Below are 56,049 nucleotides of genomic sequence, written 5' to 3'. Positions count from 1 at the left end.
GGTCTCCAGGGTCTCGGGCAGCATCTCGAACAGGGTCTCGTCGAAGAAGTGCAGCCCCCAGGCGACCTCCCGCTCGACCGTGGCCTTCTCCAGGTGCAGCTCACCGGTCATCCAGACCAGCTCGATCTGGTCGCGGAGCTCGTTCATGAGCCCGTTGCGCTCGCGGTCGGTCCAGCGCGGCATTTCCAGCTCGCGCAGCACAAGATAGATGCGCCGGAATTTTTCGAGGACGGTGACGCGCTTGCCCTCGGTGGGATGCGCGGTCAGCGTCGGGCGGATGCGCAGGTCGCTCAGCAGCGCCTGGATCTTTTCGGGCGGCACCCCCTGCTTGCGGGCATCCGAAAAGACCTTGGCGAAGGAGCCGCCGAGCGCGGCCCGCCCCTCCGTGCGCTCCACGTGGCGGCGGCGGCGCATCGCGGCGTTCTGCTCGGCGATGGAGATCAGCTGGAACCAGATCCCCTGCACCTGGAGGGCGCGTGCCAGCATCTGCGGCGAGAACCGCGAGATGTCGGCGGTGCCGTGCAGCACCGCCTCCAGGTCCGGATCGTGCCGGCGGGCGACGTCGAGCAGCGCCTGGAACAGGATGTCCAGGGCCTGCTCCGACGAGGTGCCGGTGATCACCGGCGGCGCGAAGGCCGTGGCATCGACGTGGCCGGGGGTCGCGTGAAGGGTACGGGTCATGGGGCCACCTCGTGGCGCACGGTACTTTCGGGACGAAGCGCGACGCGCTCCCTCCCCCCTCTGCGGGGGAGGGTGGCCCCCGCGTCAGCGGGGGTCGGGAGAGGGGAGCGCCATTTCGGAAAAAAAGTCGCGACGGGAGCCGAAGCCCGCACCGGCGCGCTGCCCCTCTCCCGCCCCGCATCGCGGGGCACCCTCCCCCGCAGAGGGGGGAGGGTTGAGGGGCCGCTAAGCCGCCCGGGCCAGCACGTCGGCCACGGTCTGACCGAACGAGCCCGGATCCGGCGCCACCGTCAGACCGTACGAGCGCATGATCTCGGCCTTCTCGGCGGCGCTGTCGCCGGCCGCCGAGATGATCGCCCCGGCATGGCCCATGCGGCGGCCCTTCGGCGCCGTCAGCCCCGCCACGAACCCGATCACCGGCTTCGACATGTTCTCGCGAATCCAGGCCGAGGCCTCGGCCTCCTGCGGGCCGCCGATCTCGCCGATCATCAGCACCGCGTCGGTATCCGGATCGGTCTCGAACAGGGCGAGGTGGTCGAGGAACGACGAGCCGTTGATCGGATCGCCGCCGATGCCCACCGAGGTCGAGATCCCGAGCCCCAGTTCCTTCAGCTGCGCGGCCGCCTCGTAGCCGAGCGTGCCCGACCGGGAGATCACTCCGACATTGCCCGGGAGGTAGATGTGGCCGGGCATGATCCCGAGCATCGCCTTGCCGGGGGAGATGATGCCGGCGCAGTTCGGGCCGACCACCAGGGTGCGCCGGTCCCGGGGGTAGCGCATCAGGTAGCGCTTCACCCGCATCATGTCCTGGGCCGGGATACCGTCGGTGATCGAGCAGACCAGCCGCAGGCCGGCATCGGCCGCCTCCATGATGGCGTCGGCGGCAAACGGCGGCGCCACGAAGGTGATCGAGGTCGTGGCGCCGGTGGCCGCCACCGCCTCCTTGACGGTGTTGAACACCGGAAGGCCGAGATGGCTGCGCCCGCCCTTGCCGGGCGTGACGCCGCCGACGACGTTCGTGCCGTAATCCAGCATCTCCTTGGCGTGGAAGGTGCCCTTGTCGCCGGTGATGCCCTGGACGATGATCGGGGTGGTCTCGTCGATGAGGATGCTCATGGCGCGGTCTCCCCTCAATGCTTGGTCTTGGCCGCCGCGCAGGCGTCGACCGCCTTGCGGGCCGCCTCCGACAGCGTGTCGGCGGTGATCAGGTCGAGGCCGCTCTCGGCCAGGATCTTCTTGCCGGCTTCCACGTTCGTGCCGGCGAGCCGCACCACGAGCGGCACGTCGATCTTCACCTCCCGGGCGGCCTGGATGACCCCCTCGGCGACCCAGTCGCAGCGGTTGATGCCGGCGAAGATGTTGACGAGGATCGCCTTGACGTTGCGGTCCGAGAGCACGAGCCGGAAGGCCGTGGCGACCCGCTCAGGCGAGGCGCCGCCGCCGACATCCAGGAAGTTTGCCGGCTCACCGCCCGCGTGCTTGATCATGTCCATGGTGGCCATCGCCAGACCGGCGCCGTTGACGATGCAGCCGATCTCGCCCTCGAGGCCAATGTAGCTGAGGTTGTGCTCGGCGGCCTGGGCCTCGCGCGGGTCGCCCTGCGACGGGTCGTGCATGTCGGCGATGCCGGGCCGGCGGAACAGGGCGTTGTCGTCGAAGCTCATCTTGGCGTCGAGGGCCAGCACCCGGTCGTCCTTGGTGACGACGAGCGGGTTGATCTCCAGCATGGTGCCGTCGCAGTCGCGGAACGCCCGGTAGGCGTTCATGATGGTCTTCACCGCGGCCGAGACCTGCTTGATGTTGAGCCCGAGCTGGAAGGCGATCTCCCGGGCCTGGAACTGCTGCAGGCCGACCGCCGGCTCGACCACGACCTGGATGAGGGAATCGGGTTCGTTGGCGGCGATCTCCTCGATATCCATGCCGCCGCGCTGGCTGGCGATGACCCGCACGCGCTCGGCCTTCCGGTCCAGCACGTAGCCGAGATAGAGCTCGCGCTCGAACGGGTCCGCGGTCTCGACGTAGACTCGCTGCACCGGCTTGCCCTCGGGGCCGGTCTGGTGCGTGACGAGGCGCTTGCCGAGGAGATCCTTGGCGGCGTCGCGGACCTCGTTGTAGGTCCGGCACAGCTTGATCCCGCCGGCCTTGCCGCGGGCGCCGGCGTGGATCTGCGCCTTCACGGCCCAGAACGAGCCGCCGAGCTCGGTGGCGGCGTAGACCGCCTGGTCCGGGCTGAACGCGATGGCGCCCTTCGGGACGGCCACGCCGAAGCTCGCGAGCAGCTCCTTGGCCTGATACTCGTGAACGTCCATTCGGCGCCTCCTCCGCGGTTCGTTGCCGCCGTTGATGCGCTCTACTTTAGTTGAGTGGAAGGATTACGCCCGTCAAATTTTTTGAGATGCCGCTTCACGGGGGCTTTTTCGCAAACGCAACACGGATCGTATTCTATGGTGCGTTGCAGCATACAGAAAAACAACGAGGCCGGGGCGTGATGCACCCGGCCTCGACTGTTGAGTCCGTGATTTGGGCGCATGCGCCGCCGATTGGGCGCTGGCCCTTCGGCACGCGCCCTGCCCTCCCCCCTCTGCGGGGGAGGGCAAGCGCGGCGCTGTCAGTTCACCTTGGCCTTCACCACGCCGTACACTTTCTCGCTGAGTGCGCCAGCCGCCGAGAGCAACTCCTCCAGCTCCGTCAACCGCTCGTCGGCGAAGTCGCGGTCGTCCAGCCCCTTGGCGTTGACGTAGACGTTCAGCGCCGCGCTGCGGAGGCCCGCATAGGCCGAGAGCACCGCCACGCCGGCATCCGACACGACGTTGAGATTGCCCTTCTCGGCGGTGATCGCCGCGAGGTCGATCACCGCCCGGCAGGCCCGGCAGCAGGCGAGCGGCACGTCGCAGGCGGTCTTGAGCGCCGCCTGAATCTTCTCGGCGCGCGCCGCCTTCTCGTCGTCGGTGGCCTTCGGCAGGCCGTAGGCGCCCATGACGGCATCGAAGGCCTGGACGTCCTCGCCGATCATGCCGGTGAGAACGACCCGCAGGCCCTCGGATCGGGCCAGAACGTCCTTCAGCTCGGCCTCGACCTCGACGTACTTCTTCTTGCCGATGGTGAGGTTGCAGACCATCGACACCAGGGCCGCCCCCATGGCGCCGGAGATCGCCGCCGCACCGCCGCCGCCGGGGGTCGGGGCGGCGCTCGCGAGCTCCGCCAGGAACGTTTCGATGCTGTCGGTCTCGGGGCGATGCGTCTCGGTCACCAGCGCCTCCTCAGGCCATCGACTTGGCGAGCGCATAAATCTCCTCGGCATCGAGCACCTGCTCGGTGCTCTCGAAGAGCTGGCCCACGCAGGCCCGGTGCAGCTTGAGCTTCAGGCCGCCGATCCCGAGGGCGCCGAAGGCCTTCTTGCCGTTGCGATCCTTGCCCTTATCCATCACCTCGATGCCGCCGATGCCGGTCGGGGGCTGGGCGTTGTAGTCGGCCACGAACTCGATCGACGGGTCCTGCGCCCAAGCCGCCTCCGGCAGCAGCTCGACGCCGATGGCGCCGGCCGTGAACACGAGGTTGGTGCCCTTCACGAGGGCGACGCGGGAAGACTCGTCGGGGGTGGCGGCGGCCTTCACGTTGACCTTGAAGCGGGTGTTGATCTGATCGGCGGCGGCCTGGGTCTTGTCCAGCGACCGGCCCGCGATCGTCACCTCGGCCCCCTCGCCGGCGAGCAGCGCCGCCGAGCGCATGCCCACCGGGCCAGTGCCCGCCAGCACGACCGCCTTCTTGCCCTGCAGCGAGCCCGCGGCCTTGGCCACCAGCGCCACGCCGGCGGCGGCCGTGGTGTTCGAGCCGTTGGAATCGAGCATCACCGAGACCCGGAACGGGCCGAAGAAGCGCTTCTTGACCGCTTTGAACAGCTCCTCGCCCGCCGCCATGCTGCCGCCGCCGACGAAGATCGCCGTGGACTTCTTCTCGGAGCCGCCCCGGGTGTAGATCGTGCCGTCGACCAGCGCGCCGACATTGTCGGGGGTCACGCCGCCGTAGCCGGCGATGTGGTCGGCGCCGCCGTCATAGCCGACCACCGTGTCGAACACGTTCGGGACCGCATCGGTGTCGAACAGGAACAGCAGTTTTTTTGTCATTTCGTCTTGGACCTTTCCGTCGCGCCTGTGGGGCGCCGTCGCTGATGTTGGTTGGGTCGATGCGAAGACGTAGCTCCTCTCCTCCCCCTTGCGGGGAGGAGCCGGAGGTGGGGGTGGCCCAAGATTGAGCGGAGCGGTGCCGTCTGCACCACCCCCACCCCTGACCCCTCCCCGCAAGGGGGAGGGAAACGCCCGCCGTAAATCTTGAGGTTAAGCCTCGACCACGTTCTGCGGCTTGCCCGCCACGAATGCCTCGACATTGTCGACGAGCTGGTCGGCGAGGATCTGCATCGCCTCCTTGCTGGCCCAGGCGACGTGCGGCGTGACGATCAGGTTCGGCAGGTCGGCCTCGCACAGGATGTTGCCGTCCTTGGGCGGCTCCTGCGCCACCACGTCGAAGCCCGCCCCCGCGATGGTGCCGTCCTTGAGCGCGGCGAGCAAAGCCGCCTCGTCCACCAGCCCGCCCCGGGCCGTGTTGATCAGGATGGCGTTCTTCTTCATCCGCTTCAGCTCGGCGGCGCCGATCAGCCCCTTGGTGTCGGGGGTCAGCGGCACGTGCAGCGTGATCACGTCGGATTGCGTGAGGATCGTTTCGAAATCGACGAGCCCGTCCTGCGGGAACACGTCGTAGGCCAGCACCTTCATGCCCAGCGCCTCGGCGCGCTTGCCGATCGACTTGCCGAGCGCCCCGTAGCCGACGATCCCCAGCGTCGAGCCGGCGATGTCGTAGATCGGGTAGTCGAAGTAGCAGAACTGCTTGGACTTGGCCCAGTCGCCCCGCCGCACCGAGTTGGCGTAGGGCACGATCGCCCGGCGCAGGGCGAACATCAGCCCGACCACGTGCTCCGGCACGGTGTTGAACGCGTAGTTGCGGATGTTGACGACCGTGACCCCTTGAGCCTTCGCCTGGGCCTTGTCGACCACGTCGGTGCCGGTGGCGGCGACCGCGATCAGCTTCAGGTCGGGGAGCTGCTTCAGCGTCTCGGCCCGCATTGGGACCTTGTTGATCAGCGCGATCTCGGCGCCCTGGAGGCGGGACACCGTGTCCTCCGGCGTCCAGGTCGAGTCATGCTCGACGTATTCGTGCGGGAAGTCGAACGGTCGGACCCTGGCATCGAGGGATTCACGGTCCAGGAACACGATCTTCTTGGTCATAGGACCCCTCTCGGACGACGGGCGGTTTCCTCGATAGTCTTGTTCTTACTTGCGCGTCGGGGCGGGCCCGGCAACCCGGTCCCGCCCCGATCACGTGCGCGGCTTACGCCTTATGCAGCGGATTCTCGCGCAGGTAGCTGGACGCGGCGGCGACGCCGGAGCCCGGCGTGACCGTGATGCCGCAATCGAGCATCGCCATCTCGGCGCCCGCGATGGCGCCGAGCAGCGACAGCTCGTTCAGGTCGCCCAGGTGGCCGATGCGGAACACCTTGCCGGCGACTTTCGACAGGCCGGCACCCAGCGAGAGGTTGTAGCGGTCATAGGCGTGGGTGATCACCTTGGCGGCGTCGGCGCCCTCCGGCACCACGATCGCCGTGACCGTGTCGGAGTTCCACTTGGGCTCCTTGGCGCAGGGCTTCAGGCCCCAGGCCGCCACCGCCTGGCGGGTCGCCTCGGCGAGCACGTGATGGCGGTGGTAGATGTTCTCCAGCCCTTCCTCCTTCACGATCGCCAGGGCCTCGCGCAGGCCGTAGAGCAGCGGCAGGACGGGGGTGTAGGGGAAGTAGCCCGTGGCGTTGGCGGCGAGCTGGTCCTTCCAGGCGAAGTAGGCATGGCCGAGCCGGTCGTTGCGGCCGGTGCCGCCCTCGGCGATCTTCAGCGCCTTGGGGCTGATGCAGATCAGGCCGAGACCGGCCGGCAGCATGAAGCCCTTCTGCGAGCCCGCGATGGCGCAGTCGACCTTCCACTCGTCCATCTTGAACGGCAGCGAGCCGATCGACGAGATGCCGTCCACGAACAGCAGCGCCGGGTGTCCGGCGGCGTCGATCGCCTTGCGGACCGCAGCGATGTCGCTGGTGACGCCGGTGGCGGTCTCGTTGTGGACGACCATCACGGCCTTGATGGCGTGGTCCTTGTCGGCCCGGAGCGCCTCCTCGATCTTCTGCGGATCGGCGCCGGTGCCCCACTCCTCCTCCTGAACGACCACGTCGAGGCCGAGGCGCTGGGCCATGTCGACCCAGAGGTGGCTGAACTGGCCGTAGCGCGAGGTCAGCACCTTGTCGCCGCGGCACAGGGTGTTGGACAGAGCCGATTCCCAGATGCCGGTGCCCGAGGACGGGAACAGGATGATGGTCCCGGCGGTCGAGCCGAACACGATCTTGGAATCCTGGAGCAGCGGCTTCACCAGCTCGGGGAAGCTCGGCGAGCGGTGATCCTCCGACGGCACGTGCATGGCGCGCAGCACGCGGTCCGGGATATTGGTCGGACCCGGGATGAAGAGGTGGTTGCGACCGGGGCGCCGGGTTGCGGCCATGATGTTTCCTCCGAAAAATTCGTTGCGCGCGGGCATGGGCCCGCGCCGGGTGGTTCGAGCGTCCTCGGGAGTCGGTCCGGCGCCGGCGGACGCGGCTCCCGCCGCGCATGCCCCAACGCCATCTCCGCCGTAGATCGGGGGGCGCAGCGGAGCGGCAGGCGGCCTCACGCCGCTCGCGTCGCGACACGCCCCCGCGTGCCGGTCGCCTCCGAAATGCCGTCCCGTCCGACGGCCCCAGGGCCGTCCTCGCCGCCTTCCTGTCATGCCCGGCGTGGCTCGCGCCGAGCCGCCGGTTATTTGGCATTATGAGGCGGTGACGCTCGAAAGGAAAACCGGAAAAACTTCCGGAACTTGGCAAAAAAATTTTTTGTGCGCCGCAGCGATGCCGATCTGCGGTTGAGAAGCTTTGCCGCACTGCACCAGAACGCCCGGGGCGCCCGGCCCGGCGCGTCATCAAACTGAGACGTGATCCCGGTCAGGATTCCGGCATCGTTCAGCCCCCGGGAGAGGATTGCCGTGGCCGAGGTTGAGGAGATGCCGGTCCGGGTCCGGACTCTGTTCCTGTCCGATCTGCATCTCGGCACGCGCGGCTGCCAGGCCGGGCTGCTGCTGTCGTTCCTGAAGGATTACGACGCCGACACGATCTACCTCGTGGGTGATATCGTGGACGGCTGGCAGCTGCGTTCCGGCTGGTACTGGCCTCAGGAACACAACGACGTCGTGCAGAAGCTCCTGCGCAAGGTCCGCAAGGGCACGCGCATCGTCTACCTGCCGGGCAACCACGACGAGTTCCTGCGCGACTATGTCGGCACGAATTTCGGCGGGATCGAGCTCGCGGAGACGGCGATCCACGAGGCGGCCGACGGGAAGCGCTACCTCGTGATCCACGGCGACCAGTTCGACATGGTGGTCCGCCACTCGCCCTGGCTCGCCCATCTCGGGGACGGGGCCTACACGCTGGCCCTGACCCTCAACACGCTGATCAACCGGGTGCGGCGCCGCCTCGGCCTATCCTACTGGTCGCTCTCGGCCTGGGCGAAGCTGCGGGTGAAGAACGCGGTGAGCTTCATCGGCCGGTTCGAGACGATCCTGGCCGAGGAGGCGCGGCGGCAGGGGGCCGACGGGGTGATCTGCGGCCATATCCACCATGCGGCCGACCGGCCGATCGGAGACCTGCGCTACCTCAACACCGGCGATTGGGTGGAATCCTGCACCGGGCTGGTGGAGCATTACGACGGCCGCATCGAGGTGCTGCACTATCCGAGCCTGCTGCGCGCGCGTGAGGCGGAGACCGTGCCGCAGGCGGTTCCCGGCCGGCGCGCGGTGGCGTGAGGGCGCCCACCGTGAAGCTCCTGATCGCCAGCGACGCCTGGCATCCGCAGGTCAACGGCGTGGTGCGCTCCCTGGAGCAGATGGTGCGCTGCGCCCCCGAGCACGGGTTCGCCACGGCGTTGCTGTCGGCGGCGGATTTCCCCTCGCTGCCCCTGCCCGGCTATCCGGAGATCCGCCTCGCCCATGCCGGGCGGGAGCGGGTGGCGGCGCATTGGCGGGGGGAGCAGCCGACCCATGTCCACATCGCCACCGAGGGCCCCGTGGGCTACGCGGTGCGGCGGCATTGCCTGGCCAACGGCCTGCCCTTCACCACGAGCTACCACACGCGCTTTCCGGAATACCTCGCCGCCCGTCTGCCCGTCCCGGAGGCGTGGTCCTACGCCTATCTGCGCTGGTTTCACGGGGCCGCCCGCGGCACGATGGTCAGCACCGCCTCGCTCCAGGGCGAATTGGCCGACCGGGGCTTCACCCGGCTGATGCGCTGGACCCGCGGCGTCGATACCGAGCGGTTCCGCCCCGCCGCCCCCGGCGCGACGCCGCCGGCCGAACTCGCCGGCCTGGAGCGGCCGCTGTTCCTGTATGTCGGCCGGCTGGCGGTGGAGAAGAACATCGCGGCCTTCCTGAATCTCGACCTGCCCGGCACCAAGATCGTGGTCGGGGACGGGCCGGACCGGGGACGGCTCCAGGGGCTGGCGCCCGGCGCGCGGTTCCTGGGCACCCGCACCGGCGCCGCGCTCTCGGCCGTCTACGCGGCCTGCGACGTGTTCGTGTTCCCGAGCCTCACCGACACGTTCGGGATCGTGCTCCTGGAGGCCCTGGCCTGCGGCCTGCCGGTGGCGGCCTTCCCGGTGCCGGGCCCGAACGACGTGATCGGGGGTACCCGGGTGGGGGTCCTGAACCAAGACCTGGGGGCCGCCGCACGCGCCGCCCTCGACCTGTCCCGGGCCGAGTGTCGGGCCGAGGCCCTGCGCCGGGGCTGGGACGTCAGCGCGTCCCAGTTCTTCGGCAATATCATCGAGGCCCATGGCGGCGAGCGGCGGACCCGGGACGCGGCCTGACGGGTGACGGCGCCCGCGCGCAATGGCAGGAGGGGGCCATGCCCCCCATCGATACGCCCCCCGTCAGCAGGCCGACCGCCCGGGGCGTGCCCCGCGCCCCGGCGCGGCCGTTCGATCCGGCGCATGCCGCCGCCTATCCCGCGGCGATCGGTTGCGACGAGGTCGGGCGCGGGGCGCTGTGCGGCCCCGTCGTGGCGGCCGCGGTCTGGTTCGATCCGGCGGCGCTCCCGCCGGCGCTGCTCGCAGCCCTCGACGACAGCAAGCGCCTGCCCGAGCCCGAGCGGGACCGGCTGGCGCCGCTGATCCGCGCCCAGGCCCGCGTCGCCGTCGCGGCGGGGTCCCGGGCGCTGATCGACCGCATCAACATCCGCGCCGCGACCCTCGACGCCATGGCGCGCGCGGTCGCCCGCCTCGGGATCCCGGCGCCGGTCCTGGTCGATGGACGGGACGCGCTGCCCGGCTGGCCCGGCCGGGCGGTCGTCGGCGGTGACCGGCTGGTGCCGCAGATCGCCGCCGCCTCGATCGTCGCCAAGGTTTTTCGCGATGCACTGATGCGGCGCCTGGCCGCGCGCCATCCCGGCTACGGCTGGGAGCGCAACGTCGGCTACGGCACCGCCGTCCACCGGGCCGGCCTGACTGCCCTGGGCCGGAGCCCGCACCACCGGCTCAGCTTCACCCGGGGTTTCGGGTGACGCCTCAGAACAGCGCCAGCTGTGCCCCCGGCTTGCGGAACGCCGCCCGGTTCAGCGGCATCCGTCCGAAGGCGAAGCCGAGCCGGGTGCCGGCGAGCCGGACCCGCGCGCCGATCATCTCGGCATAGGCCCCCTCCCCGCGGAAGCGGTGCCCGAAGCGGGGATCGTTCTCGCGGCCGCCCCGGGCCTGGCGCAGCAGCGCGAAGGCGCGGTCCTTCCGCTCCGGGTAATGCTCGACGAACCAATCGGCCATCAGGTCGGCGACTTCGCCCGGGAGCCGCAGCAGGGCATGGCCGATGCGGCTCGCGCCGTGCGCCCGGGCGCGGGCGAGGATCGCCTCGATCTCGTGGTCGGTGAGGCCCGGGATGATCGGCGAGACATTGACCATCACGGGCACCCCCGCTGCGCTCAGGCGCGCCATCGCGGCGAGACGCTTGTCGGGCCGGGGGGCCCGGGGATCGAGGCGGCGGGCGAGGGCCGGATCCAGGGTCGGCAGCGAGAGTGCGACCAGGACGAGATCCTGCGCGGCCATCTCGGCCAGGAGGTCGAGGTCGCGCAGCACGAGGTCGGATTTGGTGGTGATGGCGACGGGATGGCGCGCGTCCCGGAGGACTTCCAGCACCGCCCGGGTGATGCGATGGTCCCGCTCCACCGGCTGATAGGGATCGGTGGCCGTGCCGAGGGCGATCGTGTCCGGACGATACCCCGGCGCCGCGAGTTCCCGGACGAGGAGCCGGGCGGCCTCCGGCTTGGCGAAGATCCGCGACTCGAAATCGAGCCCCGGCGACAGGCCAAGATAGGCATGGGTCGGGCGGGCGTAGCAGTAGATGCAGCCGTGCTCGCAGCCGCGATACGGGTTGATCGACCGGTCGAAGGGGATGTCGGGCGATGTGTTGCGGGCGATGATCCGGGCCGCGCGCTCGGGCGTGACCTCCGTGCGCAGGGGTGCCGGATCGTCGGCCTCCCAGGCCGCCGCCCCATCCGCCTCTCGGAACGCCTCGCGCCGGGCCGCCTCGAAGCGGCTGGCGGGATTGGCCGTCGCCCCGCGTCCGCGCCGCCGGCCCTCCGGCGGCGTGCTGGCGTCGAGTCGCCGGTCGGGGCCGTACTTCGACGCGTCCGCTTGTGCCGCCATGATGAACCCCCTGTTTCACGTGAAACATACCGTGAACACCGAGCGTTTCAGCGCCTGTTTTTAAGGCAAACGTGGCTTGTGCGCGTCTCTCGGTCGCGTCGGTACTTCGAGGCGGCGGGTCAACGGTTTACGGCAGCGCAAAATCGGTTATGCGCGCGCTGATGCTCTCCGCGGTGACCTATCTGGCCAACCCGTCCGATCCGGACGCGATCGATCGCCTCGCCGACACGCTCAGCGTGCTGGTGGCCGGCGTGGCCGGCGGCCTGGTCGGCGACGCCGTGATCGTGGCGGGGCAGGCGAGCGACGCGGTGGCGGCCGTCGCCGAGGCGACCGGCGCGACTCTGATCCTCCACCCGGCCGGCAGCCCCTACACGGCGGGCGCCGCCGCGGCCCGCCGGGACTGGATCCTGTGCCTGGAGGCCGGGGACGTCCCGGCCGAGGGCTGGATCCGCACCCTCGACCGTTTCGTCGGCACCGCCCGGCCGGAGATCGGTCTCGGTCGCCTGCACCGCCCGGCTGCCGGCTGGCGCGGCCGCCTCGTCGGCCGGTTCGAGACCCTGGCCGGTGCCCGGCAGGCCAGGGCCGGCGACGTGGTCCGGCGCGAGGCGTTGCGGAACGGCCCGGTTTTCGCGCAGCGGCTCAAGGTCCGCCCGCTGATCGCGCGTATCGACCGGGCCTGATCGCCTTTATACGACATTCGCTTTGTCCTATAGCGTCGAATGTCCGTGAAACGCCTGGCGCGATGGCAGAAAACTTGCTGAACTGATGGATCTGGCGGGAGGCCTGCCCGGCTGCGCCGTGAAGGGGATGCTGCGATGGATGCGTCGGGCCTGATGGGGCGGAAATCCGTCGATTCCATTATCGAGAGCGGCGAAGGCGAACAGCAACTCTCGAAGACGCTGGGCGCCCTCTCGATCACCGCCATGGGCATCGGGGCGATCATCGGCGCCGGCATCTTCGTCCTGACCGGCACCGCCGCGGCGCATTATGCCGGGCCGGGGATCATGCTGTCCTTCGTGCTCGGCGGCATCGCCTGCACCTTCGTCGGCCTGTGCTACTCCGAGATGGCGGCGCTGATCCCGGTCGCCGGGTCGAGCTACACCTACACCTACGCGACGCTGGGCGAGTTCTTCGCCTGGCTGATCGGCTGGGACCTGATCCTGGAATACGCCATGGGTGCCGCCACGGTGGCGGTGGGCTGGTCGGGCTACGTCACCAGCATCCTGAAGGACGCGGGCCTCGTGATCCCGCCCCAACTCGCCCACGCGCCGGGCACCGCGATCGAGGGCGGCGGCACCGCCCTGTTCAACCTGCCGGCCGTGGTGATCGTGGCGCTGATCACGCTCCTGCTGATGCGCGGCACGAAGGAATCGGCCCGCCTCAACAACATCATGGTGGCGGTGAAGCTCACCGTGGTGGTGGCCTTCATCGCGCTGGGCTGGGGCCATGTCGACACGGCGCATTGGAGCCCGCTGATCCCGCCGAACGAGGGGTCCTTCGGGCAGTTCGGCTACAGCGGCATCCTGCGCGGGGCGGGCGTGGTGTTCTTCGCCTTCATCGGCTTCGACGCGGTCTCCACCGCCGCCCAGGAGGCGAAGAAGCCCCAGAAGGACATGCCCATCGGCATCCTGGGCTCGCTCGCAATCTGCACGATCCTGTACGTGCTGGTGGCCGCCGTGCTCACCGGCCTCGTGCCCTACAAGGACCTGAACGTCCCCGACCCGATCGCCAAGGGCGTCGACGCGATCGGCATCGGCTGGTTCTCGATCCTGATCAAGCTCGGGGCGCTCACCGGCCTGACCACGGTGATCCTGGTGCTGCTCTACGGCCAGAGCCGGATCTTCTTCACCATGGCCCAGGACGGCCTGCTGCCGAAGACCTTCTCGCACGTCCACCCGACCTACCAGACGCCCTACCGCAGCCAGGCGCTCATCGGGGTCGCGGTCGCCCTGGTGGCGGCTCTGGTGCCGATCGACATCCTGGGCGAGATGGTGAGCATCGGCACGCTGGCCGCCTTCATCCTGGTCTGCGGCTCGGTGATCTACCTGCGGCGGACCGACCGGGCCATGAAGCGCCCGTTCCGGGTCCCCGCCGTGCCGGTGGTGCCAATCCTGGGCATCCTGTTCTGCCTGTTGCTGATGATCGGGCTGCCGCTCGACACGTGGCTGCGGCTGGTGATCTGGATGGCGATCGGGCTTGTCGTCTACTTCTTCTACGGCCGCAAACACTCGGTCCTGCGCCGCAAGGAGGGGAATGCCGCGTAGGCGCCTCCAGGACCGGAAGTCGGTCGGACGGCTCCCGATCGCGGAGGCATCGGTTCGCGAAGCAGGACGCGGATCCCCTTCTCCCCTTTGCGGGGGCTCGCGGATCTACGCATCGCGTTCGGCAGCAGGCTTTTGAAACGCCGGGCTATCTTCCCTCGTAGCAAGGGCTACGGACGACACAGGTTTCGACCGTCGCCGTGATCACGCCATGGGCGCAGGAGGCGATGTGTGAAGCCGTCGGCCGCCGCGGGGGAAGCGGAGGCGCAACGCCTCCTCACACCGAAAGACTCGCCCCCCGCCGCAGGTGCTCGTCGAGCCGTGGCATGATCTCCACGAAGTTGCAGGGCCGGTGCCGGTAGTCGAGCTGCTGGGCCAGGATCCCGTCCCAGGCGTCCCGGCAGGCGCCCGGCGAGCCCGGCAGCACGAACACGTAGGTCGCCCGCGCGACCCCCGCGGTGGCGCGGGACTGCAGCGTCGAGGTGCCGATCTTGTCGTAGGAGATTCGGTGGAACACCGCCGAGAAACCGTCCATGCGCTTCTCGAACAGCGGCTCCAGCGCCTCCGGGGTGACGTCGCGGCCGGTGAAGCCGGTGCCGCCGGTGGTGATCACCACGTCGACCCCCGGGTCGCGCAGCCACGCCTCCACCTGCCCGCGGATCGCCGGGATCTCGTCCGGCACGATGGCCCGGCCCGCGAGCCGGTGGCCGGCCTCCGAGAGACGCTGGACCAGCGTGTCGCCGGAGCGGTCGTCCTCCGGGCGGCGGGTGTCCGACACGGTGAGCACCGTGATCGCCAGGGGGATGAAGCGGCGGGTGTCGGTCTGATCGGCCATCGTGAGGACTCTCCGGGACGCGGTCCGATATGGGCCGCAGGCCCCCCGTTGTCGCCCCCCTGACCTGCCGCCTCGGATTCGGGTCCGTCGATGCGGGCGGCTCCGGGATGGGCACCGGCATCCCGAACCGGGCGCACGGCAACGCCGGGATATCATTTTCGGACTGAAACTATTTTTCCAGTATCGACCACGATCATGCGATCACAAAAATGTGATCGCATGCATTGATCAAGAAAGACTCGTCGAACATCGTGCTCGAATCATCCAAGACCGCGCCGGGACTGCCTCGCGCGAGCGCAGTGTGTTCAAGGGTCATGCCAACGCGATCAACATAGTGACGGAGTTATATTGAATCCTGAGACACAAACAGAAATGAAGGGTTTGAAATTCCCTGGCGCGCGGCCATCATGCGCATGCCGCAGCGTCTCCATGCGCTGCGGATCGCCACCGACAGTGCCGATCGGCCGTCATTCGCGCGTCAATACCGGAGCCGAGACCGCCTCCCGGCTTTTCAACACCGACACGACCGAGGTTCTGCGCGCGAATCGAGGCCGGATCGCCGTCGCGCTATTGGAGCTGTCGAGCTAGGGGCGACAGCATTCCAAGCGCGGGCCTCGGTCTCATTCGCGTCCGCTTCCGCGACCCGCACGTCACGCTTCGCCCGGGACCCGACACGCACCGGTCGTCGATGCACCGCACATGTACCCGCGCATCCGAGCGGATTTCGCTTCGGACGCCAGACCATTCGACATGACGCCGAACAGGGGGGAGCGCACGATGACCGTCACCGTGAGGAGGTTGGGCGTCCTAGGTGGCCTGAGCCGGTCTTCGACGATCCGATGTCACCAGATGCTCAATCGCGAGGTGCTGAAACTGACGGGCAACCGCGCTGCCGCGGACCTCGTGACGTGGAGTCTCGATCCGGACACGATCATCCGCCTCCTCTCGGCGGAGGGTCCGCCAACGATCGCCCGTCAGATCGAGGAGGCCACCGCGAACCTTCTTCTCGAAGGCATCGATGGCCTGATGATCGCCAGCGATACCATCCACTGCGCCCTCGAGCAGGACCCGATTCATCTTGCCGTGCCGGTGATCCAGATTCGAGACGCGTTGGCCGACGAACTCCGACGCTGGCCCCTGGAGCGGATCGGTTTCATCGGAACCTCGGTGACGATGAGCAGCGCCTATTACCGCGACCTGATCGCGGGCGCCGAAGGCGTGGATGTGGTGCTGCCCAGTCAGAGCCTATGGGTGAATATCGATTATTCGATCTGCAATCGAATCTACAACGGCGAGAGCACGGTGCTCGAAATCGAAACCTACAATCAGATCATGTCCGAATTCGAGGCACAGAACGTGGACATGATCGTCGTCGCATCGCCGGAGATTGCTCTGGCGTTCAACAAGCCGAAGCCGATTCCGGTGCTGCACACGGTCGAGATCTGTGCCGCGGCGGCGGCGCGATGGTGTGCCGCCGACCGCGACACCGCCCGAGCGACGATACCCTTGTACGACGAAGTTCGGCGCGCGTCGCCGGGATCCGGCAACGCCCCCGCGAGCGACCTGTCGAACATCCGGTTCAAGAAACCCAAGCGGGGCGCTTTTTTCGATCGCCGCAAGGGCAAGGCCGGTGCTTCGTCCCGCGCCTCGAAAGCGTCATCGGGCGGGCAGCGGCCGTCCGGCTCGTAGCGGCGCCCACTTGGGCGGGGCGCCGGCCGTCGCGACTTGCCGCGGACAACGAAGTACGGTGTCCTCGCGCACGTAAGTGTCGAACACATCGCAATTCGGAATCCAGTCCATGCACATGTACGGCAACTGGCGCTCGGCCGCCGCCTTCCGGGTGCGAATCGCCCTCAAGCTGAAGGGCATCCCCTACGAGGAGACCTTCATCGACCTCGACGCGGGCGACCAGCACAAGCCGGAATTCCGGGCGATCAACCCGCAGGGGGCGGTGCCGGCCTTGTTCGACGGCGACGGGCCGCCGCTCACCCAGTCCCTGGCGATCCTCGACTATCTGGAGGAGACGCAGGGTGGCGTGCGCCTGCTGCCGGAGGACCCCCGGGCCCGGGCGCGGGCGCGCTCCCTGGCGCAGGTCGTGGCCTGCGACACGCACCCGCTCTACGTGCCGCGGGTGCGCACCTTCCTGATGGAGCATTACGATCTGCCCCGGGAGCGGATGCTCGACTTCCTGCGCAACGCCTTCGAGACCGGCCTGAAGACCCTCGAAGCGCGGCTGACCCGGGAGCCCGGAACCGGCCGGTTCTGCCAGGGCGACGCGGTCAGCCACGCCGATCTGTGCCTCGTCAGCCTCTGGGTCGGCACTGGCATCTTCGGTGTGGACACCGCGGCCTATCCGACGGTCGGGCGGATCGCCGCGGAATGCCTCGCCCTGCCGGCCGTGGCCGAGGCGCATCCCCTGCGCCAGCCGGGCGCTCCGGGCGCGTGATCCGATCCCGATGCCGGCAACTCCGGCGAGGCGTGCTCGTCAGCGTGCTCTTGCCGTGCTGTTGGCGGGCAGATGTGGCAATCGGACACCCGACCCGTGTAAGCAGGGCGGCGTTCTAATCCCGGTACGGGAGCATTGAAGAGTGGCTATGGCATCGGTCGAGAACGAGTCCGGTCTGCATCGCGTCGTCGTGGTCGGTGGCGGCGCCGCCGGGCTCCAGCTGGTGACGAAGCTCGGCGACAAGCTCGGGCGGGGCAAGCGCGCCCACATCACGCTGGTGGACCGTGCCCGCACGCATATCTGGAAGCCCCTGCTCCACGAGGTGGCGGCCGGCAGCCTCGACGTGGGCCACCACGCGGTGGATTACCTGCACCACGCCCACATGCACGGGTTCCGCTACCGGATCGGCCGCATGACCGGGCTCGACCGGCAGACGCGCACGGTCCAGCTGGCGGCCAGCCACGATTCGGAGGGCCGCGAAGTCACGCCCGAACGGGCGGTGCCCTACGACACGCTCGTGATGGCGGTCGGCTCGACCACCAATGATTTCGGCACCCCGGGCGTCGCCGACCACGCCATCGCCCTGGACACCCAGGATCAGGCGGTACGCTTCCATCAGCGCCTCGTGAACGCGTCCCTGCGGGCCCACACCCAGGCCGGCCCGGTCCGGGCCGGCCAGCTCCACGTCGTGGTGATCGGCGCGGGCGCCACCGGGACCGAGCTCGCCGCCGAGTTGCACCGGACCCTGCGCCACGTGGTCTCGACGGGGCTCGACCGGATCGATCCGGGCAAGGACATCCGCATCACCCTGGTGGAGGCGGCCGAGCGGATCCTGCCGGCGGTGCCGCAGCGGCTCTCGACCGAGGTGATGCAGCTCCTCGACAAGATCGGCGTCGAGGTGCGCGTGAAGGCCCGGGTGACGGAGGTGCGGACGGACGGCGTGCAGCTCGCCGACGGCACCTTCATCCCCTCGGAGCTGGTGGTCTGGGCCGCGGGGGTGAAGGCGCCGCCGTTCCTCCAGGGCATCGGCGGCCTGGAGACCACGCGGACCAACCAGCTCGTGGTCACCCCGACTTTGCAGACGACCCGGGACCCCGACATCTTCGCGCTGGGCGACTGCGCCTACCTGGTCGAGGCCGGCTCGGACACGCCGGTGCCCCCCCGCGCCCAGGCCGCGCACCAGCAGGCGAGCCACCTCGTCGGCCAGATCCAGGCCAAGATCGACGGCAGGCCGCTGAAGCCGTTCCGCTACAAGGATTTCGGCTCGCTGGTGTCGCTCGGCGAGTACTCGACGGTCGGCAGCCTGATGGGCTTCGTGCGCGGCAAGAACATGCTGATCGCCGGCCTCTTCGCCCGGATGATGTACCGCTCGCTCTACAAGATGCATGAGCGGGCGCTGCACGGCACCGCCAAGACGGTGCTCGACACCCTGGCCCGCGCCCTCACCCGGCGCACCGAGCCGCGGGTGAAGCTGCACTGACCCATTCTCGATTCCCCGACAGGAGAGACGACGGCCATGATTCTGGTGAGCGTGATGTACCCCGCCGGCCCGAGCTTCGACATGGGCTACTACCTCGGCCACCATATGCCGCTCGTGCGGCAGCGCTGGTCCTCCCTGGGTCTCCACGACGCGAAAGTGGTCAAGGGCGCCGGTACGCCGGACGGGGGCACCGCCCCGGTCCAGGTCATGGCCCTGCTCACCTTCGAATCGGTCGAGGCCTTCCAGAAGGCCGTGGCGGCCCACGGTGAGGAGATCTTCGCCGACATCCCGAACTTCACGCCGGCCCAGGCCCAGGTGCAGATCAACGACTTCGCGGAACACCCGTGATCGACATCGTCAAGGCGGTTCAGGGGGCCGATCCCAGTCTCGGCACCTACGTGGTCGTGCTGCGGGGCGATTCCCGGGCCCTGGACGGGCCGGAGCGCCTGACCGCGGATGCGCAGGCCTGGATCGGGCAGAACGCCCCGGGCGGCCGTCTGGCCCGGGTGACGGTCCGGCTCGCTCCCTATCCGGGGGCCGAGCCGACCGAGCGCAGCGTGAGCGTGATGGCCTTCGGCAACGCCCGGGAACTGGCGGCCTTCGCCACGACCTGGACCGGTGATCCGCTGCCGGAGGAGGATCCGGAGCGCGCCTGATTTGCGCCTCCGGCCACGGTCGAAACGTGATCGGGGCGGGCGTGCGCAGGACCACGCCCTGAGGGGTACGTCGGCGGGACCCGCATCGCGACGATAAAACGGCGCCGCAGCCGAAAGGGGAAGCGCCCCCTCGGCTCGGCCCGAACGGGCTCGGAAGCCGAAAACGGCCGCCCGTCCTTATTCCGGGTCGCTTCTACTTCTTCATCGTATCCTTGCTCGTGTCATCCTTGCCCATGGTTCCCTGCCCCATGGCATCCTTCTTCATCGAATCCTTATGCATGGCGTCTTTGCCCATCGAATCCTTATGCATCGCGTCCTTGCTCATCGGATCCTTGTGCATGGCATCCTTGCTCATCGACTCGGCGGCGTAGGCAGGAGCCACGACCATTGACGAGGCCAGGACGGCGGCAATCACGCTGAACGGAATGCGCATTTCAGTATCCTCTCGTTCAGTGCCTTATTGGCACCTGACGAGACTTCGACATTTCGATATCGTCGGTTACATCGATGCGATTGACTTCCATCGGCCGAAGATCCGGTCGCCGCCTCACGCGGCGCGCAGCTGCCGGATCGCCCGCAGGGCCGTCGCGCGCTGCACCTCCAGGCGGCGGATCAGCGGCATCAGGTCGGCCCCCGCATGGGCGGCGGCCTCGACCTCCCGGCACAGGCTCGACAGGCCGACGAAGCCCAGAAGCCCCGCCGCCGCCACCAGGGCGTGCGCGTCGTGGGCGATCTGGAGCCGGTCGGTCTCGCTCGGACGGAACCGCTCGGACAGCTCGTTGGCCAGGAGATCCAGCAGCGCACCGACCCGGTCCGTCCCGAAGCTCGCCTCCATCTCCGACAGAACCGCGGCGTCGAGGACGGCGGAATCCACCGGCGCGCTGCGCCGGGGCTCCTCCGGCCGCGCCGCACGGCGCGCCCCCGGCGCCGTCCAGCGGCTGATCGTGGCGAAGAGGTCGGCCCGGCGGAACGGCTTGCCGACGTAATCGTCCATCCCGGCCCCGCGCAGGTCCTCGATCTGGGTCGGCAGGACGTTGGCGGTCATGGCCACGATCGGGATGTCGCAGGCGGGGGGCGCGAGGGCGCGGATCCGCCGGGTCGCCGTGAGCCCGTCGACCCGGGGCATCTGGACGTCCATGAGCACGAGGTCGTAGGCGCGCCCGGCCGCGACCGCCGCGGCGACCGCCGTGATCGCCTCGGCTCCGTCCCCCGCCACGTCCACCGCGTAGCCCTGCGATTCGAGGACCGCGCAGGCGAGTTCCTGATTGAGCGGCACATCCTCGACCAGCAGGAGTCGCAGCGGCGTCGCCGAGCCCGCCGGCGCCGAGTCCGCCGGCGCAGAGTCCGCCGGCCGGAGAGCCGCCGCCCCGGTCTCGGCCCGCGCGCTCGGGGCATGGGCCGCCGCGGCCGCCCGCGGCAGGGTGAGCCGGAACCAGAAGGTCGACCCCGCGCCCTCGCGGCTCTCGACGCCGATCTCGCCGCCCATCAGCGTCACGAGGTGGCGGGAGATGGCCAGCCCCAGGCCGGTGCCGCCGAAGCGCCGGCTGATCGAGCCGTCGACCTGGCTGAAGCGCTTGAACAGGCGATCCTGCCGGTCCGGCGAGATGCCGATCCCGGTATCGGTCACGGCGAAGCGGATGACGTCGCCGGAGCTGCCGTCGGGGGCCGGGCCCGCGCCCTCCCGCTCCACGGTCACGGTGACGGAGCCCGCCGGCGTGAATTTCACGGCGTTGTTCAGCAGGTTGAGGAGCACCTGCCGCAGGCGGCCCGGATCGCCGATCACGCTGTCGGGCAGGCCCGGATCGATCCGGGCCTCGATCGCGAGGCCGCTCCGGATCGCGCTGCCGCGCACGATCGAGACCGCGGCGTCGACGGTGGAGATCAGCGAGAAGGCGACCGGATCGAGGGACAGCTCGCCGGCCTCGATCTTCGAGAAGTCGAGGATGTCGTTGACGACGGTGAGCAGGGCCGCGCCGGAACTCTGGATCAGCTCCAGGCGTCGCCGGTCCTCGTTCCGGATCGTCCCCTCGTCGAGGAGCAGGTCGGCATAGCCCAGGATGCCGTTGAGCGGCGTGCGGATCTCGTGGCTCATGGCGGCCAGGAACTCGCTCTTGGCCGCACTCGCCCGTTCCGCCTCCGCGCGGGCCGCCTCCGCGTCCCGGGTGGCCGCCCGCAGCGCGGCCTCGGCCGCCTTGCGCTCGGTGATGTCGAGGTGGAGGCCGACCATGCGCTGAGGCAGCCCCTCGGGCCCGAACAGCGTCCGCCCGCGCGCATAGAGCCAGCGCCGGCCCACCCGGAACTCGGCCGCGTAGGGCGTGGTGGTCTCCACCGCCCGCCGGACCTCGTTCCAGACGTTGCCGACATCCTCCGCATGCAGGAGCGCGGTCCATTCCGCGGCGGGCAGCACGTGCGGCGCGCCGGTCTCCGGGAGCCCGTGCATGCGCGCGCTCTCGGGGCTCAGGGTGGCGAGCCCGGTGCGCATGTCCCATTCCCAGGTGCCGGCCTCCGCGGCGTCCAGGGCGATCCCCAAAAGGCCCCGGGCCTCCTCGACGGCGAGCCGCGCCGTGACGATGTCGTCCACGTCGAGGGCGGTGCCGAGCCACTCCGCCACGGCGCCGTCGGTGGGATCGAGGCGGATCGGGATCAGCGAGAGCTTGTGCCAGCGGTAGACGCCGTCATGGCGCCGGATGCGCCACTGGCCGCCATAGCCCGCGCCGGTGGCGAGCGCCCAGTTCCAGGCCGCCTCCATGGCGGCGGCATCCTCGGGATGGTTGCGGGCGAGGCGTTCGGCCCGCTCCGGCCCGATCGGCCCGTAATAGGCCTGGAACTGCGCGTTGACGTAGGTCGCCTGCCCGTCGCCGACCCGCATGGTCCAGACCAGGAGCGGCAGCGTCTCGGCCAGGCCGCGGTAGCGCGATTCGCTGCGGCGGACCTCGTCCTCGGCGCGGCGCCGCTCGGTCACGTCGATGAGCACGCCGACCAAGCCGGCGGCGGCGCCGTCCCCCCGGTACTCCCCGCGCACGACCACGTCGCGGATCCCGCCATCGGGGCGCAGCAGCCGCGCCTCGAAGTCGAAGCGCGTCCGGCGCGCGATGGCGTCGGCTACGATCGCCGCGAGCCGATCCCGGTCCTCGGGATGGTAGACCTGCGCGAACACGTCGAGGCGCGGCGGCGGCGTCCCGGGATCGCGGCCGGCGATCTCGTAGAGGCTGGCCGACCAGACCGGCTGGCCCTCGGCCAGCTCGACCCGCCAGTTGCCGATGCTGGCGAGCTGCTCGGCCATGGTGAGCTGATGATTCGCCGCCTCCTGGGCGCGGGCCCGGGCGTTGATCTCGCGGTGCTGCTCGCGGATCACGGCCTCGCGGATCGCCGCCTGCGCGATCTCGTGGCCGCGGCGGGCGTTGGCCTCGGTGAGCCGGAGATGGGCGAGGACGATCTCGGCGAGGTCGCGCAGGGCCGCCGCCTCGTCGTCGGAGAAGCCGTCGCGGGGCTCCGGATCGATCAGGCAGAAGGTGCCGATCCGCAGGCCGGGCCGCAGGCTCAGGGGCAGGCCCGCGTAGAAGCGGAAGCCGTCCGGGGCGGCGACCCCCGGGAGGTCGCGGAAGCGCGGATCGGCCCGGGTGTCGGGCACGACCAGCAGGCCGTCGCCGCGGATCGTGTGGTCGCAGAGGCTGCCGGCGCGCGGGATCGCCCCCGGCACGTCGATGCAGGGGGTCTTGGGCCACAGGTCGGTGTCGTCGATGAAGGCCACCAGGGCGCTGCGCACCTTGAACAGGCGGCGGGCGGTGCGGCAGACGGCGTCGAAATGCGGCTCGGGCGCCGTGCCCAGGATCCCGAGCGCCCTGAGGGCCGCGACCCGATCGTCCTCGCTGTCCCGCTCTGTGTTCAACTGACCGTCTCCGGGTGCGCGGCACGGTGATCCGTTCGGCGGCCGACGAGCGATGCCGCGCCCGGGGCCGCGTTTCAAGCGCGCCGGGGCGCGGCGGACCGCGCGTGATCTTTTTCCGAAGGCCGGCGGCCGTCTTTCGGGGCGATGCTACAATCCTCGGCCCGGCCGCGTCATGTCTCCGAGGGACGACGAGCTCCCGGGACGAGGCGCCCGCCCGCGCGCAGCCGCGCCGCCTCCAGGGCCCAGACCATGCCGAGCATCATGTAGACATGGCGCCACTTCTCGATGTCGATCTGGAAGGCCTGGAGGAAGAACATCAGCAGCGCCGGCCACACGATCTGCGCGTGCGCCCGGTAGGGCGACGGCCGCACCAGGAGCCGGAATCCGACGACGCTGGTGGTCAGCACGAGGCCGATGAACACCGCGCCCCCGAGCCAGCCGCCATTGGCGAAGGAGCCGATGTAGGAATTGTGCGGCTCCAGCCCGAAGACCAGCCGCCAGTGCATCGGCCCCATCCCGAAGGGGCGTTCCAGGAGCATGGCGAGGCCGCGGATCTGATTGCCGAAGCGGCCGGTCTCGCCCTCGTCGTAGTCCTGGGTCAGGGATGCCCGGGTCTCGAACATCTTGTGGACGTGATCGACCGAGAGCAGGCCGATCACCGCCACGGTGCCGAGCACGATTGTCGCCAGGGTCAGGAGCACGATGCGGCGGCGCAGGCGGACCGACGTGCTGCCCGCGTAGACCGAGCCGACCATGAGCAGCACCGCGACCGCGCTCCCGCCCCAGGAGCCGCGGGAGAACGACAGGAAGATGCCGGCCACGATGATCAGCAGGCCGAGGAGCGAGACCAGCGGCCGTCGCGCCGCGCCGGTGAGCAGGCCGTGCATCAGGTAGAGGGCGCCCAGCGTCAGGAACGAGCCGAACACGTTCGGGTCCTGGAAGGTGCCGGACGCCCGGTCGTATTTGTAGAACAGGTCCTCGATGCCGAGCCATTGCAGGTAGCCGACGATGCCGAGCGCCGCCGAGAACACGCAGCTCGCCGTGTAGGCCTTCAGGGCCAGCTCCATCCGGGCCTGGGTGTCGTCGGCGAAGAACATCGCGAAGAAGATGCAGGTGATCGACAGGTAGATCAGCTGCACCGTCCAGGTGACCGGGAACTCCTCGTTCAGGTACGGGAGCAGGGCGGTGACGATCGCCGCCAGATAGAGGAGCAGGAGGCCGAGCAGCGGCAGCCCCCCCCGGTGCAACCGCACGCCGAGGCAGAGCCACAGCAGGATCGTGGGGATCGCCACCGCGTCGTAGGGTGAAGTCTCCGAGAAGGCGAAGCAGGCGAAGAAGATGAAGGCCGCAAACAGCGCCTTCGCCAGCCCCTCCACGACCACGATGAGCGGGATACCGGGCGCGGTTCCGGCGGCTGCGCTGTGGGCCATGATACGCGGGCTCCGCGGGCCGGTGACGCAGGCCCGCAGCCGCAAAAGTGACAGTCAATCGTTGAGAATCGGCTTCGTGGGCGGGAACGGGCGTGTTGGCGTTTGCGCGCATGAGATTTCGGAGCCGCCGGGCACCCCCTCCCCCCTCTGCGGGGGAGGGAAACACACAGCGCCTCTCAGGCCCTCACACCCGGCAGTCCTCGAACCCCGCCTTGATCGCCGCCGGATCGAGGTTGCGGCCGATGAACACCACGCGGGACACCCGCGGCTCGTCCGGTCGCCAGTCGCCCTGCACGTCCCCGTCGAGGATCATGTGGACGCCCTGGAAGACGAAGCGCTTCGGCTCGTCCGGGAAGGCCACGATCCCCTTGCAGCGCAGGATGTCCGGGCCCTGGACCTGGGTCAGGTTCGAGATCCAGGGCATGAATTTTTCCGGGTCGACCGCGCCCTCGATCCGCGCCGAGATCGAGCGGATGTCGGAATCGTGGTGGTGGTGGTGCCCCTCCTCCAGGAAGTCGGGCTCCACCTCGAGGATCCGGTCGAGGTCGAAGGCGTTGCGCTCCAGCACGGCCTCGAGCGGCACCGCGCAGTTCTGGGTGCGATGGAGCTTGGCCAGCGGGTTGATGGTGCGGATCTCGGCCTCGACCCGGTCGAGGTCCGCCGGGGCCACGAGATCGCTCTTATTGAGCAGGATCACGTCCGCGAAGGCGATCTGGTTGCGGGCCTCCGGGGCGTCCTTCAGGCGGTCGGAGAGCCACTTGGCATCCGCCACCGTCACCACGGCGTCGAGCCGGGCGGCCTCGCCCACGTCCTGATCGACGAAGAAGGTCTGGGCCACCGGCGCCGGGTCGGCGAGACCCGTGGTCTCGACGATGATCGCGTCGAACTTGCCCCGGCGCTTCACCAGCCCGTCCATGATCCGGATCAGGTCGCCGCGCACCGTGCAGCAGACGCAGCCGTTGTTCATCTCGAACACTTCCTCGTCCGCGCCGACGACGAGGTCGTTGTCGATGCCGATCTCGCCGAACTCGTTGACGATCACGGCGTAGCGCTTGCCGTGATTCTCGGTGAGGATCCGGTTCAGCAGCGTGGTCTTGCCCGCGCCGAGATAACCGGTGAGCACGGTGACCGGGATCTTGCCGGCGGGGGATCCGGCGGGGGATCCGGACTTGGCGGAAGCGGGGCTCGTGTCGGACATGGCGGCTTCTTCGACGGGGTGATGGGAGCGGGCGGGGCGGTTCGCCGGGAACCGTTGTCATATTGTAACAAATCCCGTCAAAGGAAGACGGTGTCACACGGTTTCGCGACCGGTGCCGCCAATCGATTGCACGCCGGACAAGCTTTGCTCTAGGCAGGCTGGGCCGCTGGGGAACACCCGCGCGGTTCGCCACAGAAAAGCACCAGCGGTCGCATTGATGTGAGTGGCGTTCCGGCGCGAATCGTACCCGTCTCAGCCAGCCCGGTCACTTCGTCCGGACGCAGAAGAACAGCCATGGACGCCCGAAACCCGCTGGAACAGGACGAGACCACCCTGGCACCGCCGCGCAATCGCCGGTGGTCGAGGCCCCTCGTCGTCGTCGCGCTCCTGATGGTCGCGGGCGCCCTCGCCTTCGCCTTCCCGGATCGGGCCCGCGAGGCCGGCTCCGGCCTCCTCGCCTCGGTGACCGGCCTGTTCGGCGCCTCGGGCAACGCCGATCCGGGCATCGACGCGGTGAAGGCCGGCCCGGTGGAGCGGGTGTTCCGACCCTCCAAGGAGCAGCGCGCCGCCTTCGAGATCCTGCCGGTGGCCACCCAGATGTTCCGCCCGGAGGGCTCCGCCGAGGGCCGCATCGCCCTCAACGACGACGACAACGTGCCGGTGGTTTCGCCCTATGCGGGCCGGGTGACCAAGGTGCTGGTCCGGGCGGGCGACGACGTGAAGGCCGGCGACGTCCTCCTGACCCTGGAGGCCACCGACATGGTCCAGGCGCAGAATGACTATCAGGCGGCGCTCAACACGCTCCAGAAGCAGCAGGCGCTCCTGAAGCTCGACCAGACCATCGCGTCGCGCCAGCAGGAGCTGTTCCAGGCCCACGCCACGGCCCTGAAGGACTACCAGTCGGCCCAAAACGACGTGATCGCCGCCCAGAGCGACCTGAAGACCGCGGAGGCTTCCCTCGACGCGGTGCGGAACCGCCTGCGGCTCCTGGGCAAGACCGCCGCCGAGATCGCCGCCTACGAGAAGAACGGCACGATGAGCCCGGAGACGCAGATCCGGGCGCCGATCGCCGGCACGATCGTCCAGCGCAAGGTCGGCATCGGGCAGTACCTCTCGGCCTCCAGCGACCCGGTCTTCGTGATCGGCGACCTGTCGACGGTCTGGCTGGTCGCCAACGTCCGCGAGAGCGAGATCCCCAAGATCCGGAACGGCCAGGAGGTCGAGGCCAAGGTGGCGGGTTTCGGCACGCGGGTGTTCAAGGCCCGGGTGAACTACATGGCCTCCAGCCTCGACCCGGCGACCCGGCGGCTGGCGGTGCGCAGCGAGGTCGACAACCCGGACCGGGTGCTGCGTCCGGAGATGTTCGCCACCTTCACGATCATCACCGGCAAGGGCGAGCCGAGCCCGAGCGTGCCGGTCGCCGCGATCGTCTACGAGGGCGACCGGACCCATGTCTGGGTGGCCCGGCCGGACGGCGCCGTCGAGGCCCGCGACGTCAAGCTCGGGCTGATCAACGGCGACAGCGCCCAGGTGGTCGACGGGTTGCGGCCGGGCGAGCAGATCGTGACCCGCGGCGCCCTGTTCATCGACCGGGCGGCCACCGGCGACAAGGCGTCGTGAGCGAGGATCCGGCCCGATGAACGCCCTGATCGCCTTCTCGCTCCGGCAGCGCGTGCTGGTGGTGCTGCTGTTCGTCATGATGCTGGGCATCGGCTACGGCGCCTACACGCAGCTGAACATCGAGGCCTATCCCGACCCGGTGCCGCCGCTGGTCGACGTGATCACCCAGAATCCGGGCCAGTCCGCCGACGAGATCGAGCGCTACATCACCATCCCGCTGGAGGTGGCGCTGGCCGGCATCCCGAACGCCCAGGTGGTGCGCACCATCTCGCTGTTCGGCCTGTCCGACGTGAAGGTCCAGTTCAACTACGAGTACACGTACGAGGAGGCGCTGCAGCGGGTGCTCAACCGCCTGTCGCAGGCTCCGACCCTGCCCAACGGCGCGACGCCGCAGATCTCGCCGACGAGCCCGGTGGGCGAGATCATGCGCTACAAGCTCGTGGGCCCGGCGGGCTACTCGCCGATGGACATGAAGACCCTGCAGGACTGGGTGCTCCAGCGCCGGTTCAAGGCGATCCCCGGCGTGGTCGACGTCACCGCCTTCGGCGGCAAGGCCAAGGAATACGAAGTCGCCGTCGACCTGAACCGCCTGCAGGCGCAGGGGCTGACTTTGGTCCAGCTGACCACCGCGCTCAACAACGCCTCGATCAACGTCGGCGGCCAGACGCTGAATGTCGGGCAGCAATCGGCGGTGGTGCGCGGCATCGGCCTGATCCGCGACATGGACGACATCAAGGACACGATGATCAGCCTCGTCAACGGCACGCCGGTGCTGGTGCGGGACGTGGCCGAGGTGCGCGTGTCGAACGCGCCGCGGCTCGGCATCGTCGGCCATGATGACCAGCGCGACGTGGTCGAGGGCATCGTGCTCATGACCCGCGGCGGCAAGAGCCTGCCGACGCTGGAGCGGGTCGAGGCCGAGATCGACAAGATCAACAGCTCCACGGTCCTGCCGCCGGACGTGAAGATCGAGCGGATCTACGACCGCTCGGGCCTGATCCACACCACCACCCACACGGTGATGCACAACCTCGTCTTCGGCGTGGTGCTGGTCTTCGTGGTGCAGTGGCTGTTCCTGGGTTCGCTCACCAGTGCGATCATCGTGGCGGCCACGATCCCGTTCGCGCTGGGCTTCGCGATCCTGATCCTGGTGGTGCGCGGCGATTCGGCGAACCTCCTGTCGCTCGGCGCGATCGATTTCGGCCTGATCGTCGACGCGACGGTCATCATGGTCGAGAACGTGTTCCGCCACCTCGCCGAGCCCGAGCACGTCAAGGGCGAGGCGCCGCCCGCAGGCCTGACCGGGCGGCTCGGCACCATCGCGGTCGCGGGCCGCGAGGTGAACCGGGCGATCTTCTTCTCGGCCACGATCATCATCGTCGGCTTCCTGCCGCTCTTCACCATGACGGGCGTCGAGGGCCACATCTTCGGGCCGATGGCCAAGACCTACGCCTACGCGCTGATCGGCGGCCTGCTGGCGACCTTCACGGTCTCGCCCGCCCTCGCCGCGCTGATCCTGCCCCGCAAGCTCGAGGAGCGCGACACCCTGATCGTGCGGCTCACGCGCTTCGGCCACGAGCGGATCCTGGCCTTCGGCCTGAAGAACCGGGTCCTGACGCTCGCGGTGATGCTGGCGATCCTGCTCGTCTCGGGGCTGGTGGCGCGCAATCTCGGCCTGGAATTCCTCCCCCGCCTCGAGGAGGGCAACCTCTACGTGCGCGGCACCATGCCGTCCTCGATCTCGCTGGAGGCCGGCAACGCCTACGTCCAGCGCATGCGCAAGATCTTCCAGGAGGTCCCGGAGGTCACCACCGTCCTGTCGCACCAGGGCCGCCCGAACGACGGCACCGACGCCACCGGCTTCTTCAACGTCGAGATCCTGGCGCCGCTCAAGCCGATCGACCAGTGGCGCAAGGGGCTCGAAAAGGAGACCCTCATCCAGGATCTGAGCAAGAGGCTGGAAGACGAATTCCCGGGTATCGAGTTCAACTTCTCACAATATATCGAGGACAACGTCCAAGAAGCGGCCTCGGGGGTGAAGGGCGAGAACTCGGTCAAGGTCTACGGCAACGACCTCGTCCAGCTCACCAAGACCGCCAACGCCGTGAAGGCCGCGCTGGCCTCGGTACCGGGCATCACCGACCTCTCGGTGTTCGAATCCCTCGGCCAGCCGACGGTGCGGATCGACGTCGACCGGCACAAGGCCGCCCGCTACGGCCTGTCGATCGGCGACGTGAACACCACGATCCAGGCGGCGATCGGCGGCCAGACCGCGGGCGACCTCTACGAGTACGGCTCGGACCGCCACTTCCCCATGCGGGTGCGGCTCGCCAAGGAGTACCGCTCGTCGCTCGCCGGCATCCGCAACATCGCGGTGGGCGCGCAGAATCCCAATGGCGGCGTGATCCAGGTACCGCTCTCGGAGATCGCCGATGTCGATCTCGTCTCCGGCGCCTCGTTCATCTACCGCGAGGATCAGGAGCGCTACATCCCGGTGAAGTTCTCGGTGCGCGGCCGCGACCTCGGCAGCACGGTGATCGAGGCCCAGCGCAAGGTCGCCGAGGCGGTGGACCTGCCGCCGGGCTACCGTCTGGAATGGGTCGGGCAGTTCACGAACCTCAAGGAGGCGGCGGCCCGGCTCAGCCTCGTGGTGCCGGTGACCCTGCTGCTGATCGCGCTGCTCCTGTACATCAACTTCTCCTCGGTGGCCGACATGCTGCTGACGCTGTCGGTGATCCCGATGGCGATGATCGGCGGTATCTTCGCCCTGTCCCTGACCGGCACGCCGTTCTCGATCTCGGCGGCGATCGGCTTCATCGCCCTGTTCGGCATCTCGACCATGGAGGGCGTGATCCTGCTGGCCTATTACAACCAGCTCCTCGAGGAGGGCTGGAAGCCCCAGGAGGCGGTCTGGCACGCGGCGGTGGTGCGCATGCGCCCGGTGATGATGACCTGCGTGGCCGCCTGCGTCGGCCTGCTCCCGGCCGCGATCTCCACCGGCATCGGCTCGCAGGTGCAGAAGCCGCTGGCGCTGGTGGTGGTCGGCGGCATCATCCTGGCGCCGAACCTGATCCTGGTGGTCATGCCGGTGCTGATCTCCCTGTTCTCCCGGCGCAGGCCGAATCTCGCGGCGCGGGCCCCGACCGAGCATCGGGCCGCCGCGTGAGCCGCCTCACGACCCGGCGGACCGGCCGGCAGCACGTTGCAGGTGGGCCACAACCTGCGCCCCGCGCACGCCATCTGGGGACGGCCGCATTGACTTGGCTGCGTGCCGCGCCGCTCTACCAGGGTATGGTCTTCGGGGGCGGAATGGTGAGCTGTGCGCCGATTCGGTGCGGACGGGCGGTCGCCGTGCTGGCCGCGACCGTGTCGCTGTCCCTGTCGGCCTGCGCGGTCGGGCCGAACTACGTGCCGCCCGAGGATCCGCCGGTCGGCCGCTACACCAAGGAGCCGCTGAAGAACCCTTCGGCCGCCGACAAGGTCCGCACCCGGCAGGGCGGCTCGGCGGATCAGAGCTTCGTCTCGGGCGCGGACATTCCCGGCTCCTGGTGGACCCTGTTCCACTCCGCGGCGCTGAACCGCCTGGTCGAGCAGGCGCTCGCCAACAATCCGAACCTCGAAGCCGCGCAGGCCTCGCTCCGGATCGCGCAGCAGAACGTGCTGGCCCAGAAGGGCACGCTCTATCCGAGCCTAACCGCGAACCCGCAGATCCAGGGCATCCTCGCCCCCGGCCTCGATCTGCAATCGCCGCTCAACAACCAGGCCCAGTACCTCTACAGCCTCTCCACCCCGCAGGCGGTGGTCTCGTACAATCCGGACGTGTTCGGCGGGAACCGCCGGCAGATCGAGTCCCTGGAGGCCACCACCGAGAACCAGCGCTTCCAGCTGGAGGCGGCCTATCTCAGCCTCACCGGCAACGTGGTGGCGGCCGCCATCCAGGAGGCGTCCCTGCGGGCGCAGATCGAGGCGACGCGCAAGGTCATCCAGGCGCAGACCGAGATCCTGCAGCTCTACAACAAGCAGCTGTCGCTCGGGCAGATCGCGGGCGCCGACGTGGTCCAGCAACAGGCCGCGCTGGCCCTGTCGCAGCAGCTGCTGCCGCCGCTGGAGAAGGCTCTGGCGCAGCAGCGCAACCTGCTCACCGCGCTCGCCGGCCGCCTGCCCTCCGACGAGGTCAGCGAGACCTTCGTGCTCTCGGCCCTGCGGCTGCCGACCCGCCTGCCGGTGAGCCTGCCCTCGCGCCTCGTGCAGCAGCGTCCGGACGTGAAGGCCGCCGAGGCCCTGGTCCAGCAGGCCAGCGCCAGCGTCGGCGTCGCCGTGGCCAACCGCCTGCCGCAGTTCAACCTGACGGCGACCGGCGGGTCGAGCTCCACGCGGATCGCGCAGGTGACCAACCCGGGTGCCGCGTTCTTCACGATCATCGGGCAGGCCACGGCGCCGATCTTCGATGCGGGCACCCTGTTCCGGCGCCAGCGGGCGGCGGAGGAAGGGCTCACCCAGGCGCAGGCGCAGTACAAGGCGACCGTGCTCGGCGCCTTCCAGAACGTCGCCGACGCCCTGCGGGCGCTGCAGGCCGACGCCAGGGCGGTGGCGGCGGCCGACGCGGCGGTGAGCGCGACCAACCAGAGCCTCGGGCTGATCCGCAAGCAATACACCGCGGGCGCGGTCACCTCCTCGCAGGTGCTGATCGCCCAGCAGGGCTACCTCTCGGCGCTGATCACCTCGGCGAGCGCGCGGGCCACGCAATACGCCGACACCGCGGCCCTGTTCGTGGCGCTCGGCGGCGGCTGGTGGAACCGTGTGGACGTGGCGCCGCCCCCGCCCGAGACGGACCCGCTCAAGATCCTGTGACGCCGCCTCAGGCGTACATCGCGATGGCGTCCTGCAGCATCTGGTCGGCGGTGCTCATGACCTTGGTGTTGGCCGTGTAGGCCTGCTGCGTCTCGATCATCTTCGAGAACTGGTCCGAGATGCTGGAATTCGACTGCTCGACCGAGCCGGCCGTCAGGGTCGCGCCGTTGAGGCCGTAGCTCGGCGTCCCGGACTGGCCGTTGGCCACGTAGGTTCCGCCGTCCAGGGAGGTCAGGTTGTCCTGCGTGCCGAACTGCGCGAGCGTCAGCGCACCGAGGGGCACGGTGCTGCCGTCCGCGGCGGTGCCGGAGAGGGTGCCGGCGGGGGAGACGGCGAGGCTCGACAGGGTGTTGGCCCCGGTGGGCACGGTGACCGGCGCCGTCGCCGAGGCCCCGGCGAACAGGTAGTAGCCCGCGCCGTTGACGAGGTAGCCGTTGGCATCCGGCGTGAAGTCGCCGCGCCTTGTGTAGGCTGTCTGGCCGGTGAAGCTCGGGCTCTGGTCCGTGCCGGAATTCGCCCGGACGATGAAGTAGCCGTTGCCCGAGATGCCGAGATTGGTCGAGACGCCGGTGGATTGCAGCGTGCCCTGGATGCCGAGGGTGTCGCGGGTGTTGCTCGACACGCCGCCGGCCGGCTGCATCCCGCCCTCGGTCTGCGCGAGCATGTCGGCGAAGCGCGTCTCGGTGGTCTTGAACCCCGCCGTCTGGGTGTTGGCGATGTTGCCCGAGATGTTGTTCAGCGCGAAGGACTGGGCCGACGCACCGGAAATCGAGTTCGAGAGCGCGTCGAAAAGGCTCATCGGGGTCTCCCTGCGCCAGACCGGCATACCCACCGGTCTCACGGACGCCCATCAGCACACGACATGGTTAACCGCCGGTGTGTGACCCGGTGTTGCCGATGCGCGTGGGCGCAATGCGACGCGCCGGCCGGCGTCACGCGCCGATCACGGTGAGCACGATCTCCCTCCGGTGCGGCCGGTCGCGATGCTCGATCAGATAGATCCCCTGCCACGTGCCGAGCGCCAGCCGCCCGTCGACCAGGGGGATGCTCAGGGCGGAATCCGTGATCAGGGTGCGGATATGGGCCGGCATGTCGTCCGGCCCCTCGGCACCGTGGACGTAGCCGGCTTGCCGCGGGGCCAACCCGTCCAGGGCGGTCATCAGGTCGGTCTGGACGTCGGGGTCGGCGTTCTCCTGGATGGTCAGCGAGGCCGAGGTGTGCCGGCAGAACACAGTCACCAGCCCGTTCCGGATTCCGCTGCCGCGCACGAAGTCGGCGACCGCCGCGGTGAAGTCCGTGAATCCCGGCCCCGGGGTCGCGATGGTGAGGCGCCCGCTGGCGTGGCGCTCCACCGCGCCGGCGGCCAGCGGCTCCACCGGCCCGATCCTGCCCTGTCTCATGCGGTCGTCTCCCTCAGCGTCGCGCCCGGCGCGATCTCGCGCTCTCCCCGAGCGAGGATCCGCTCCAGCACGTCGATCCGGTCGGCCTCCGCGGGGGGCTTGTCCCAGCGGATTCGGCTGACCCGGGGGAAGCGCATCGCCACGCCCGACTTGTGCCGGGTCGAGCGCTGCACGCCCTCGAAGGCGATCTCCAGGACGAGGCCGGAATCCCGTCCATGCGCGACCTCGCGGACCGGGCCGAAGCGCTTGGTCGTGTTGTTGCGGACGTAACGGTCGAGCTTGGCGAGTTCCGCGTCCGTGAAGCCGTGATAGGCCTTGCCGACCGGCACCAGTTCGTCCCCGCCCTCCGGGGCCTCCCGCCAGACCCCGAACGTGTAGTCCGAGTAGAAGGACGAGCGCTTCCCGTGGCCGCGCTGGGCGTACATCATCACCGCGTCGACCACGTGCGGTTCGCGCTTCCACTTCCACCACGGCCCCTTGGGACGGCCCGGGAGATAGGGGCTGGTGCGGCGCTTGAGCATGATGCCCTCGATGGCGTCCGCATCGGCGCCGGCGCCCACCGCGGCCGGGTCGGCCCGGGCGGCGGCCAGCGCCTCCCAATCCGCGAAGGGCACCAGGGGCGAGATGTCGATCCGCGCATGGTCGAGGCGGGTGACCAGGGCTTCGAGCGCCGCCCGCCGGTCCGCGAAGGGTTCCGCCCGCAGGTCGTCGCCGTCGAGGGTCAGGAGGTCGTAGGCGCGGACATGGGCGGGGAACTCCTCCAGGAGCTTGCCCGTCACGGCCTTCCGGTTCAGGCGCTGCTGGAGCACGTTGAAGCTCTGCACCCGCCGCTCGCGCAGGATCAGCAATTCCCCATCCAACGTCCCCGTGAAGGTGATCGCCTCGGCCAGATCCGGAAACGCCCCGGTGATGTCCTCGCCGGTGCGGGAATAGACCTTCCCGACCTGGGCGCCCGCCCGGTCGCGGCCGCCGACCAGCTGGACGCGGATGCCGTCCCATTTCCACTCGGCCGAGAACGCCTCCGGCTCCAGCTTCTCCAGATCCGCCTCCTCCTCGATCGGGTGGGACAGCATCGGCGGCCGGAACGGGGCCGGGTTCAGGGTCTCGGGCCGCGCGGCCCGGCCCTCCACCCAGGCGAACAGAGTCTCGAACGGCGGCGTCAGCCCGTGCCAGACCTCCTCCACGGCATCGGCGTCGTGGCCGCCCAGCGCGCCGACCGCATTCTTGGCGAGCCGCGCCGAGACGCCGACGCGGAGATTGCCGGTGACGAGCTTCAGGAGCGCCCAGCGCCCGGTCTCGTCGAGGGCGTCGAGCCAGTCGGCGAGGTGCCCCGGCAGATCCTTTTTCGGAATGGTCGCCAGGGTCTCCACGACCTCGGCCAGGGTCGGGACGTGCGGCGGCGGGTTGTTGTGGCCGATCCCGGCGCGCGCATCCCCTCCCCCCTCTGCGGGGGCGGGTGGCCCCCGAAGGGGGTCGGGTGAGGGGAGCGACGGTGCAAGAGAGGGCTCGGCTTTGACGAAGGCATCCACCCCATCCTGAAGCCGGGTTCCCCTCTCCCGACCCTCGCTGACGCGAGGGCCACCCTCCCCCGCAGAGGGGGGAGGGAGATCGCGCGGTGTCGGCCAGATCAGCGCCGTGGTCTCGGCGAGATCGCCCACGTAATTGTGCGACAGCCGGAACAGCACCGGGTCGATCCGCGCCTCCACCAGCCCGCGGATCAGGGCGGGCTTGGCCTCGCGAAAGCTCAGCGTGCCGGTCATGGCGCCCAGCGCGTAGCCGCGCTCCGGGTCGGGCGTGCGCGAAAAATAATCCTGCAGCATGCGCAGCTTGGCATTGCGCCTCGGCTCGTAGGCGAGGCGGTCGAGGAGATGGGCGAAGTCGTTCACGCGGCCACCTCCGGCTCGGGACCGGTCTCCGCGGGGCCGGGCTCGGCCTCGCCGTCGTCGCCATAGCCCAGCAGATGCAGCGGCTTCGCCCGGATGCCTTGCGTCCCGCACCAATGGACCAGGGCGTCCTCCTGGCCGTGCGTCACCCAGACCTCCCCGGCGCCGGTGTCGCGGATGGTGCGGCACAGGTCAGGCCAGTCGGAGTGATCGGAGATCACCAGCGGCAGCTCGACGCCCTTCTGGCGGGCGCGGGCGCGCACCCGCATCCAGCCCGAGGCGAAGCAGGTCACCGGGTCGGGGAATTTCCGCGACCACAGGTCCTGGATCGACGAGGGCGGGCAGATCACGATCGCCCCGTGCAGATCCTTGCGCTCGGCCGCCGCCACCTTCGGCGTGTCGCCGAGCGGCACGCCCTCGTCCTTGTAGAGAGCGGTGAGCTTCTCCATCGCCCCGTGCAGATGGATCGGCCGGTCCCAGCCCTCCTCGCGCAGCAGCGCCATCACCCGTTGCGCCTTGCCGAGCGCGTAGGCGCCGACGATGTGGGCCCGCTCCGGGAACAGGGCCACCGACGCGAGGAGCTTGCGGACCTCGCCGCGGGTGTCGGGATGGGTGAAGACCGGCAGGCCGAAGGTCGCCTCGGTGATGAACACGTCGCAGGGCACCACCTCGAAGGGCAGGCAGGTCGGGTCCGGCGCCCGCTTGTAGTCGCCCGAGACCACCACCCGGGCGCCCTCGTGCTCGATGGCGATCTGCGCCGAGCCGAGGACGTGGCCCGCGGGGGCGAAGCGCACGGTGACGTCGCCGATGCGGATCGCTTCCCCGAGCCGGGCCTCCTGGCGCTGCGCGCAGAAATCCGCCCCGTAGCGCACCGCCATGATCCGCAGGGTCTCGGGCGTCGCCAGCACGTGGCGGTGGCCGGACCGGGCGTGGTCGGCATGGCCGTGGGTGATCAGCGCGCGCTCCATCGGCCAGGTCGGATCGACGTGGAAGCGCCCGAGCGGGCAGTAGAGACCCTCGCGGGTCAGGGTCAGGAGATCGCTGGCGCGTATCGGCATCGGGTCCGTGCTGCCGGTGGAATCCGCCGGTGGCCCCGGTATATAGGCGCCCCCGATCCGGCAGACGCATGGCCTCGCAGCACAGTTCCGGCGACCTCCTCGCCGACCGCCGCTATCGTTACGCGGAAGCCTGCCTGGCCGAGGGCGACCATGAAGCCGCGGCGGACCTCGCCGGGCAGGCCCTGGAGCGCGCGCCACGCTACGCGCCGGCCTGGCTGCTGCTCGGCCGAGCCCGGGAGGGGTTGTCGGTGTCGCGCGGCGATCCGGACCTGCGGGACGCGGCGGCCCGGGCCTATGCCTGCGCCCTCGACATCGACCCGGACGACACGCTCGGCGTGCGGGCGCAGCTCGTCCGCCTGGGGGTCGGCGACGGCCTGCCGGCCCTCTCCCCCGCCTATGTCAGGGCGCTGTTCGACGGCTACGCGCCGCGCTTCGAGCGCCATCTGGTCGAGGGCCTGGGCTATGTCGGCCCCGAACTGGTCCGGGCCGCGCTCCCGCCGGACCCGGCGCAGTTCGCGACAGCGCTCGACCTCGGCTGCGGCACCGGCCTGATGGGCGCGGCGATCCGCGACCGGGTCGACCATCTCACCGGCATCGATCTGTCCCCCGGGATGCTGGCCCTGGCGCGGGCCAAGGCGTGGCAGGGCCGGCTGCTCTACGACCGTCTCGCCGAGGGCGAGCTCGGCGCGTTCCTGGCCGGACAGGCGGACGGGTCGGCCGATCTCTGCCTCGCCGCGGACGTGCTGATCTACGTTCCGGACCTCGGTCCCGTCCTGGCGGGGATCGGCCGCGTCCTGCGGCCGGGGGGCCTCGCCGCCTTCACGGTGCAGTCCCACGACGCGGCGGGGGCTGCGCTGGGCGCGGACGGGCGCTACGCCCACGCGGATTCGCATATCGCGGCGGCCGCCGCCGCGGCCGGCCTGGAGATCCTGACCCTGCAATCCGCCGATGTCCGCCGGGAGGGTGGCGCGCCGGTGCCGGGGCGCGTCGTTGTGTTGCGCCGCACCGCGGCATGAAACCGCTGCGCTATACGTCCATTGTCAGTCGGTCGCGGCGGACGCGGTCGCTGCATCGGGGGATCAGCATGGCGGAGTACGGCAATCGGACCGGAGGAGGCGTGTCGGAGCGCAAGCCCGAACCGCCGGCGGACAAGTCCTTCCCCGCCGATCCGCGCAGCCGCATCGCCTTCGCCATTGCGCTGGCCCTGCTGGCGGGCTGCGCGGATTCCATCGGCTTCCTGGAATTCTCGCAGCTGTTCATGTCGTTCATGTCGGGCAACACCACGCGCTTCGGCGTGGCGGTGGCGAACGGCGACTGGGAGAACGTCACCCGGGTCGCCAGCACCATCAGCCTGTTCTGCTTCGGCGCCTTCCTGGGGACGCTGATCGCCGCCTGGGTCGGGCGCTGGCGCCTGGCGGTGCTGCTGACGCTCCAGGCGCTGCTGCTCGCCGGCGGGCTGCTGATGCCCTGGGGCACCTTCGCTTATCCGCTGCACGCCTATCCGATCGTGCTGGCGCTGGGGCTCCAGAACGCGACGCTCCAGGACGAGGGCGGCCGCTCCCTGGCCCTGACCTACGTCACCGGCGCCGTGGTGCGTTTCGGCACCGGCTGCGCCAACCTCCTGCTCGGCACGGTGGCGCCCTCGTTCTGGATCCAGGCGCCGCTCTGGGCCGGGCTCAGCACCGGCGCGGTGATCGGCGGCCTCCTCGACATCCGCTACGGCGAATCGGCCTTCCTGTTTCCGGCCGCCCTCGCGGCGCTCCTGGCCCTGATCGCCATCGCGATGACGATCGCCCGGCCGGGCAGCACCCTGGTGGCGGGCTCGTCCCCGGCGCCCGACGCGAACCCGAAGGCCGCGGTGATCGACGCGATCCACTGAGGGCGTTCTCAGCTGTCGGAATCCCGGTAGCTGCCCCGCCCCTGCTTGATCGTGGCGCGGCTCTTCTTGGCGACGATCCGCCGTTCCTTCGACCCCTTGGTGGGCTTCGTCGGGCGGCGGATCGGGGGCGGCGGCTTGGCCGCCTCCGCCACCAGATCGACGAGGCGCTGCAGGATGTCGGCCCGGTTGCGCTCCTGCGTCCGGTGCCGCTGCCCGGTGAGCACGAGGACGCCGTCCTTGGTCATCCGCCGCCCGGCGAGCCGCACGAGGTTCGCCTTCACGCGCTCGTCCACGGAGGGCGAGCCGAGGATCGACCAGCGGAGCTGGACCGCGGTCTCGACCTTGTTGACGTTCTGGCCGCCCGCCCCCGAGGCGCGCAGGAACGACAGCTCGATCTCGTCGTCGCCGATGGCGATGCGCGGGGTCACCCTCAGGGACATGTCGGCCTCCGGGCGCGGTTAGCCCGCAGATGGGGCGGCGCGGACCCGCGCGCCGCGGGAATGCGTGCCGGGGCCAGCATCGCCATGTCTCCTCCCGAAAGCCGCGTGGCCATCGGGAACGAGGCCGGACGCGCCCGGGTTCAGGCCGCCTCGTCCGGCGTGCGCGCGCGCAGGGCCAGGGCGTGGAGGCCGCGCTTGAACGCATCGTCCATCAGCGCGTTCACCAGCCGGTGCCGTTCGACGCGGCTCTTGCCCGCGAAGGCCGACGCGACGATGTCGAGCCGGTAGTGGGTCTCGCCCCCCGGCCGTGCCCCGGAATGGCCGGCATGCAGATGCGACTCGTCGATGACGTCGAGCCGCGCCGGCGCGAGCTGCTCGCGCAGCCGTGCCTCCATCCAATCCCGCAGGGTTCCCCCGCCGCCCGCACCGTCAGCCATCGCACCCTCGCGTCGTGTTCAGGAGATTCCGTCAAGCCCGATCCCGCGCATGCGTCATCAGGCCCGATGCCCTTGTGTCTCAGGTCCACCCCCTCATAATCGGCCCGTCATGGATCTCAACTCGCGCCTGTTCGACAGCATCCGGATCAAACCGTCCTGCGACGAGCCGAAGGCCGCGGCCGCGGCCGAGGCGACGTGCGAGAGCCCGGGCTGCACGCAGCCGGGCCCGCATCGGGCGCCGAAGGGTCGAAAGGCGGAGGGCCAGTACTGGCGCTTCTGCATCGACCACGTCCGCGCCTACAACGCCAGCTACAACTATTTCGACGGCATGAACGACGCCGCCGTGCAGGCCTATCAGAAGGACGCGATCATCGGTCATCGCCCGACCTGGGCGATGGGGGTGAACCCGGCCGGCCAGGGCAAGCCGGCCGAGGAGCCGACCCGGGATTGGGCCTATGTCGATCCGCTCGGTATCCTGCGCGGTGCGGGCGTCGACGACGGACGCCGCCGCGCCCGCCAGCCCGAGCCGGAAAAGCCCCGCCGCACCGCCACGGTACGCCGGGCCCTGGACGTGATGGGCCTCGAAGAGGGGGCGGACGCCCCTGCCATCAAGGCGCAGTACAAGGCGCTGGTGAAGCGATTCCACCCCGACGCGAATGGCGGCGACCGCTCGTTCGAGGAGCGGCTGCGCGACATCATCCGCGCCCACGACGTGCTGCGCACCGCCGGCCTCTGCTGAACGGCACGAAGGATGCACGCCGGTTCGACCCCAGGATGGGGAAACCGCGCGACACGGCCCTATATGGAGGCCATGCCGGTCGGTGGCGCCTCGGCGCGTCGCCGTCTAAGGATGGCTCCGCCCCGCCGCGGAGGCCCGGCTCGACGTTCTTCCGCGCGGATGCGCCACCGGTTCAGGGTGGCGTCGTCCGCGCCTCACGAGGTTCCGAATGCTCTCTGACGACACGCCCGCCCGGCTCCCCGACCGCACCGTCTCCGTCCGCGAGGTCTTCGGCATCGACCTCGACCTCAAGGTCCCGGCCTATGCCGAGTCCGGGGAGCACGTTCCCGATCTCGATCCGGACTACATCTTCGATCGGGAGACGACGCTGGCCATCCTGGCCGGCTTCGCGCGCAACCGGCGCGTGATGGTCACCGGCTACCACGGCACCGGCAAATCGACCCATATCGAGCAGGTGGCGGCCCGGCTGAACTGGCCCTGCATCCGCATCAACCTGGACAGCCACGTCTCGCGCATCGACCTCGTCGGCAAGGACGCCATCGTCCTGCAGGACGGCAAGCAGGTGACCGCCTTCCAGGACGGGATCCTGCCCTGGGCGCTGCAGAACAACGTCGCCCTGGTGTTCGACGAGTACGATGCCGGCCGCCCGGACGTGATGTTCGTGATCCAGCGCGTGCTGGAACTGTCGGGCCGGCTGACGCTGCTCGACCAGAAGCGCGTGATCCGCCCGCACCCGGCCTTCCGGTTGTTCGCCACCGCCAACACGGTGGGGCTGGGCGACACGTCGGGCCTCTATCACGGCACCCAGCAGATCAACCAGGGCCAGATGGACCGCTGGTCGATCGTCACCACGCTGAATTACCTGCCGCACGACCGCGAGGTCGACATCGTGCTGTCGAAGGCGGTGCATTACCGGGGCGACCAGGGCCGCGACATCGTCAACCGCATGGTGCGGGTGGCGGACCTGACCCGCAACGCGTTCATGAACGGCGACCTCTCGACCGTGATGAGCCCGCGCACGGTGATCACCTGGGCCGAGAACGCCGACATCTTCAAGGATGTCGGCTTCGCCTTCCGGGTGACGTTCCTGAACAAGTGCGACGAGCTGGAGCGGACCTTGGTGGCCGAGTTCTACCAGCGCGCCTTCGGCAAGGAGCTGCCCGAGAGCGCGGTGAACGTCGCCCTGAGCTGAACCGCATGGAGGACGCGATGGCGCATCCGGCCCTGACACGCGAGGACGCTCCAGCGGCTTCGTATACCGAGGGGCGGACGCGCTACGCGGACGACCTCTACACCTGGGTTCAGGAGCAGGTGGCGCTGCTCCGCGCCGGCCGGATGGACGCGCTCGACCTCGAGAACATCGCCGAGGAGCTGAGCGACGTGGGCCTGAGCGAGTGTTACCGGCTCCAGAGTGCGGTCGAGATCATCATCCTGCACATGCTGACGTGGGACCATCAGCCGGAACGACGAAGCCGCAGCTGGGCGCTCAGCATCGCCGAACATCGAGAGCAGGCTCTGATTCGACTGCAGAAGAGCCCGGGCCTGAAGTCGAGCCTCGATGAGATCCGCCACAATGCGTTCCGGCTCGGTCGCCTCGGAGCAGCCCGGCAGATGAAACGCGCACCCAAATCCCTGCCCGCGGAGTGTCCCTACACCTGGGACGAGATCCTGAACCGCCCCTTCGACTTCGACGACGACCGGTAGCCGCGCATGTCCATCTCCAACCGCAAGCCCGGCGAGCGCCGCGAACCCGTGGCCGAGCCCCTCAAGCGCTCGGTGGCCGGATGCCTGCGCGCCATCGCCCGGCGCTCCGAGGTCGAGGTCACCTACGCCACCGACCGGCCGGCGCTCACCGGCGACAAGGCCCGCCTGCCCGAGCCGCCCCGGAAACTCTCGGCGCAGGATGTCGCGGTGCTCCGCGGCAACGCCGACGCCATGGCTCTGCGCCTCGGCTGCCATGACATCACCCTGCACCGGCGCTTCGCCCCGGAGAACGCGGCCGCCCGGGCGGTCTACGACGCGGTGGAGCAGGCCCGGGTCGAGGCGATCGGCTCGCGCCGGATGGCGGGTGTCGCCAGCAATATCACTGCGATGCTGGAGGACCGCTACCACCGCGGCGGCAAGTACGAGAGCATCACGGATCGGGCCGATGCCCCGATGGAGGACGCGGTCGCCCTGATGGTGCGCGAGCGCCTGACCGGACAGAAGCCGCCCCAGGCGGCCGACAAGATCGTCGCGCTCTGGCGCGAGCATATCGAGGCCAAGGCCGGCCCGAACCTCGACGGGCTGCTCGGCTCGATCGAAGACCAGCGCAAGTTCGCCCGCTCGGTCCGCGACCTGCTCACCTCGCTGGACATGTCGGACGAGACGCCGTTCGACGCCGAGGACGACGAGAACGACGACGAGAACGACGCCCAGGACGACGAGCAGAACCCGAGCGAGGGTGATTCGGAGGAGAAGAGCCAGGGCGAGCGCGCCGAGATCGAGACCTCCGAGGAGGCCTCCGACGAGATCGAGGAGGGCGCCCAGGAATCGGCCGACGCGCCCTCGGGCGAGTTGCCCGAGGAATCCGAGGACGCCGAATCCGAGGAGGCCTCCGAGGCGTCGCGGCCGCCGCAGCGCCAGGGCAACGAGGCGCGCGGGCCCGAATACCGGGTGTTCAACCCCCGGTTCGACGAGGTCATCCACGCCGAGGAACTCTGCGACGCCGACGAACTGTCACGCCTGCGCGCCTATCTCGACAAGCAGCTCTCGCATCTGCAGGGCGTGGTCGGCCGCCTGGCCAACCGGTTGCAGCGCCGGCTCCTGGCCCAGCAGAACCGCGCCTGGGATTTCGACCTGGAGGAGGGTCAGCTCGACCCGGCGCGGCTCGTCCGCGTGGTGATCGATCCCTACCAGCCGCTCTCCTTCAAGCAGGAGAAGGACACCAACTTTCGCGACACGGTCGTCACCCTGCTCCTGGACAATTCCGGCTCGATGCGCGGCCGGCCGATCACCGTGGCGGCGACCTGCGCCGACATCCTGGCGCGGACCCTGGAGCGCTGCGGCGTCAAGGTCGAGATTCTCGGCTTCACCACCCGGGCCTGGAAGGGCGGCCAGAGCCGCGAGGCGTGGCTGGCCGCCGGCAAGCCGCCGAACCCGGGCCGCCTGAACGACCTGCGCCACATCGTCTACAAGTCGGCCGACGCCCCCTGGCGGCGCGCGCGAAAAAACCTCGGTCTGATGATGCGCGAGGGGCTGCTCAAGGAGAACATCGACGGCGAGGCCCTCGACTGGGCGCACAAGCGCCTGCTCGGCCGGCCGGAGCAGCGCAAGATCCTGATGGTGATTTCCGACGGCGCGCCGGTGGACGATTCGACCCTGTCGGTGAACGCCGGCAACTACCTGGAGCGGCACCTGCGCTGGATGATCGAGGAGATCGAGACCCGCTCGCCGGTGGAACTGCTGGCGATCGGCATCGGCCACGACGTGACGCGCTACTACCGCCGTGCCGTCACGATCATCGACGCCGAGGAGCTGGGCGGGGCGATGACCGAGAAGCTGGCCGAGCTGTTCGAGGAGGATGGATCGCCCACGCCCACCGGTCGGGCGCTGCGCGCGGCCGGCGGCCGGCGTTAGGAGCGGGGTTCCCGAAGGGCTCAGCCCTTCGGCGGGGTTCGGGGGCGGAGCCCCTGATCTTCGCAGGGCCCTGCCCTGGACCCACAACAGGTTTCAGACCTTTTGAGACCCTGACTTGTCCAGACTCGATCCCGTCCGGGCATGCGCAAACCGCCGCAGCCTGAATGGCTGCGGCGGTTTGCTTCGTCGGATGACGGTCGCGTGGAAGCGCCCGAGGCTCAGGCCGCCTCGGCCGGGGTCTCGGCGAGCTTCTTGTGAAGCTCGCGCTTCAGGAGGCGGGCGGTCTGCGACAGGTCGCCCTCGCCGGCCTTGATCAGGAAGGCGTCGAGCCCGCCGCGATGCTCCACCGAGCGCAGGGCGTGCGCGGTGACCCGCAGGCGCACGCGCTTGCCGAGCGCGTCGGACTGCAGGGTGACATTGCACAGGTTCGGCAGGAACCGGCACTTGGTCTTGTGGTTCGAGTGGCTCACGAGGTGGCCGACCTGAACGGCCTTGCCGGTGAGTTCGCAGCGGCGCGCCATGATGACTTTAGATCCCGTCTCGTTCCGCCCGATGAGACCCGATCGCGGCCGGCGCGATCGTCGTCGCAGCGGGCGGCGCCCATTGCGTGTTCCAGGTCCAGCGGAGTCCTGTTGAAGGCGCGAGCCTATAGGCGACGGAAGGGCGATGCGTCAAGGGAGCGGCGCCGAGACGGGCCGCATCCGCGATCCAACGGTCTGTTAACCACGATGCCGGGATATAGCCTTCATCCGCTCGCAGAAAGGCGCCACGCCCGGCACTTGCCGTCGCGGGGAGGCCGTCATGCAGGCGAGTTCGAGAGGGCGTGCGCAAGCTGGTGTCTTGGGCCGCCGTCCTTGGGATGCGATCCGGATCATGAGTGCCACGCCAGCCCATCGGACGATCGAGCCTTTGACGACGCACGCCGCCGGCCGACTCGCGGGCGGCCTCCTGGCGCTCGCACTCCTGGCGGGGCCGGCCGATGCCGGCGCGCGCGGGGCGCGTTCGAAGCGGGCGGCCGCGGCCCCCGCGACCGTGGCGGTCGATTACGGGATCAACCTCGCCGGCCTGCCGATCGGTACCGCGCGGCTGGCCGGGGCGTTCGAGCGCGACCGCTACGTCATGGACGTATCGGCGGTGCTGACCGGCCTCGTCGGCGCGATCACCGGCGGCAAGGGCTCGGCTCGCGCCTCCGGGACCTTCGCGGCGGCGCCCCAGCCCGGCGCCTTCGCGATTGCCACCCACACGGCGAGTTCCGGCATCGCGGTGCGCATGGCCCTGGCCCGCGGGACCGTGGTCCAGGCGGAGATCACCCCGCCGCTCGTGGACATGCAGGACCGGGTGCCGGTCACCCAGGCCGACAAGCGCGGCATCATCGATCCGGTCAGCGCGCTGCTGATGCCGACCCAGGCGCGCGGCGAGCCGCTCGACCCGGAGAACTGCAACCGGACCCTGCCGGTCTTCGACGGCGCGACCCGCTTCAACGTGGTGCTGAGCTACGCCGAGACGCGGCCCGTGCAGAAGCCCGGCTATGCCGGCCCGGTCCTCGTCTGCACGGCCCGCTATCAGGCGGTGGCGGGCCACCGCCCGGACCGCCCGGGGGTCAAGTTCATGGAAGAGAACCGCGAGATGTCGGTCTGGCTCGCCCCCGTCGAGGGGACGCGGGTGCTGCTCCCGCTGCGCATCTCGGTGCTCACCACCATCGGCACCAACATCATCGAGGCGACGCGCTGGACCCAGGGTGGCCCCACCGGGACCGCCGGTGCCGGCGCGACAGGCACCGCCGCCGCGCAGGCGAGCCTGCAAGAACACCCGCCGGGACAGTAGCCACGCGGATCGCTTTGACCGGCGGGCGATTTCCCGGCACGCATGCCCGGCGCGGCGCACGCGCCAGGGAGGTCAGCCGGTGCCCAAGGGCTACATCATCGTCCGCATGACGGTCACCGACCCGGACACCTACCGGGACTACGCCGCCATGGCCTCCGAGGCCATGCGACAGTACGGCTGCAAACCGCTGGTCCGCGGCGGCCGCAGCGAGGCGCTGGAGGGGGAGGCCCGGCCGCGCAACGTCGTGCTCGAATTCGACTCCTACGAGGCGGCGCGGGCCTATTACTTCTCCCCCGAATACCAGGCGGCCAAGGCGAAGCGCCTGCCCGCCGGGATCGGCGAGGTGGTGCTGGTCGAGGGCGCGGACTGAGGCGGCCCGCTCAGGCCGCCAGGGGCGCCCGATCGTAGTTCGACGCGTAGGCGTTCTCCACCGCCGGGATGATTTCGACGATCGAGAACCAGCGGTCCCAGAACGCCGTCTCGCGCAGGGCCTCGACGACGAGTTCATAGGCGTGATGGTCGGCCGCCTCCCACACCCAGAGGTCGGTCAGCCGGGCGGTGTAGAACTCGGCATCGTAGAAGCGCAGCGTGACCGAATCGGCGTACCGGCGCAGGATCGGCTCGAAAGTCTCGCGCAACCGCGCGAAGCGATCGTCGATCGACAGGGCAAGCCATTCGGGAGACGTCTTCACCAGCATGAAGACCGTGAGCTTGGGACTGAACGGTGTGTCTGACATGGGCCTCGTCGCTCCGAAGGATGTTCGGGACGCCGGGATGATGTCCGCGAACGCCGCTTCGGAGAACTCGCGTTCATGACCGCCGGCAGGACGCGCGGACCGGCCCTCAAGCCCCGGAAAACGCCTGGACAATCCCGCTCCGCCGAGACCGTCGGTACGATCCTCGAAGGCGCGGCTCGCATTCTGGAAGAGCGCGGACTCGCCGGCTACACGACCAACGCGGTCGCCGAGCGCGCCGGCGTCTCGATCGGCTCGGTCTACCAGTATTTCCCCGCCAAGGAGGCACTGACCGCGGCCCTGGCGGCGCGCGAGACCGGCCTACTGATCGCGGCCGTGAACGCCGTCCCGGCGGCGGGGTCGCCGGAGGAGGGCCTGCGCCGAATCGTGGCGGCGTGCGTCGATCATCAATTAACCCGGCCGGCCCTTGCCCTGTTGCTCGACGGCGAGGAGAGCCGGCTGCAGCTCGCCGACACCGCCGAATCCGTCGCGCGGGCCTTCACGGCCGCGCTCCTGGCGCTGTTTGCGCGCCTCGACATTGCGCTTCCCGCCGAACCCGAAACGGCGGCTGGCGACCTTCTCGCCCTCATGCGGGGCATGGTCGACGCCGCGGGCGCACGCGGCGAGCGGAGCGTGGGCGACCTGCGACGCCGCGTGCTCCGGGCCGTGCTCGGCTATCTTGGCCTGCCGCCGGCAGTGCCCTGAATCTTCACCGGTCCGGGCGATGATGCGCGGATGCGTGCGCCCCCGCTCCGATTCGCCCTCGCCCTGGTCGCCCTCACCGGACCGGCCGCCGCCCGGCCGCTCACGGCCGGCCCCGCGGAATCCGGCTGCGGCGGCGACGCCTTCTCGTCCGCGGAGGTCGTCGAGCACCGGCCCGGGCAGGGTCGGCCCCGCGGCGGCCCCCTCGTGGCGATCCCCGATACTTTGTGCGCCGACCTCGCACCCCAGCCGGGGGCGCCCGCGACGCAGATCGACGTTTATCCACTCGTCACGCCGCAGGTTGGACCTGGCGGCGCCGGCATCCCATATGGGGGTGGAACGACCCGGCCCTATCGTCCCTGACGCGACCGGTCGATAAGCCCCCCTCCCCGCTCGCGCCATAACGGCGCCGCGACGGCCTTCTCGTCCGAAGGAACCGCCGACCATCGACGCGCCGCTCCGCCCCTCGCCCAGCCGCTCGCTGCCCCGCGACGTCCGCGCCCGCGGCGTCACGGCGGTCCTCGGGCCGACCAACACCGGCAAGACACATCTCGCCATCGAGCGGATGCTCGCGCACCCGACCGGGATGATCGGGCTGCCCCTGCGGCTGCTCGCCCGCGAGGTTTATTTGCGGGTGGTGGCCAAGGTCGGGCCGGAGAAGGTCGCGCTCGTGACCGGGGAAGAGAAAATAAAGCCCGATCGGCCGCGCTACTGGATCTGCACCATCGAGGCGATGCCCCGCGATCTCGACGTGGCCTATGTCGCCATCGACGAGATCCAGCTCGCCGCCGACATGGACCGCGGCCACGTCTTCACAGACCGCCTGCTCTACGTCCGCGGCCGGGAGGAGACGCTGCTGATCGGCTCCTCGACCATGCTGCCGCTGGTCCAGAGCCTGATCCCGAACGTCCACACCACCACCCGGCCGCGGCTGTCGCAGCTGACCTTCGCGGGGGAGAAGCGGCTGGCGCGCCTGCCCCGGCGCACGGCGATCGTCGCCTTCTCGGCGGAGGAGGTCTACGCCATCGCCGAGCTGATCCGCCGCCAGCGCGGCGGCGCCGCGGTGGTGCTGGGCGCGCTCTCGCCCCGGACCCGCAACGCCCAGGTCGAGATGTACCAGGCCGGCGACGTGGACTACCTCGTCGCCACCGACGCGGTCGGGATGGGCCTCAACCTCGACGTCGATCACGTCGCCTTCGCAGCCAACTGGAAGTACGACGGGACCCGCTTCCGCAAGCTCACCCCCGCCGAGATGGGCCAGATCGCCGGCCGGGCCGGGCGCCACCTCGCGGACGGGACCTTCGGCTCCACCGGACGCTGCCCGCCCTTCGAGGCCGAGCTGGTCGAGCGGCTGGAGAGCCACGATTTCGACCCGCTGCGCATCCTGCAATGGCGCAACCCGGATCTCACCTTCGGCAGCCTGGAGGCGCTGCAGGCGAGTCTCGACACGCACCCGCGCGAATCGGGCCTGACCCGGGCCCCGATGGGCGAGGACCAGCAGGCCCTCGAGATCCTGATGAAGGAAGACGACATCCGCGACATGGCGCGCGGCGCCGCCACGGTCCGGCGGCTCTGGGACGTCTGCGGCGTGCCGGATTACCGCAAGGTCCACCCGCAGGTGCACGCCGACCTCGTGGCGCAGCTCTACCGATTCCTCATGAAGGGCATGGCCGGGCGCATCCCCGATACGTGGTTCGCCGAGCAGGTGGCGATGATCGACCGTACCGACGGCGACATCGACACCCTGTCCCGCCGGATCGCCCAGGGGCGCACCTGGACCTTCGTCGCCAACAGGCCCGACTGGCTGCGCGACCCAGAACATTGGCAGGGCGAGACGCGTCGGGTAGAGGACAGGCTGTCCGACGCCCTGCACGAACGCCTCGCGAGCCGCTTCGTCGACCGGCGCACAAGCGTCCTGATGCGGCGCCTGAGAGAGAACACGATGCTCGAAGCCCAGATTACCGCCGACGGTGACGTCACCGTCGAGGGTCAGCATGTCGGCCACCTCCACGGATTCCTGTTCGTTCCGGATGCCAGCGCCGAGGGACACGAGGCCAAGACTCTGCGGAGCGCCGCCGAGAAGGCGCTCGCCGGCGAGATCGAGGCCCGGGCCGAGCGGTTCGCCGCCACGGCCGATTCGACCCTGGTGCTGGCGCATGACGGCACGATCCGCTGGACCGGGGCGCCCGTCGCCAAGCTCACCCCCGGCGAGAAGCTGTTCGCCCCGCAGATCCGGCTTCTCGCCGATGACAGCCTGACCGGCGCCCATCGCGAGAAGGTGGAGGCCCGCCTCGACGCGTGGCTGAAGGCCCATGTCGTCCGCCTGCTCGGCCCGCTGATGGACATCGAGACCGCCGCCGACCTCACCGGCCTCGCCAAGGGGATCGGCTATCAGGTGGTCGAGGCGCTCGGCGTGCTGGAGCGTTCGAAGGTGGCGCACGAGATGCGCAGCCTCGACCAGGACGGCCGCGGGGCCCTGCGCCGGCACGGCGTCCGCTTCGGCGCCTATCACATCTTCCTGCCGGCGCTGCTGAAGCCGGCGCCGCGGACGCTCGCGGCCCAGCTCTGGGCCCTGCGCAACGGCGGCCTCGACCAGCGCGGCCTCGACGAGATCGCCCATCTCGCGGGCTCGGGCCGCACCTCGATCAAGGTTGACCGCGAGATCGCCAAGGGCCTCTATCGCGCGGCCGGCTTCCGGGTCAGCGGCGAGCGGGCGGTGCGCGTCGACATCCTGGAGCGGCTCGCCGACCTGATCCGCCCGGCGATCGCCTACCGCCCCGGCACCACGCCCGGCGCCCCGCCGGAGGGCACCGCCGACGGCGACGGCTTCGTCGCCACCGTCGGCATGACCTCCCTGGTCGGCTGCTCGGGGGAGGATTTCGCCTCGATCCTGAAGTCCCTGGGCTACAATGCGGAAGCCCGCCCCGGGCCGGCCATCACGGTGCCGCTCCTCCCGGCCGCCGCGACGACGCCGGCCGCGGCGACCGCCGCCGCCGAGGCCTCCTCCGACGAGGCAGTCACCGCGCAGGCGGACGCCGCCGAGCCCGTCGGCGACGAGGCCCCGGCCGGCGCGGCGCAGGCCGCGTCCGGCGCCGACATCCCGGGCGACGACATCCCTGGCGACGCGCCCGTCGCCGGGGCGGAGCCCGCCGAGGCGGCAGGCGTTTCGGGCGCGGTCGCGACCGAGGAGCCCCCGGTCGAAGGATCCGAGGCCGCATCCGAGCCCGTCGAGGCCGCGGCCGAGGCGCACGGCCCGGCCGACGCTCCTGCGGCGGAGCATAGCGAAGCAGAGCATCCCGGGACGGAGCCGGCGGCCGAGCCCGACGCCACCCCGGCGGCGGCGACGCCGGAGCCCGGGACCAGCGAAGCGGAGCCGGTTGCGGCGGCCGCTCCGGCCAGCGCGGAGGCGGCGCCCGAGACCGCTGGGGCGGAGGGCGAGCCCGCCGGCGAGGTGCCCCAGATCGAGGTCTGGCGGCTCCAGCGCCATCAGCGTCCGGCCCATCAGCGCCCGCAGAACCGCCCACGCGGCGCGGGCCGCGGCCGGGACGGCGGCCCACAGGGCCAGCACGAGGGGCCGGGTCGCCCGGAGGGTCGTCCGGAGCCGCGCCGCGCCGAGGGTGGCGACGACGCGGCCCGCAACGGGCGGGACCGGGGGCCGCGCCGTGACCGCTTCGAGGGCGGCCGGCCCGAACGCCGTGACGCGCCGCGGCGGGACGATCAGCGCAACGCCGAGCCGCGCGCCTCCGGTCCGCGGCCCGACCAGCGTCCCCCCCGGCGCGAGCGCGCGCCAGATCCGGATTCGCCCTTCGCCAAGCTGGCGGCGCTCAAGGCGCAGCTCGAAGCCGGCGACGGCGGGAAGCGCTGAACCGCCCAGGGATGCGGGAGGACCGGCAGCGGCTCGACAAGTGGCTGTGGTTCGCCCGCTTCGCGCGGACCCGGTCCCTCGCGGCGCGGCTCGCCGCGGAGGGCTTCGTGCGGGTGAACGGCGTCCGGGCCGAGAATCCCGCCAAGGGCATCGGAATCGGCGACGTCGTGACCGTGGCCGCACCCCACGCCACGCTGGCGGTGCGGGTACGCGACCTAGGCGTGCGGCGGGGTCCGGCCCCCGAGGCGCAGTGCCTCTATGACGACGTCTCGCAGGGCTCCTCGGACGCAGCATCGCCCGGGCCCGAGTGATGAGGCCGGGCCACAGCCGCCGGGACAGCGACCGAACGCCGAGGGGATGCGGCGCCCGCGCGCTTGTCAGCCCGGGAGGCAGAGTCTAGAGCCGTTGCCTCCGAAGCCCGGCTCCGAGCCGTGCCGCACCGGCATTCCCTCGCAGTGCCACCCGGGCGTGCGGGCCGTCCCGAGGCTCCGCCCGAGCCAAGTCGTGTTTGAGGACGAAGATATCCGATGACCTATGTCGTCACCGACAATTGCATCAAGTGCAAGTATACCGACTGCGTCGAAGTCTGTCCGGTGGATTGCTTCTACGAAGGCGAGAACATGCTCGTCATCCACCCGGACGAGTGCATCGACTGCGGCGTCTGCGAGCCGGAATGCCCCGCCGAGGCGATCAAGCCCGACACCGAATCGAACCTCGACACCTGGCTGAAGCTGAACGCCGACTACGCCAAGACCTGGCCCAACATCACCCAGAAGAAGGAAGCTCCGGGCGACGCCAAGGATTGGGACGGCAAATCGGGAAAGCTCGAGGCCCACTTCTCGCCCAATCCGGGTACGGGCGACTGAGCACGGCCGCAGGCCGACAGGATTCAAGGCCGGCTCCCGGAAATGCCTGCGGGAGCCGGGTCAATCCGCGGACGGACCGCCCGCCCCCCGGCCAGGGCTGATCTGCGTCTCGGGAAGCCCAGATCCGCGGTGGGGTCATTTCTAGCCCGCCGCGCCGGTGTAAAACGCTCGAGCGTCGCTTAGCGCCTGCGCGCGTCTTCAGGGATGCTTTGCTCTACGCGCCGGATTGTGGTAGACAATCTGCCTGCCGTCGCTCGCGCCTGACGTGCTTCCTCCGGCCGAAACGCCCTCGATCTTCGTGGCTTAGGAGTGGTACGCGATCGACCGCCGAAGGTCTCTTCGGTGGGCGATCCAGACGTTTGCACGGCCGCGCCGGGGAATGCCCGGGTCCTCCCACGTGGCGGGGATCTCGGGAGCGGCGAGGCAAACCGGGAGTCCCACCCGGAAGAACACGGTTCCGTGCGGCGCTGAACGCTGCGCGCCAGTGGAGGCCCTTCTCGCATGACCACAGCCAAGAAGACGACGACCACAGGCCGGCAGGGTTTCAAGACCGGCGAGGCCGTCGTGTATCCGGCCCACGGCGTCGGTCGCATCACGGCGATCGAGGAGCAGGAGATCGCGGGCTACAAGCTTGAGCTGTTCGTCGTCTCGTTCGAGAAGGACAAGATGGTCCTGCGCGTCCCGACCGCGAAGGCCAACAGCGTCGGCATGCGCAAGCTGGCCGAGCCGGAACTGGTGAAGAAGGCCCTGGACCTGCTGACCGGCCGCGCCCGGATCAAGCGCACCATGTGGTCGCGCCGGGCCCAGGAATACGAGGCCAAGATCAACTCGGGCGATCTCCTCGCGGTCACCGAGGTGGTGCGCGACCTGTTCCGCTCCGAGGCGCAGCCCGAGCAGTCCTACTCGGAGCGTCAGCTCTACGAGGCGGCCCTCGACCGGATCGTGCGCGAGATCTCGTCGGTGAACCGTATCACCGAGACCGAGGCCCTGAAGCTCATCGAGCAGAGCCTGGCAAAGTCTCCCCGCCGGGCCAAGAGCGAGGCGGAACCGGAGGCCGAGGCTGAGGCCGACGGTGAGGACATCCAGGAAGAGGCCGCCTGAGCGCAGCCCTCCGCCAAAACGACGAACCCGGCCCTGGTGGCCGGGTTTTTTTTGCGTCGACGGATGCCGCTCAAGGGGGCAGCGCTTTTTTCGCGGTACCGGGACTGGACGGGGGACCGCCCACGCCCATGTTTTCTCGACGGAACACGAAATCGTGGCCGTCCGGATTTCGCATTCCGGGGCATTCAGGCGGAACTTTCCTATTCGGCCTCCCGTTGTCGCTGGCCTGGCGTCGCTTCGCGGCGGCGCCTGTGCGCCGGGCAGCAGGTCCGGCGCCGCAACAGCGCTCGACAATAAGAGGCAGGCGGAATGGCTGAGATCGCGGGAATACGCAGGCAGTTCATACGGACTGCGATGGAGGCGCCTTTCCTGGCCCGGGAGGAAGAGCGCGGCCTCGCCGTCCGTTGGAAGGACGACCGCGACGAGCGCGCCCTCCATCGCCTGATCTCCGCCCATATGCGCCTCGTCATCGCCCTGGCGGGGCGTTTTCGTCACTACGGCTTGCCGATGGCCGATCTGGTCCAGGAAGGCCATGTCGGCCTGATGGAGGCTGCTGCCCGTTTCGAGCCGGAGCGGGACGTCCGGTTCTCGACCTATGCGACGTGGTGGATCCGGGCCTCGATCCAGGACTACATCCTGCGCAACTGGTCGATCGTCCGCGGCGGCACCTCCTCGGCCCAGAAGGCTCTGTTCTTCAACCTGCGGCGGCTGCGCGCCCGGCTGATGCAATCCACCGAGGAGCATGTCGGCGACGAGATCCATCGCCGCATCGCCACTGCCATCGGCGTCTCGCGCGACGACGTCGCTCTGATGGACGCCCGCCTGTCCGGGCCGGACATGTCGCTTAACGCCCCCGTCGGCGAGGACAGCGACGCCTCCTCCGAGCGGATGGACTTCCTGGTCGACGGGGCCGCCCTGCCGGACGAGACCGTGAGCGCCACGGTGGACGGCGAGCGGCGCCTGAGCTGGCTCCAGCAGGCCCTGACCGTCCTGTCCGAGCGCGAGTTGCGCATCCTGCGCGAGCGGCGCCTCGCCGAGGACCAGGCGACCCTGGAAGCGCTGGGGCAGCGCCTCGGCATCTCGAAGGAGCGGGTCCGTCAGATCGAGAACCGCGCCCTGGAAAAGCTCCGGCGCGCCCTGGCCGACCGGTTCCCGGCGGCCACCGGCAGCCCGCATATCGGCTGAATCGCCTCACCAGCTCTGCCACGAGCCCGGCCATCGGCCGGGCTTTCGTGTTTTCGACCGAACTCACGCCCTCCCTCCCCTTTTTGCGAGAAGGGCCGTGGCGGGCTCGGGTCATGTTTCGGTCGACCGTCGACTCCGAACGACATCGGAGTCCTTCACGCCCGCTGCATCGCCGCGCTGCGTCGCTCCCGCCGCTTGCGGCGGCGACCGGGCTCGGGCGTCGCGTCGAGCCAGATGACCAGCACCAGCGCGAGCAGGGCCGGGACGCCGAGGGCCAGGAACGCCCCCGTCCAGCCGAACAACCCGTAGGAGAGGCCGCCGTACCAGCCCGACAGGGCGCCTCCGACCCCCTGCACGGCGTTGACGCTGCCCAGCGCCGTCTGGGTCCGCCCGGACCCCCAGGTCAGGTCCGCCACCACCACTGGCACCGCCACCCCGACGATCCCGGACGCCACGCCGTCGAGGATCTCGGCGGCGAGGAGCCAGACCGGGTCGTCGATCAGGCCAGATAGGAGGGCCCGCACGGGCAGTACCGCGAAGGCGACCATCAGGAGTTGGCGCCGCCCGCGCCGGTCCGCGAGCGAACCGGCGAACAGCGCCACCGGCACCATCACGAGCTGCGCCACCATCACGTAGCGCGCCGTCCAGGTGGTGGCGTCGGCGGCGGTCGCCACCAGCTTCTGGCCGAGCAGCGAGAGCATGCCGCCGTTGCCAAGGTTGAACAGCGTCAGCGCCACCGTGAGCACCAGCAGCCGCCGGTTGCCCAGGACCTGCCGGAGACCGCCGCGCGCCGGCTCGTCCTCCGCATCCTCCTGCCAACCCACCGCCCGGCGCCGGTTCCAGGCCCCCGCCGGCGTCGTGAGGCTCGCGACGATCGCCGCGACCGCCATGCCGCCGAGCACCCAGAAGGCGATCGCCGGGCCGAACGTGCCGGTCCCGAGACTGATGCCGCCGGCCGCGATCAGGATGCCGAGATGGTTGAAGGCCTGGTTGCGGCCCTGCTGCCGGGGAAACCCGTCCTTCCCAACGATCCCGAGGGTCAGGGCTGCGACCGCCGGCAACAGCAGCGTGCCCCCCGCCGCGGCCAGCAGCTGGGCACACAGCACCGCGCCGAAGCTGCGCGCCGGCAGCAGCATCAGCGTGCCGGCCAGGATGCCGCCGCAGGCCAGGGCGATCAGCAGGCGCGGCCGGGGGAAGCGGTCGACCAGGGCCCCGAACGGGCCGCTCAGGAACAGCGTCCCGAACCCGACCAGCGTGATGACGAAGCCGACCCGCGCGGGGCTCCACGCGCCCGCCTCCGCCAGCCATGTCCCGAGGAAGGGGCCGAGGCCGCCCTGGATGTCGCCGATGAAGACGTTGATCAGGGCGAGGTGTGCGGTGGGAGCCATGCGATCTCGGAGCTGCAATCGGCCCCGGACCTGGACTCGGTCCCCGCAACGGTCAAGCCTGCCTTCCGCTACGCGGAGTGTTTGACGGACGGGCCGCGAGATCGTCTCCGGGACCGACGAGCCGGGTTGTCTCGGTGGGTCCATGCGCCGCCGTGGAGGAACCGAACGCCGCCGCGCAGACCCGCCGGGTCTCGATCCGGGGCCGGCCGAAAGCCCTCGACCGCGGCGCGGAACCCCGAGGCGGCGAGGAAATCCGCGGCCGCGCCGGCCTCTCGCCAGAGGGAGAGCGAACCGGAGGCGTTGGCCGCGGCTTCCCTGCCCTGGATCGGGGTGTTCGTCGGCGGCGGCGTGCTGGCGGTCGGGGCGGCCGTCATGGCGGGGCTCGCGGCGGCGGCCCTGGCGCCGTTAAGGCCGGGGCACGCCTCGGCCTGCCCGAACTCCCGCTGACCCGGATCATGCTGCGCGCCCGCCCCTTGAGGGGGCCGGCCGCGGATGCGCCGCGCGCCCTGGCGGCGGCCTATCGCGGGTCCGGCGGCCGTTGACGGGCCGCCGGCCGCGGCCTCAGGAGGCGAGCGGGCCCTGCGCGCCCTGCTGCTCGATCATCTTCTGCCGGTAGAGGCCGACGAAATCGATCGGGTCGATGTAGAGGGGCGGGAAGCCGCCGTTGCGCACCGCCTCGGCCACGATCTGGCGGGCGAAGGGGAAGAGCAGGCGCGGGCACTCGATCATCACGGCCGGGTGGATCTGGTCGGCCGGGATGTTAAGCAGGCGGAACACG

At 70.2% G+C, this 56,049-nt stretch carries 52 protein-coding genes (2 of these 52 only partly in view); 29 read left to right on the top strand and 23 right to left on the bottom strand.

Annotated features, from left to right (window positions below):
- The 7 genes from AC3IF3_RS15005 to AC3IF3_RS14975 all read right to left on the bottom strand — a co-directional run.
- A protein-coding gene (locus AC3IF3_RS15005) for a phosphoenolpyruvate carboxylase (RefSeq protein ID WP_489229380.1) crosses the window boundary here: on the bottom strand, positions 1-681 show its start. The gene continues 2,070 nt to the left of window position 1, outside the view; 681 of the gene's 2,751 nt are visible here — the first part of the coding sequence; its start codon is at positions 679-681; its stop codon lies off the left edge, out of view.
- Positions 682-906: 225 nt separating this feature from the next.
- Complete coding sequence (sucD, locus tag AC3IF3_RS15000) at positions 907-1,797, bottom strand: succinate--CoA ligase subunit alpha (protein ID WP_243967786.1); 891 nt, start codon at positions 1,795-1,797, stop codon at positions 907-909.
- Positions 1,798-1,811: 14 nt separating this feature from the next.
- On the bottom strand, positions 1,812-2,990 hold the full coding sequence (locus AC3IF3_RS14995; protein ID WP_243967787.1) for a malate--CoA ligase subunit beta: 1,179 nt from the start codon (positions 2,988-2,990) through the stop codon (positions 1,812-1,814).
- Between the two features lie 299 nt (positions 2,991-3,289).
- A complete protein-coding gene (gene fchA, locus AC3IF3_RS14990; protein ID WP_243967788.1) occupies positions 3,290-3,931 on the bottom strand; it encodes a methenyltetrahydrofolate cyclohydrolase in 642 nt (213 codons plus the stop codon).
- 10 nt (positions 3,932-3,941) lie between these two features.
- Positions 3,942-4,805, bottom strand: coding sequence for an NADP-dependent methylenetetrahydromethanopterin/methylenetetrahydrofolate dehydrogenase (locus AC3IF3_RS14985; protein ID WP_489229379.1), 864 nt, complete (start codon positions 4,803-4,805; stop codon positions 3,942-3,944).
- A 210-nt stretch (positions 4,806-5,015) separates the two neighbouring features.
- Entirely contained in the window at positions 5,016-5,960 is a 945-nt protein-coding gene (locus tag AC3IF3_RS14980) for a D-2-hydroxyacid dehydrogenase (RefSeq protein ID WP_489229378.1), read from the bottom strand.
- A 103-nt stretch (positions 5,961-6,063) separates the two neighbouring features.
- On the bottom strand, positions 6,064-7,272 hold the full coding sequence (locus AC3IF3_RS14975) for an aminotransferase class V-fold PLP-dependent enzyme (RefSeq protein WP_243967791.1): 1,209 nt from the start codon (positions 7,270-7,272) through the stop codon (positions 6,064-6,066).
- A gap of 516 nt (positions 7,273-7,788) precedes the next feature.
- Between AC3IF3_RS14975 and AC3IF3_RS14970 the strand changes: the two genes are divergently transcribed.
- From AC3IF3_RS14970 to rnhB, 3 genes are read left to right on the top strand one after another with little or no spacing between them, the layout of a single operon-like run.
- On the top strand, positions 7,789-8,604 hold the full coding sequence (locus tag AC3IF3_RS14970) for a UDP-2,3-diacylglucosamine diphosphatase (protein ID WP_489216926.1): 816 nt from the start codon (positions 7,789-7,791) through the stop codon (positions 8,602-8,604).
- An 11-nt stretch (positions 8,605-8,615) separates the two neighbouring features.
- On the top strand, positions 8,616-9,662 hold the full coding sequence (locus AC3IF3_RS14965) for a glycosyltransferase family 4 protein (RefSeq protein ID WP_489231305.1): 1,047 nt from the start codon (positions 8,616-8,618) through the stop codon (positions 9,660-9,662).
- Positions 9,663-9,700: 38 nt separating this feature from the next.
- Complete coding sequence (gene rnhB, locus AC3IF3_RS14960; RefSeq protein ID WP_489229377.1) at positions 9,701-10,354, top strand: ribonuclease HII; 654 nt, start codon at positions 9,701-9,703, stop codon at positions 10,352-10,354.
- A 4-nt stretch (positions 10,355-10,358) separates the two neighbouring features.
- Here the strand turns inward: rnhB and AC3IF3_RS14955 are convergent, their stop codons facing one another.
- Positions 10,359-11,486, bottom strand: coding sequence for a PA0069 family radical SAM protein (locus AC3IF3_RS14955; RefSeq protein ID WP_489229376.1), 1,128 nt, complete (start codon positions 11,484-11,486; stop codon positions 10,359-10,361).
- Between the two features lie 149 nt (positions 11,487-11,635).
- Between AC3IF3_RS14955 and AC3IF3_RS14950 the strand changes: the two genes are divergently transcribed.
- Together AC3IF3_RS14950 and AC3IF3_RS14945 are read left to right on the top strand one after the other, a co-directional pair.
- Positions 11,636-12,166 (top strand): glycosyltransferase family protein, encoded by a 531-nt coding sequence (locus tag AC3IF3_RS14950; RefSeq protein WP_243967797.1) that lies wholly within the window; start codon positions 11,636-11,638, stop codon positions 12,164-12,166.
- Positions 12,167-12,301: 135 nt separating this feature from the next.
- On the top strand, positions 12,302-13,750 hold the full coding sequence (locus AC3IF3_RS14945; RefSeq protein WP_243967798.1) for an amino acid permease: 1,449 nt from the start codon (positions 12,302-12,304) through the stop codon (positions 13,748-13,750).
- A 274-nt stretch (positions 13,751-14,024) separates the two neighbouring features.
- Here AC3IF3_RS14945 and moaB read toward each other — a convergent pair whose 3' ends face one another.
- Complete coding sequence (gene moaB / locus AC3IF3_RS14940) at positions 14,025-14,582, bottom strand: molybdenum cofactor biosynthesis protein B (protein WP_489229375.1); 558 nt, start codon at positions 14,580-14,582, stop codon at positions 14,025-14,027.
- A gap of 699 nt (positions 14,583-15,281) precedes the next feature.
- Between moaB and AC3IF3_RS14935 the strand changes: the two genes are divergently transcribed.
- From AC3IF3_RS14935 to AC3IF3_RS14915, 5 genes are all read left to right on the top strand, one after another.
- Positions 15,282-16,271: an aspartate/glutamate racemase family protein gene (locus AC3IF3_RS14935; protein ID WP_489229374.1), complete on the top strand. Its 990-nt coding sequence runs from the start codon at positions 15,282-15,284 to the stop codon at positions 16,269-16,271.
- Positions 16,272-16,380: 109 nt separating this feature from the next.
- Positions 16,381-17,028, top strand: a complete 648-nt coding sequence (gene maiA / locus AC3IF3_RS14930) for a maleylacetoacetate isomerase (protein WP_489229373.1) — start codon at positions 16,381-16,383, stop codon at positions 17,026-17,028.
- Positions 17,029-17,176: 148 nt separating this feature from the next.
- The gene (locus AC3IF3_RS14925; protein ID WP_489220344.1) at positions 17,177-18,508 is read left to right on the top strand and encodes an NAD(P)/FAD-dependent oxidoreductase; all 1,332 of its coding nucleotides are present in this window, start codon (positions 17,177-17,179) and stop codon (positions 18,506-18,508) included.
- A 36-nt stretch (positions 18,509-18,544) separates the two neighbouring features.
- Positions 18,545-18,856: an EthD family reductase gene (locus AC3IF3_RS14920; RefSeq protein ID WP_243967804.1), complete on the top strand. Its 312-nt coding sequence runs from the start codon at positions 18,545-18,547 to the stop codon at positions 18,854-18,856.
- Positions 18,853-19,164 (top strand): hypothetical protein, encoded by a 312-nt coding sequence (locus AC3IF3_RS14915; protein WP_489216916.1) that lies wholly within the window; start codon positions 18,853-18,855, stop codon positions 19,162-19,164. Before AC3IF3_RS14920 ends, AC3IF3_RS14915 begins: the two co-directional genes overlap by 4 nt.
- A 193-nt stretch (positions 19,165-19,357) precedes the next feature.
- On the opposite strand, the gene AC3IF3_RS14910 is transcribed toward AC3IF3_RS14915, so the two are convergent.
- The 4 genes from AC3IF3_RS14910 to AC3IF3_RS14895 all read right to left on the bottom strand — a co-directional run bounded on the left by AC3IF3_RS14910 (position 19,358) and on the right by AC3IF3_RS14895 (position 25,681).
- Positions 19,358-19,597: a pentapeptide MXKDX repeat protein gene (locus AC3IF3_RS14910; RefSeq protein WP_489229372.1), complete on the bottom strand. Its 240-nt coding sequence runs from the start codon at positions 19,595-19,597 to the stop codon at positions 19,358-19,360.
- Positions 19,598-19,711: 114 nt separating this feature from the next.
- The gene (locus AC3IF3_RS14905; RefSeq protein ID WP_489229371.1) at positions 19,712-23,053 is read right to left on the bottom strand and encodes an ATP-binding protein; all 3,342 of its coding nucleotides are present in this window, start codon (positions 23,051-23,053) and stop codon (positions 19,712-19,714) included.
- Positions 23,054-23,223: 170 nt separating this feature from the next.
- Entirely contained in the window at positions 23,224-24,483 is a 1,260-nt protein-coding gene (locus tag AC3IF3_RS14900; RefSeq protein ID WP_489229370.1) for an O-antigen ligase family protein, read from the bottom strand.
- A gap of 184 nt (positions 24,484-24,667) precedes the next feature.
- A complete protein-coding gene (locus AC3IF3_RS14895; protein WP_243967809.1) occupies positions 24,668-25,681 on the bottom strand; it encodes a CobW family GTP-binding protein in 1,014 nt (337 codons plus the stop codon).
- A 294-nt stretch (positions 25,682-25,975) separates the two neighbouring features.
- On the opposite strand from AC3IF3_RS14895, the gene AC3IF3_RS14890 reads away from it, so the two are divergent.
- The 3 genes from AC3IF3_RS14890 (at position 25,976) to AC3IF3_RS14880 (ending at position 32,152) form a co-directional block, all read left to right on the top strand.
- Positions 25,976-27,301: an efflux RND transporter periplasmic adaptor subunit gene (locus tag AC3IF3_RS14890; RefSeq protein ID WP_489229369.1), complete on the top strand. Its 1,326-nt coding sequence runs from the start codon at positions 25,976-25,978 to the stop codon at positions 27,299-27,301.
- Positions 27,302-27,317: 16 nt separating this feature from the next.
- On the top strand, positions 27,318-30,467 hold the full coding sequence (locus AC3IF3_RS14885) for an efflux RND transporter permease subunit (protein WP_489229368.1): 3,150 nt from the start codon (positions 27,318-27,320) through the stop codon (positions 30,465-30,467).
- Positions 30,468-30,610: 143 nt separating this feature from the next.
- Positions 30,611-32,152, top strand: a complete 1,542-nt coding sequence (locus AC3IF3_RS14880) for an efflux transporter outer membrane subunit (RefSeq protein WP_489220343.1) — start codon at positions 30,611-30,613, stop codon at positions 32,150-32,152.
- A gap of 7 nt (positions 32,153-32,159) precedes the next feature.
- On the opposite strand, the gene AC3IF3_RS14875 is transcribed toward AC3IF3_RS14880, so the two are convergent.
- The 4 genes from AC3IF3_RS14875 to AC3IF3_RS14860 all read right to left on the bottom strand — a co-directional run bounded on the left by AC3IF3_RS14875 (position 32,160) and on the right by AC3IF3_RS14860 (position 36,493).
- Positions 32,160-32,951: a flagellar hook basal-body protein gene (locus AC3IF3_RS14875; protein ID WP_243967814.1), complete on the bottom strand. Its 792-nt coding sequence runs from the start codon at positions 32,949-32,951 to the stop codon at positions 32,160-32,162.
- Positions 32,952-33,084: 133 nt separating this feature from the next.
- Positions 33,085-33,552, bottom strand: coding sequence for a secondary thiamine-phosphate synthase enzyme YjbQ (locus AC3IF3_RS14870; RefSeq protein ID WP_489229367.1), 468 nt, complete (start codon positions 33,550-33,552; stop codon positions 33,085-33,087).
- Positions 33,549-35,438 carry a cisplatin damage response ATP-dependent DNA ligase gene (locus tag AC3IF3_RS14865; RefSeq protein WP_489229366.1) on the bottom strand — a complete coding sequence of 630 codons (1,890 nt, stop codon included), beginning with the start codon at positions 35,436-35,438 and terminating at the stop codon, positions 33,549-33,551. The genes AC3IF3_RS14870 and AC3IF3_RS14865 overlap by 4 nt, the downstream gene beginning before the upstream one ends.
- A complete protein-coding gene (locus AC3IF3_RS14860; protein WP_489229365.1) occupies positions 35,435-36,493 on the bottom strand; it encodes a ligase-associated DNA damage response exonuclease in 1,059 nt (352 codons plus the stop codon). Before AC3IF3_RS14860 ends, AC3IF3_RS14865 begins: the two co-directional genes overlap by 4 nt.
- Positions 36,494-36,561: 68 nt before the next feature.
- On the opposite strand from AC3IF3_RS14860, the gene AC3IF3_RS14855 reads away from it, so the two are divergent.
- Together AC3IF3_RS14855 and AC3IF3_RS14850 are read left to right on the top strand one after the other, a co-directional pair.
- The gene (locus AC3IF3_RS14855; protein WP_489229364.1) at positions 36,562-37,509 is read left to right on the top strand and encodes a class I SAM-dependent DNA methyltransferase; all 948 of its coding nucleotides are present in this window, start codon (positions 36,562-36,564) and stop codon (positions 37,507-37,509) included.
- A 68-nt stretch (positions 37,510-37,577) separates the two neighbouring features.
- Entirely contained in the window at positions 37,578-38,372 is a 795-nt protein-coding gene (locus AC3IF3_RS14850) for a YoaK family protein (RefSeq protein ID WP_243966656.1), read from the top strand.
- An 8-nt stretch (positions 38,373-38,380) separates the two neighbouring features.
- On the opposite strand, the gene arfB is transcribed toward AC3IF3_RS14850, so the two are convergent.
- Together arfB and AC3IF3_RS14840 are read right to left on the bottom strand one after the other, a co-directional pair.
- Positions 38,381-38,812: an alternative ribosome rescue aminoacyl-tRNA hydrolase ArfB gene (gene arfB / locus AC3IF3_RS14845; RefSeq protein WP_489229363.1), complete on the bottom strand. Its 432-nt coding sequence runs from the start codon at positions 38,810-38,812 to the stop codon at positions 38,381-38,383.
- Positions 38,813-38,952: 140 nt separating this feature from the next.
- Positions 38,953-39,249 carry a BolA family protein gene (locus AC3IF3_RS14840; RefSeq protein ID WP_243966654.1) on the bottom strand — a complete coding sequence of 99 codons (297 nt, stop codon included), beginning with the start codon at positions 39,247-39,249 and terminating at the stop codon, positions 38,953-38,955.
- A 109-nt stretch (positions 39,250-39,358) separates the two neighbouring features.
- Here AC3IF3_RS14840 and AC3IF3_RS14835 point away from each other — a divergent pair, with 109 nt between their 5' ends.
- From AC3IF3_RS14835 to cobT, 4 genes are all read left to right on the top strand, one after another.
- On the top strand, positions 39,359-39,988 hold the full coding sequence (locus AC3IF3_RS14835; RefSeq protein ID WP_243966653.1) for a J domain-containing protein: 630 nt from the start codon (positions 39,359-39,361) through the stop codon (positions 39,986-39,988).
- 208 nt (positions 39,989-40,196) lie between these two features.
- Positions 40,197-41,180 (top strand): cobaltochelatase subunit CobS, encoded by a 984-nt coding sequence (gene cobS, locus AC3IF3_RS14830; protein ID WP_489216893.1) that lies wholly within the window; start codon positions 40,197-40,199, stop codon positions 41,178-41,180.
- A 17-nt stretch (positions 41,181-41,197) separates the two neighbouring features.
- On the top strand, positions 41,198-41,692 hold the full coding sequence (locus AC3IF3_RS14825) for a DUF29 domain-containing protein (protein ID WP_489229362.1): 495 nt from the start codon (positions 41,198-41,200) through the stop codon (positions 41,690-41,692).
- 6 nt (positions 41,693-41,698) lie between these two features.
- Positions 41,699-43,606, top strand: a complete 1,908-nt coding sequence (gene cobT, locus AC3IF3_RS14820) for a cobaltochelatase subunit CobT (RefSeq protein ID WP_489229361.1) — start codon at positions 41,699-41,701, stop codon at positions 43,604-43,606.
- A gap of 218 nt (positions 43,607-43,824) precedes the next feature.
- On the opposite strand, the gene rpmB is transcribed toward cobT, so the two are convergent.
- Positions 43,825-44,127 (bottom strand): 50S ribosomal protein L28, encoded by a 303-nt coding sequence (gene rpmB / locus AC3IF3_RS14815; protein WP_243966648.1) that lies wholly within the window; start codon positions 44,125-44,127, stop codon positions 43,825-43,827.
- A gap of 352 nt (positions 44,128-44,479) precedes the next feature.
- Between rpmB and AC3IF3_RS14810 the strand changes: the two genes are divergently transcribed.
- Both AC3IF3_RS14810 and AC3IF3_RS14805 read left to right on the top strand, forming a co-directional pair.
- Positions 44,480-45,430: a DUF3108 domain-containing protein gene (locus AC3IF3_RS14810; protein WP_489229360.1), complete on the top strand. Its 951-nt coding sequence runs from the start codon at positions 44,480-44,482 to the stop codon at positions 45,428-45,430.
- A gap of 79 nt (positions 45,431-45,509) precedes the next feature.
- On the top strand, positions 45,510-45,800 hold the full coding sequence (locus AC3IF3_RS14805; protein ID WP_243966646.1) for a DUF1330 domain-containing protein: 291 nt from the start codon (positions 45,510-45,512) through the stop codon (positions 45,798-45,800).
- A gap of 10 nt (positions 45,801-45,810) precedes the next feature.
- On the opposite strand, the gene AC3IF3_RS14800 is transcribed toward AC3IF3_RS14805, so the two are convergent.
- The gene (locus AC3IF3_RS14800; RefSeq protein WP_489229359.1) at positions 45,811-46,167 is read right to left on the bottom strand and encodes a darcynin family protein; all 357 of its coding nucleotides are present in this window, start codon (positions 46,165-46,167) and stop codon (positions 45,811-45,813) included.
- 75 nt (positions 46,168-46,242) lie between these two features.
- On the opposite strand from AC3IF3_RS14800, the gene AC3IF3_RS14795 reads away from it, so the two are divergent.
- The 7 genes from AC3IF3_RS14795 (at position 46,243) to AC3IF3_RS14765 (ending at position 53,883) form a co-directional block, all read left to right on the top strand.
- On the top strand, positions 46,243-46,869 hold the full coding sequence (locus AC3IF3_RS14795) for a TetR/AcrR family transcriptional regulator (protein WP_489229358.1): 627 nt from the start codon (positions 46,243-46,245) through the stop codon (positions 46,867-46,869).
- 30 nt (positions 46,870-46,899) lie between these two features.
- Entirely contained in the window at positions 46,900-47,229 is a 330-nt protein-coding gene (locus tag AC3IF3_RS14790; RefSeq protein WP_489229357.1) for a hypothetical protein, read from the top strand.
- 82 nt (positions 47,230-47,311) lie between these two features.
- On the top strand, positions 47,312-50,731 hold the full coding sequence (locus AC3IF3_RS14785) for a helicase-related protein (RefSeq protein WP_489231304.1): 3,420 nt from the start codon (positions 47,312-47,314) through the stop codon (positions 50,729-50,731).
- Positions 50,732-50,742: 11 nt separating this feature from the next.
- Positions 50,743-51,042 (top strand): RNA-binding S4 domain-containing protein, encoded by a 300-nt coding sequence (locus AC3IF3_RS14780; protein WP_489229356.1) that lies wholly within the window; start codon positions 50,743-50,745, stop codon positions 51,040-51,042.
- Between the two features lie 216 nt (positions 51,043-51,258).
- Complete coding sequence (gene fdxA / locus AC3IF3_RS14775) at positions 51,259-51,597, top strand: ferredoxin FdxA (RefSeq protein WP_489216880.1); 339 nt, start codon at positions 51,259-51,261, stop codon at positions 51,595-51,597.
- Between the two features lie 501 nt (positions 51,598-52,098).
- Positions 52,099-52,698 carry a CarD family transcriptional regulator gene (locus tag AC3IF3_RS14770; protein ID WP_489216878.1) on the top strand — a complete coding sequence of 200 codons (600 nt, stop codon included), beginning with the start codon at positions 52,099-52,101 and terminating at the stop codon, positions 52,696-52,698.
- Between the two features lie 309 nt (positions 52,699-53,007).
- Positions 53,008-53,883 (top strand): RNA polymerase factor sigma-32, encoded by an 876-nt coding sequence (locus AC3IF3_RS14765; protein WP_243966638.1) that lies wholly within the window; start codon positions 53,008-53,010, stop codon positions 53,881-53,883.
- Between the two features lie 155 nt (positions 53,884-54,038).
- Here the strand turns inward: AC3IF3_RS14765 and AC3IF3_RS14760 are convergent, their stop codons facing one another.
- The gene (locus AC3IF3_RS14760) at positions 54,039-55,271 is read right to left on the bottom strand and encodes an MFS transporter (protein WP_489229355.1); all 1,233 of its coding nucleotides are present in this window, start codon (positions 55,269-55,271) and stop codon (positions 54,039-54,041) included.
- 300 nt (positions 55,272-55,571) lie between these two features.
- Here AC3IF3_RS14760 and AC3IF3_RS14755 point away from each other — a divergent pair, with 300 nt between their 5' ends.
- Positions 55,572-55,718: a hypothetical protein gene (locus AC3IF3_RS14755; RefSeq protein WP_489229354.1), complete on the top strand. Its 147-nt coding sequence runs from the start codon at positions 55,572-55,574 to the stop codon at positions 55,716-55,718.
- Between the two features lie 114 nt (positions 55,719-55,832).
- Here the strand turns inward: AC3IF3_RS14755 and secB are convergent, their stop codons facing one another.
- A protein-coding gene (gene secB / locus AC3IF3_RS14750; protein ID WP_243966634.1) for a protein-export chaperone SecB crosses the window boundary here: on the bottom strand, positions 55,833-56,049 show its end. 284 nt of this gene lie beyond the right edge of the window; 217 of the gene's 501 nt are visible here — the last part of the coding sequence; the start codon falls outside the window, past its right edge; its stop codon occupies positions 55,833-55,835.

Source organism: Methylobacterium sp. J-118, assembly GCF_057836565.1.
Note: the sequence above shows the minus strand (reverse complement) of the source record. Positions and strands in the feature narration are given on the sequence as shown.

Bases quoted from the DNA above. Each gene is read 5' to 3' on its own strand.
- sucD (WP_243967786.1), bottom strand. From the start codon at position 1,797: ATGAGCATCCTCATCGACGAGACCACCCCGATCATCGTCCAGGGCATC.
- AC3IF3_RS14995 (WP_243967787.1), bottom strand. From the start codon at position 2,990: ATGGACGTTCACGAGTATCAGGCCAAGGAGCTGCTCGCGAGCTTCGGC.
- AC3IF3_RS14985 (WP_489229379.1), bottom strand. From the start codon at position 4,805: ATGACAAAAAAACTGCTGTTCCTGTTCGACACCGATGCGGTCCCGAAC.
- AC3IF3_RS14980 (WP_489229378.1), bottom strand. From the start codon at position 5,960: ATGACCAAGAAGATCGTGTTCCTGGACCGTGAATCCCTCGATGCCAGG.
- AC3IF3_RS14975 (WP_243967791.1), bottom strand. From the start codon at position 7,272: ATGGCCGCAACCCGGCGCCCCGGTCGCAACCACCTCTTCATCCCGGGT.
- rnhB (WP_489229377.1), top strand. From the start codon at position 9,701: ATGCCCCCCATCGATACGCCCCCCGTCAGCAGGCCGACCGCCCGGGGC.
- AC3IF3_RS14955 (WP_489229376.1), bottom strand. From the start codon at position 11,486: ATGGCGGCACAAGCGGACGCGTCGAAGTACGGCCCCGACCGGCGACTC.
- AC3IF3_RS14950 (WP_243967797.1), top strand. From the start codon at position 11,636: ATGCGCGCGCTGATGCTCTCCGCGGTGACCTATCTGGCCAACCCGTCC.
- AC3IF3_RS14945 (WP_243967798.1), top strand. From the start codon at position 12,302: ATGGATGCGTCGGGCCTGATGGGGCGGAAATCCGTCGATTCCATTATC.
- moaB (WP_489229375.1), bottom strand. From the start codon at position 14,582: ATGGCCGATCAGACCGACACCCGCCGCTTCATCCCCCTGGCGATCACG.
- AC3IF3_RS14935 (WP_489229374.1), top strand. From the start codon at position 15,282: ATGTACCCGCGCATCCGAGCGGATTTCGCTTCGGACGCCAGACCATTC.
- maiA (WP_489229373.1), top strand. From the start codon at position 16,381: ATGCACATGTACGGCAACTGGCGCTCGGCCGCCGCCTTCCGGGTGCGA.
- AC3IF3_RS14925 (WP_489220344.1), top strand. From the start codon at position 17,177: ATGGCATCGGTCGAGAACGAGTCCGGTCTGCATCGCGTCGTCGTGGTC.
- AC3IF3_RS14920 (WP_243967804.1), top strand. From the start codon at position 18,545: ATGATTCTGGTGAGCGTGATGTACCCCGCCGGCCCGAGCTTCGACATG.
- AC3IF3_RS14910 (WP_489229372.1), bottom strand. From the start codon at position 19,597: ATGCGCATTCCGTTCAGCGTGATTGCCGCCGTCCTGGCCTCGTCAATG.
- AC3IF3_RS14900 (WP_489229370.1), bottom strand. From the start codon at position 24,483: ATGGCCCACAGCGCAGCCGCCGGAACCGCGCCCGGTATCCCGCTCATC.
- AC3IF3_RS14895 (WP_243967809.1), bottom strand. From the start codon at position 25,681: ATGTCCGACACGAGCCCCGCTTCCGCCAAGTCCGGATCCCCCGCCGGA.
- AC3IF3_RS14890 (WP_489229369.1), top strand. From the start codon at position 25,976: ATGGACGCCCGAAACCCGCTGGAACAGGACGAGACCACCCTGGCACCG.
- AC3IF3_RS14885 (WP_489229368.1), top strand. From the start codon at position 27,318: ATGAACGCCCTGATCGCCTTCTCGCTCCGGCAGCGCGTGCTGGTGGTG.
- AC3IF3_RS14880 (WP_489220343.1), top strand. From the start codon at position 30,611: ATGGTGAGCTGTGCGCCGATTCGGTGCGGACGGGCGGTCGCCGTGCTG.
- AC3IF3_RS14875 (WP_243967814.1), bottom strand. From the start codon at position 32,951: ATGAGCCTTTTCGACGCGCTCTCGAACTCGATTTCCGGTGCGTCGGCC.
- AC3IF3_RS14870 (WP_489229367.1), bottom strand. From the start codon at position 33,552: ATGAGACAGGGCAGGATCGGGCCGGTGGAGCCGCTGGCCGCCGGCGCG.
- AC3IF3_RS14860 (WP_489229365.1), bottom strand. From the start codon at position 36,493: ATGCCGATACGCGCCAGCGATCTCCTGACCCTGACCCGCGAGGGTCTC.
- AC3IF3_RS14855 (WP_489229364.1), top strand. From the start codon at position 36,562: ATGGCCTCGCAGCACAGTTCCGGCGACCTCCTCGCCGACCGCCGCTAT.
- AC3IF3_RS14850 (WP_243966656.1), top strand. From the start codon at position 37,578: ATGGCGGAGTACGGCAATCGGACCGGAGGAGGCGTGTCGGAGCGCAAG.
- arfB (WP_489229363.1), bottom strand. From the start codon at position 38,812: ATGTCCCTGAGGGTGACCCCGCGCATCGCCATCGGCGACGACGAGATC.
- AC3IF3_RS14840 (WP_243966654.1), bottom strand. From the start codon at position 39,249: ATGGCTGACGGTGCGGGCGGCGGGGGAACCCTGCGGGATTGGATGGAG.
- AC3IF3_RS14835 (WP_243966653.1), top strand. From the start codon at position 39,359: ATGGATCTCAACTCGCGCCTGTTCGACAGCATCCGGATCAAACCGTCC.
- cobS (WP_489216893.1), top strand. From the start codon at position 40,197: ATGCTCTCTGACGACACGCCCGCCCGGCTCCCCGACCGCACCGTCTCC.
- AC3IF3_RS14825 (WP_489229362.1), top strand. From the start codon at position 41,198: ATGGCGCATCCGGCCCTGACACGCGAGGACGCTCCAGCGGCTTCGTAT.
- cobT (WP_489229361.1), top strand. From the start codon at position 41,699: ATGTCCATCTCCAACCGCAAGCCCGGCGAGCGCCGCGAACCCGTGGCC.
- rpmB (WP_243966648.1), bottom strand. From the start codon at position 44,127: ATGGCGCGCCGCTGCGAACTCACCGGCAAGGCCGTTCAGGTCGGCCAC.
- AC3IF3_RS14810 (WP_489229360.1), top strand. From the start codon at position 44,480: ATGAGTGCCACGCCAGCCCATCGGACGATCGAGCCTTTGACGACGCAC.
- AC3IF3_RS14800 (WP_489229359.1), bottom strand. From the start codon at position 46,167: ATGTCAGACACACCGTTCAGTCCCAAGCTCACGGTCTTCATGCTGGTG.
- AC3IF3_RS14795 (WP_489229358.1), top strand. From the start codon at position 46,243: ATGACCGCCGGCAGGACGCGCGGACCGGCCCTCAAGCCCCGGAAAACG.
- AC3IF3_RS14790 (WP_489229357.1), top strand. From the start codon at position 46,900: ATGCGTGCGCCCCCGCTCCGATTCGCCCTCGCCCTGGTCGCCCTCACC.
- AC3IF3_RS14780 (WP_489229356.1), top strand. From the start codon at position 50,743: ATGCGGGAGGACCGGCAGCGGCTCGACAAGTGGCTGTGGTTCGCCCGC.
- fdxA (WP_489216880.1), top strand. From the start codon at position 51,259: ATGACCTATGTCGTCACCGACAATTGCATCAAGTGCAAGTATACCGAC.
- AC3IF3_RS14770 (WP_489216878.1), top strand. From the start codon at position 52,099: ATGACCACAGCCAAGAAGACGACGACCACAGGCCGGCAGGGTTTCAAG.
- AC3IF3_RS14765 (WP_243966638.1), top strand. From the start codon at position 53,008: ATGGCTGAGATCGCGGGAATACGCAGGCAGTTCATACGGACTGCGATG.
- AC3IF3_RS14760 (WP_489229355.1), bottom strand. From the start codon at position 55,271: ATGGCTCCCACCGCACACCTCGCCCTGATCAACGTCTTCATCGGCGAC.